53 protein-coding genes (2 of these 53 cut by a window edge) are annotated in these 57,671 nt (G+C 62.1%); 19 read left to right on the plus strand and 34 right to left on the minus strand.

What is annotated here, in order from left to right; all coding sequences use genetic code 11:
- From IE083_RS01715 to IE083_RS01725, 3 genes are all read right to left on the minus strand, one after another.
- Positions 1–1,018: the 5' portion of a methyl-accepting chemotaxis protein gene (locus IE083_RS01715; protein WP_189351913.1), read on the minus strand. 461 nt of this gene lie to the left of the window's left edge; 1,018 of the gene's 1,479 nt are visible here — the first part of the coding sequence; the start codon lies at positions 1,016–1,018; its stop codon lies off the left edge, out of view.
- Between the two features lie 250 nt (positions 1,019–1,268).
- On the minus strand, positions 1,269–3,356 hold the full coding sequence (pta, locus tag IE083_RS01720; protein WP_189351914.1) for a phosphate acetyltransferase: 2,088 nt from the start codon (positions 3,354–3,356) through the stop codon (positions 1,269–1,271).
- A 10-nt stretch (positions 3,357–3,366) separates the two neighbouring features.
- Complete coding sequence (locus IE083_RS01725) at positions 3,367–4,560, minus strand: acetate kinase (protein WP_189351915.1); 1,194 nt, start codon at positions 4,558–4,560, stop codon at positions 3,367–3,369.
- A 485-nt stretch (positions 4,561–5,045) separates the two neighbouring features.
- Between IE083_RS01725 and IE083_RS01730 the strand changes: the two genes are divergently transcribed.
- The 6 genes from IE083_RS01730 (at position 5,046) to IE083_RS01755 (ending at position 11,184) form a co-directional block, all read left to right on the plus strand.
- Entirely contained in the window at positions 5,046–6,155 is a 1,110-nt protein-coding gene (locus IE083_RS01730; RefSeq protein ID WP_189351916.1) for an aromatic ring-hydroxylating oxygenase subunit alpha, read from the plus strand.
- 67 nt (positions 6,156–6,222) lie between these two features.
- On the plus strand, positions 6,223–6,747 hold the full coding sequence (locus tag IE083_RS01735) for a hypothetical protein (protein WP_189351917.1): 525 nt from the start codon (positions 6,223–6,225) through the stop codon (positions 6,745–6,747).
- Positions 6,744–7,583, plus strand: coding sequence for a DMT family transporter (locus IE083_RS01740; RefSeq protein WP_229799545.1), 840 nt, complete (start codon positions 6,744–6,746; stop codon positions 7,581–7,583). Before IE083_RS01735 ends, IE083_RS01740 begins: the two co-directional genes overlap by 4 nt.
- A complete protein-coding gene (locus IE083_RS01745; RefSeq protein WP_229799546.1) occupies positions 7,583–8,413 on the plus strand; it encodes a DMT family transporter in 831 nt (276 codons plus the stop codon). The genes IE083_RS01740 and IE083_RS01745 overlap by 1 nt, the downstream gene beginning before the upstream one ends.
- 49 nt (positions 8,414–8,462) lie before the next feature.
- Positions 8,463–8,819 (plus strand): SpoIIAA family protein, encoded by a 357-nt coding sequence (locus IE083_RS01750; protein WP_189351918.1) that lies wholly within the window; start codon positions 8,463–8,465, stop codon positions 8,817–8,819.
- A 58-nt stretch (positions 8,820–8,877) separates the two neighbouring features.
- Complete coding sequence (locus IE083_RS01755; protein WP_189351919.1) at positions 8,878–11,184, plus strand: Tex family protein; 2,307 nt, start codon at positions 8,878–8,880, stop codon at positions 11,182–11,184.
- A gap of 30 nt (positions 11,185–11,214) precedes the next feature.
- Here the strand turns inward: IE083_RS01755 and IE083_RS01760 are convergent, their stop codons facing one another.
- Positions 11,215–11,772: a helix-turn-helix domain-containing protein gene (locus IE083_RS01760; RefSeq protein WP_189351920.1), complete on the minus strand. Its 558-nt coding sequence runs from the start codon at positions 11,770–11,772 to the stop codon at positions 11,215–11,217.
- A gap of 177 nt (positions 11,773–11,949) precedes the next feature.
- Between IE083_RS01760 and IE083_RS01765 the strand changes: the two genes are divergently transcribed.
- The 3 genes from IE083_RS01765 (at position 11,950) to IE083_RS01775 (ending at position 15,830) form a co-directional block, all read left to right on the plus strand.
- Complete coding sequence (locus tag IE083_RS01765; RefSeq protein ID WP_189351921.1) at positions 11,950–13,185, plus strand: M24 family metallopeptidase; 1,236 nt, start codon at positions 11,950–11,952, stop codon at positions 13,183–13,185.
- 279 nt (positions 13,186–13,464) lie between these two features.
- A complete protein-coding gene (locus IE083_RS01770; RefSeq protein WP_189351922.1) occupies positions 13,465–14,736 on the plus strand; it encodes a sensor domain-containing diguanylate cyclase in 1,272 nt (423 codons plus the stop codon).
- Positions 14,733–15,830 (plus strand): HD-GYP domain-containing protein, encoded by a 1,098-nt coding sequence (locus tag IE083_RS01775; RefSeq protein WP_189351923.1) that lies wholly within the window; start codon positions 14,733–14,735, stop codon positions 15,828–15,830. The genes IE083_RS01770 and IE083_RS01775 overlap by 4 nt, the downstream gene beginning before the upstream one ends.
- Before the next feature lie 60 nt (positions 15,831–15,890).
- Here the strand turns inward: IE083_RS01775 and IE083_RS01780 are convergent, their stop codons facing one another.
- From IE083_RS01780 to trxB, 5 genes are all read right to left on the minus strand, one after another.
- Entirely contained in the window at positions 15,891–16,691 is an 801-nt protein-coding gene (locus IE083_RS01780) for an alpha/beta hydrolase (RefSeq protein ID WP_189351924.1), read from the minus strand.
- Positions 16,688–18,091, minus strand: a complete 1,404-nt coding sequence (locus tag IE083_RS01785) for a PhoH family protein (RefSeq protein ID WP_189351925.1) — start codon at positions 18,089–18,091, stop codon at positions 16,688–16,690. Before IE083_RS01785 ends, IE083_RS01780 begins: the two co-directional genes overlap by 4 nt.
- 52 nt (positions 18,092–18,143) lie before the next feature.
- Entirely contained in the window at positions 18,144–18,590 is a 447-nt protein-coding gene (locus IE083_RS01790; RefSeq protein WP_189351926.1) for a peroxiredoxin, read from the minus strand.
- A 16-nt stretch (positions 18,591–18,606) separates the two neighbouring features.
- Entirely contained in the window at positions 18,607–19,164 is a 558-nt protein-coding gene (locus tag IE083_RS01795; protein WP_229799547.1) for a Smr/MutS family protein, read from the minus strand.
- Between the two features lie 71 nt (positions 19,165–19,235).
- Positions 19,236–20,183: a thioredoxin-disulfide reductase gene (gene trxB, locus IE083_RS01800; protein WP_189351928.1), complete on the minus strand. Its 948-nt coding sequence runs from the start codon at positions 20,181–20,183 to the stop codon at positions 19,236–19,238.
- A gap of 122 nt (positions 20,184–20,305) precedes the next feature.
- On the opposite strand from trxB, the gene IE083_RS01805 reads away from it, so the two are divergent.
- Entirely contained in the window at positions 20,306–20,491 is a 186-nt protein-coding gene (locus tag IE083_RS01805; protein WP_189351929.1) for a putative motility protein, read from the plus strand.
- Positions 20,492–20,559: 68 nt separating this feature from the next.
- On the opposite strand, the gene IE083_RS01810 is transcribed toward IE083_RS01805, so the two are convergent.
- The 7 genes from IE083_RS01810 to glnE all read right to left on the minus strand — a co-directional run bounded on the left by IE083_RS01810 (position 20,560) and on the right by glnE (position 27,153).
- Positions 20,560–21,033: a hypothetical protein gene (locus IE083_RS01810; protein ID WP_189351930.1), complete on the minus strand. Its 474-nt coding sequence runs from the start codon at positions 21,031–21,033 to the stop codon at positions 20,560–20,562.
- Between the two features lie 25 nt (positions 21,034–21,058).
- Positions 21,059–21,472 (minus strand): YbaN family protein, encoded by a 414-nt coding sequence (locus IE083_RS01815; protein WP_189351931.1) that lies wholly within the window; start codon positions 21,470–21,472, stop codon positions 21,059–21,061.
- Between the two features lie 76 nt (positions 21,473–21,548).
- The gene (locus IE083_RS01820) at positions 21,549–22,130 is read right to left on the minus strand and encodes a TetR/AcrR family transcriptional regulator (RefSeq protein WP_189351932.1); all 582 of its coding nucleotides are present in this window, start codon (positions 22,128–22,130) and stop codon (positions 21,549–21,551) included.
- Positions 22,131–23,183 (minus strand): lipopolysaccharide heptosyltransferase II, encoded by a 1,053-nt coding sequence (gene waaF, locus IE083_RS01825; RefSeq protein WP_189351933.1) that lies wholly within the window; start codon positions 23,181–23,183, stop codon positions 22,131–22,133. It abuts the gene before it with no gap.
- A 57-nt stretch (positions 23,184–23,240) separates the two neighbouring features.
- On the minus strand, positions 23,241–23,444 hold the full coding sequence (locus IE083_RS01830) for a zinc-finger domain-containing protein (protein ID WP_189351934.1): 204 nt from the start codon (positions 23,442–23,444) through the stop codon (positions 23,241–23,243).
- A 48-nt stretch (positions 23,445–23,492) separates the two neighbouring features.
- The gene (locus IE083_RS01835) at positions 23,493–24,416 is read right to left on the minus strand and encodes a branched-chain amino acid transaminase (protein WP_189351935.1); all 924 of its coding nucleotides are present in this window, start codon (positions 24,414–24,416) and stop codon (positions 23,493–23,495) included.
- A gap of 70 nt (positions 24,417–24,486) precedes the next feature.
- Entirely contained in the window at positions 24,487–27,153 is a 2,667-nt protein-coding gene (gene glnE, locus IE083_RS01840; protein ID WP_189351936.1) for a bifunctional [glutamate--ammonia ligase]-adenylyl-L-tyrosine phosphorylase/[glutamate--ammonia-ligase] adenylyltransferase, read from the minus strand.
- 28 nt (positions 27,154–27,181) lie between these two features.
- Here glnE and IE083_RS01845 point away from each other — a divergent pair, with 28 nt between their 5' ends.
- Genes IE083_RS01845 through tldD form a run of 3 tightly spaced genes read left to right on the plus strand, consistent with a single transcriptional unit; the run spans position 27,182 to position 33,320 of the window.
- Positions 27,182–31,063: a YhdP family protein gene (locus tag IE083_RS01845; protein ID WP_189351937.1), complete on the plus strand. Its 3,882-nt coding sequence runs from the start codon at positions 27,182–27,184 to the stop codon at positions 31,061–31,063.
- Positions 31,060–31,869: a carbon-nitrogen hydrolase family protein gene (locus IE083_RS01850; RefSeq protein WP_189351938.1), complete on the plus strand. Its 810-nt coding sequence runs from the start codon at positions 31,060–31,062 to the stop codon at positions 31,867–31,869. The genes IE083_RS01845 and IE083_RS01850 overlap by 4 nt, the downstream gene beginning before the upstream one ends.
- 11 nt (positions 31,870–31,880) lie before the next feature.
- Complete coding sequence (gene tldD, locus IE083_RS01855) at positions 31,881–33,320, plus strand: metalloprotease TldD (protein WP_189351939.1); 1,440 nt, start codon at positions 31,881–31,883, stop codon at positions 33,318–33,320.
- Positions 33,321–33,412: 92 nt separating this feature from the next.
- Here tldD and IE083_RS01860 read toward each other — a convergent pair whose 3' ends face one another.
- The 16 genes from IE083_RS01860 to IE083_RS01935 all read right to left on the minus strand — a co-directional run bounded on the left by IE083_RS01860 (position 33,413) and on the right by IE083_RS01935 (position 48,380).
- Positions 33,413–34,339 carry a GGDEF domain-containing protein gene (locus IE083_RS01860; RefSeq protein WP_189351940.1) on the minus strand — a complete coding sequence of 309 codons (927 nt, stop codon included), beginning with the start codon at positions 34,337–34,339 and terminating at the stop codon, positions 33,413–33,415.
- Positions 34,340–34,646: 307 nt separating this feature from the next.
- On the minus strand, positions 34,647–35,786 hold the full coding sequence (locus IE083_RS01865) for a LytR C-terminal domain-containing protein (protein WP_189351941.1): 1,140 nt from the start codon (positions 35,784–35,786) through the stop codon (positions 34,647–34,649).
- Positions 35,787–35,831: 45 nt separating this feature from the next.
- Positions 35,832–36,776: a type II secretion system F family protein gene (locus tag IE083_RS01870; protein ID WP_189351942.1), complete on the minus strand. Its 945-nt coding sequence runs from the start codon at positions 36,774–36,776 to the stop codon at positions 35,832–35,834.
- A 25-nt stretch (positions 36,777–36,801) separates the two neighbouring features.
- Positions 36,802–37,776, minus strand: a complete 975-nt coding sequence (locus IE083_RS01875; RefSeq protein ID WP_189351943.1) for a type II secretion system F family protein — start codon at positions 37,774–37,776, stop codon at positions 36,802–36,804.
- Positions 37,777–37,784: 8 nt separating this feature from the next.
- Positions 37,785–39,149: a TadA family conjugal transfer-associated ATPase gene (locus IE083_RS01880; RefSeq protein WP_189351944.1), complete on the minus strand. Its 1,365-nt coding sequence runs from the start codon at positions 39,147–39,149 to the stop codon at positions 37,785–37,787.
- Positions 39,150–39,274: 125 nt separating this feature from the next.
- A complete protein-coding gene (locus tag IE083_RS01885; RefSeq protein ID WP_189351945.1) occupies positions 39,275–40,510 on the minus strand; it encodes a CpaE/TadZ family protein in 1,236 nt (411 codons plus the stop codon).
- 62 nt (positions 40,511–40,572) lie between these two features.
- Positions 40,573–41,043: a TadE/TadG family type IV pilus assembly protein gene (locus IE083_RS01890; protein ID WP_189351946.1), complete on the minus strand. Its 471-nt coding sequence runs from the start codon at positions 41,041–41,043 to the stop codon at positions 40,573–40,575.
- Positions 41,040–41,489 carry a TadE/TadG family type IV pilus assembly protein gene (locus tag IE083_RS01895; protein WP_189351947.1) on the minus strand — a complete coding sequence of 150 codons (450 nt, stop codon included), beginning with the start codon at positions 41,487–41,489 and terminating at the stop codon, positions 41,040–41,042. Before IE083_RS01895 ends, IE083_RS01890 begins: the two co-directional genes overlap by 4 nt.
- A 9-nt stretch (positions 41,490–41,498) precedes the next feature.
- Positions 41,499–42,785 (minus strand): pilus assembly protein TadG-related protein, encoded by a 1,287-nt coding sequence (locus IE083_RS01900; RefSeq protein ID WP_189351948.1) that lies wholly within the window; start codon positions 42,783–42,785, stop codon positions 41,499–41,501.
- 52 nt (positions 42,786–42,837) lie between these two features.
- Entirely contained in the window at positions 42,838–43,125 is a 288-nt protein-coding gene (locus tag IE083_RS01905) for a hypothetical protein (RefSeq protein WP_189351949.1), read from the minus strand.
- A 12-nt stretch (positions 43,126–43,137) separates the two neighbouring features.
- Positions 43,138–44,736: a type II and III secretion system protein family protein gene (locus IE083_RS01910; protein ID WP_189351950.1), complete on the minus strand. Its 1,599-nt coding sequence runs from the start codon at positions 44,734–44,736 to the stop codon at positions 43,138–43,140.
- Between the two features lie 42 nt (positions 44,737–44,778).
- Positions 44,779–45,657 carry a Flp pilus assembly protein CpaB gene (cpaB, locus tag IE083_RS01915; RefSeq protein ID WP_189351951.1) on the minus strand — a complete coding sequence of 293 codons (879 nt, stop codon included), beginning with the start codon at positions 45,655–45,657 and terminating at the stop codon, positions 44,779–44,781.
- A 51-nt stretch (positions 45,658–45,708) separates the two neighbouring features.
- A complete protein-coding gene (locus IE083_RS01920; RefSeq protein ID WP_189351952.1) occupies positions 45,709–47,016 on the minus strand; it encodes a DUF8689 domain-containing protein in 1,308 nt (435 codons plus the stop codon).
- A gap of 180 nt (positions 47,017–47,196) precedes the next feature.
- The gene (locus IE083_RS01925; RefSeq protein WP_229799548.1) at positions 47,197–47,775 is read right to left on the minus strand and encodes an A24 family peptidase; all 579 of its coding nucleotides are present in this window, start codon (positions 47,773–47,775) and stop codon (positions 47,197–47,199) included.
- A 32-nt stretch (positions 47,776–47,807) separates the two neighbouring features.
- Positions 47,808–47,990: a Flp family type IVb pilin gene (locus tag IE083_RS01930; protein WP_189351953.1), complete on the minus strand. Its 183-nt coding sequence runs from the start codon at positions 47,988–47,990 to the stop codon at positions 47,808–47,810.
- A 195-nt stretch (positions 47,991–48,185) separates the two neighbouring features.
- A complete protein-coding gene (locus tag IE083_RS01935) occupies positions 48,186–48,380 on the minus strand; it encodes a Flp family type IVb pilin (RefSeq protein ID WP_189351954.1) in 195 nt (64 codons plus the stop codon).
- Positions 48,381–48,659: 279 nt separating this feature from the next.
- Here IE083_RS01935 and IE083_RS01940 point away from each other — a divergent pair, with 279 nt between their 5' ends.
- The 6 genes from IE083_RS01940 to asnB are packed head-to-tail and all read left to right on the plus strand — an operon-like array spanning position 48,660 to position 55,324.
- Positions 48,660–50,237 (plus strand): hypothetical protein, encoded by a 1,578-nt coding sequence (locus tag IE083_RS01940; protein ID WP_189351955.1) that lies wholly within the window; start codon positions 48,660–48,662, stop codon positions 50,235–50,237.
- Positions 50,227–51,111, plus strand: a complete 885-nt coding sequence (locus IE083_RS01945; protein WP_189351956.1) for a class I SAM-dependent methyltransferase — start codon at positions 50,227–50,229, stop codon at positions 51,109–51,111. Before IE083_RS01940 ends, IE083_RS01945 begins: the two co-directional genes overlap by 11 nt.
- Positions 51,112–51,113: 2 nt before the next feature.
- Positions 51,114–52,049, plus strand: a complete 936-nt coding sequence (locus IE083_RS01950; RefSeq protein ID WP_189351957.1) for a class I SAM-dependent methyltransferase — start codon at positions 51,114–51,116, stop codon at positions 52,047–52,049.
- Positions 52,046–52,399, plus strand: a complete 354-nt coding sequence (locus IE083_RS01955) for an EamA family transporter (RefSeq protein WP_229799549.1) — start codon at positions 52,046–52,048, stop codon at positions 52,397–52,399. The genes IE083_RS01950 and IE083_RS01955 overlap by 4 nt, the downstream gene beginning before the upstream one ends.
- Before the next feature lie 52 nt (positions 52,400–52,451).
- Positions 52,452–53,441: a glycosyltransferase family 2 protein gene (locus IE083_RS01960; protein WP_189351958.1), complete on the plus strand. Its 990-nt coding sequence runs from the start codon at positions 52,452–52,454 to the stop codon at positions 53,439–53,441.
- Positions 53,442–53,470: 29 nt separating this feature from the next.
- The gene (gene asnB, locus IE083_RS01965; protein ID WP_229799550.1) at positions 53,471–55,324 is read left to right on the plus strand and encodes an asparagine synthase (glutamine-hydrolyzing); all 1,854 of its coding nucleotides are present in this window, start codon (positions 53,471–53,473) and stop codon (positions 55,322–55,324) included.
- A 75-nt stretch (positions 55,325–55,399) separates the two neighbouring features.
- Here asnB and recN read toward each other — a convergent pair whose 3' ends face one another.
- On the minus strand, positions 55,400–57,064 hold the full coding sequence (gene recN, locus IE083_RS01970; protein ID WP_189351960.1) for a DNA repair protein RecN: 1,665 nt from the start codon (positions 57,062–57,064) through the stop codon (positions 55,400–55,402).
- Between the two features lie 14 nt (positions 57,065–57,078).
- Positions 57,079–57,671, minus strand: partial view of an NAD kinase gene (locus IE083_RS01975; RefSeq protein ID WP_189351961.1) — the 3' portion only. 292 nt of this gene lie beyond the right edge of the window; 593 of the gene's 885 nt are visible here — the last part of the coding sequence; its start codon lies beyond the right edge, outside the window — the gene reads right to left on this strand; the stop codon is at positions 57,079–57,081.

Genomic DNA, 57,671 nt, shown 5'->3' on the forward strand with positions numbered 1-57,671 from the left:
CGTTCAGCGCCAGCAGGTTGGTCTGGTCGGCGATGTCGCGGATCAGCTGCACGATGCCGCCCACCTCGGTGCTGCGCTGGCCGAGGTCTTCCATGCGCTCGGCGGCGCGGGCGATGACGCCGCCGGCCTGGTTCAGCTGCTGTACCGCGGTGTCCATCGCAGCTCCGCCGGCACTGGCGGCCTGGCCGGTGGTATCGGCCATGCTGGTAGCGCTCAGCGACTGCTCGGTGTTCTGGCTGGTGGTGACTGCCATCTGCTGCGCGATGGCGACCATGGTGTCGGCGCGCTGGCGCTGCTCGGACATGGTGCGCGCCATCAACTGGGTACTGCTGGCGATGTCGCGGCTCTCGCTCTCGGCGGCGTCGAGCAGGCGGGTGACCTGCGCCATCATCTGCTTCATCGCCGCGGTGGCGCGTTCTGCCTCCTCACGTGCCGATTCCAGCTTTTCGAAGGAGCGTGACTTGGCGCGTTCGTAGGACAGCCCCAGCGTCAGGATCACCAGCGTCAGGCCGATCAGCGACTTGGCCTGCAGCGCCGGCAGCTCGCTGTGCGGGATTGGCGATGTCGGGATGTCGCCGGCGGCGCTGAGCGCGAACATCAGGCCGATCATGGCAAAGCTGAGCAGCGTCCACACGATGCCGGAGCGGCGGCCGCTGACGAAGATGGCGGCAAACGGGATGATGGCGAACCACATGATGCTGGTGGAGAGGATGCCGCCGTTGACATATACCATCCAGCTGACCATGCCGAACATCGACAGCACGATGCATTCGGCCACCAACGGTAGTGCGCCGCTGAGCTTGAGCAGCAGCGGCCCCAGCAGCAGCGCGAGGCCGCCGACGAGGATGCCGCTGCCCATCAGCGGGTGGTGCAGCTTGAAGTAGGAGAGGGCAAACAGCGGGGCAATGGTACCAGCCAATAGCCCGACGCTAATGACGGTACGGGCCCGGATCAGGGTGTCCGGGGATTGCCGGACGCTGTCCGGAATGAACCACTCGGTGATGCTGTTCAAAGACATCTGTGTTTCCTCGCGTTGTGTCGTGCGCTATGGCCTGATGGCGTGGGCACGTTTTATCGTTATGTTTTTTATAAAGCGGGATTGATACTAAAACAGTTGTTTGAAACCATCAAGCGGGTGCCGAAGGCGTGCTTTCTTTTGTTGCGTCAGGGGTTTGCAAGGTTGGCCGCAATGAAAAAGCCCGGTCATGCAGGCATGACCGGGCGGGCTGGGCGGGCTGGGCGGGCTGGGCGGGTGTCGCGGCGGGCGTTTAGCGGCTGAACTGGTCGGCCTGGATCGCGGTCAGCGCGATGGTGTAGACGATGTCGTCCACCAGCGCGCCGCGCGACAGGTCGTTCACCGGCTTGCGCAGGCCCTGCAGCATCGGCCCGACCGACACCACGCCGGCGGAGCGTTGCACCGCCTTGTAGGTGGTGTTGCCGGTGTTGAGGTCGGGGAACACGAACACGGTGGCGCGACCGGCGACCGGGCTGTCCGGCGCCTTCTGGCGGCCGACGCTCTCCACGCTGGCTGCGTCGTACTGCATCGGGCCGTCGATCAGCAGTTCGGGGCGTTTCGCGCGCGCGATGCGGGTCGCCTCGCGCACCTTCTCCACGTCGTCGCCGCTGCCGGAGGATCCGGTGGAGTAGGAGATCATCGCCACTCGTGGCGTAATGCCGAAGGCGGCGGCGGAGTCCGCGCTCTGGATCGCGATGTCGGCCAGTTCTTCCGCGCTCGGGTCCGGGTTCACCGCGCAGTCGCCGTACACATAGACCTGGTCCGGCATCAGCATGAAGAACACGCTGGAAACCAGCTTGGCCTCCGGCGCGGTCTTGATCAGCTGCAGCGCCGGGCGGATGGTGTTGGCGGTGGTGTGGATGGCACCAGATACCAGGCCGTCGACCTCGTTCAGCGCCAGCATCATGGTGCCCATCACCACATTGTCTTCCAGTTGCTGCTCCGCCATCGGCGCGTTGAGGCCCTTGCTCTTGCGCAGCGCCACCATCGGCGGCACGTAGCGGGCGCGGACCTCGTTGGGGTCGACGATCTCGATGCCGGCCGGCAGGGTGATGCCCTGCGCCTCGGCCACCTGCAGGATCTCCTGGCGCTCGCCCAGCAGCACGCAGCGGGCGATGCCCTTCTCGTGGCAGATGGCGGCGGCGCGCACCGTGCGCGGCTCGTTGCCTTCCGGCAGCACGATGCGCTTGGCGGCGCGGCGCGCCTTTTCCATCAGCTGGTAGCGGAAGGCCGGTGGCGACAGCCGTTTCTCGTGGTGTTCGCCGATGCGCTGGCGCAGCTGGCTGGTGCTGATGCGCTCGGCGACGAAATCGACCACCCGTTCCATGCGCTCCATGTCGTCGGCCGGCACCTGCCGGCTCATGGTCGAGATCAGGGTCGCGGTTTCCAGGGTGTTGGTGTCGATGGATAGCACCGGCAGGCCGCTGGTGAACGCCTTGTGGCACAGCTGCGCCACGCGCGGGTCCGGCTCGGCGTCGCAGGTCAGCAGCAGGCCGGCCAGGGGCACGCCGTTCATGGTCGCCATCGCGGTGGCGAGTACGATGTCCTCGCGGTCGCCGGGGGTGATGATCAGCGCGCCGGGTTTCAGCAGCTCGACGATGTGCGGCACCGAGCGTGCCATCACCGAGATGCTGCGCACGCGGCGGCGCGTTAGCTGGCCGGCGTGCAGCAGCTTGGCTTTCAGATAGTTGGCCACGTCCAGCGTGCGCGGGGCCAGCAGCTCCGGCTCGAACGGAATGCCGCCGAGGCAGGCAATGCGCCGGCTCTGGATCAGGCGGCTGGACTCGGTGATCTCTGCGGCCAACGTTGCCGGGTCCTGCTCCGCGCGCAGGCGGTTGAGGATGTAGCCGGCGATCTGCCGCGGCTGGCCACCGAAGGCCTGGATGGTGATTTCCAGCTGTTCCGCCAGCGCATGGCTGGGCAGCTGGTCGGCGGCGCCGACCAGGATCACTTCTGCCTGCAGCGTGCGTGCGATCTTGCTGTTGATGTAGGTGGTGAATACCCGCTGCTGGTCCTGCACCAGGCCTTCCACGATCACCACATCGACGCCGGCGGAGGCGCGCTGGAACAGGTGCACCACCTCTTCCATCAGTTGGTCGAGCTGGCCCTGGCTTAGCAGCCGTTCGGCATGATCCATCGCCAGCGGCTCCGGCGCGTTGAGGCGGCACAGCTCGCGGGCAAAATGGGTGGAGCGCTCCGGCTCGCTGGTGTCGCTGCCCTGGGCGATGGGCTTGACGAAACCCACCTTGAGGCCATCCTGTTCCAGTGCGCGGATCAGGCCCAGCGAGACCGAAGTCAGGCCGGCATCGACACCGATCGGGGCGATCAGAAAAGTATGCATCACATGCTCCTCAGGCTGCCGGCTGGCACAGTACGGCGGTGTCCAGTGCGATCATCAGCTCTTCGTTGGTGTTGATGACCAGTGCCGGGGTGCCGCCGTCGCGGGTGATGCGGCCGCCCTTGCCGCGGAAGGCGGCATCGTTGGCCGCAGGGTCGAGTTCGAGACCGAGGAAGCCGAGCTGGCGGATGACCTTGGCGCGCAACAGCGGCGAGTTTTCGCCGATGCCGCCGGTGAACAGCAGCGCATCCAGCCGGCCCAGCGCCACCGTCATCGCCGCGATCTGCTTGGCCAGGCGGTAGGCAAACACTTCCAGCGCAATCTGCGCGCCGGCATGGCCGGCGGCAGCGGCGTCTTCCAGTTCGCGGCAGTCGCTGGACAGTTCGGACAGACCGAGCAGGCCGGATTGCTTGTTGAGGATGTCGGTCACGCCCTGGATGTCGGTATTCAGCTCGGCGGCAAGGTAGCCAAAGATTCCCGGGTCAATGTCGCCGCAGCGGGTGCCCATCACCAGGCCTTCCAGCGGCGTCAGGCCCATGCTGGTATCGACACTCTTGCCGTTCAGTACCGCGGCCACCGAGGCGCCGTTGCCCAAGTGGGCGCAGACGAAGGCGGATTCCACCAGCGGCTTGTCCAGCATTTTGGCGGCTTCGGCGGTAACAAAGCGGTGGCTGGTGCCGTGGAAACCGTAGCGGCGCACGCCGTGCTCGCGGTACAGCGCCATCGGCACTGCATACAGGTAGGCGTGCTCGGGCATGCTCTGGTGGAAGGCGGTGTCGAATACGGCCACCTGCGGCAGGCCGGGGAAGCATGCCATGGCGGTGCGGATGCCCAGCAGGTTGGCCGGGTTGTGCAGCGGGGCGAGGCGGGCGCAGCCTTCGATGGCGGCCAGCACGGCATCGTCGATCAGGGTGGACTGCTTGAAGGTCTCGCCACCGTGCACCACGCGGTGACCAATGGCGGTGACGGTTTGCGTCAGCCCGCGTTCGTCGAGGTAAGCCAGGATCGCCTTCATGGCACCGGCGTGGTCGCCTTGCGCCAGTGTCAGCTCAACCTTCTTGCCGTCCTGCTTGAAGCTGATGCAGGCATCGGCAATGCCGAGTTTTTCGGCAATGCCGGTTACGGCAGTGCACTGGCCGGCGGCGTTGATCAGTGCAAATTTCAGCGACGAGCTGCCGCAGTTGATGACGAGTGTGTAATGAGTCATGTCGGGTCCGTTAGCATGAAGACGTCTGATGGAGGTCTGTGCTGGTGTTGCGTTCTTTTTATTGAGATGCTGCTGCGCCTGCGCCGGCAGCGTTTGGCCGCCGGCAGGGATACTGATGGATAACCGGTGATTATCCGCTATTTTGGTGCGATGCACCATAGCGGGTTTGCCCGCTGCCGGCGGCATGGCGGCCAAGTTGAATATACGGTTGCCACGTTGCAATGCAATGAATAACAAGGAATTTTTTCAGAAAACCGGACGAGTGCCGGTCATGGCCGTTTCTTTTGCAAAAAACCTGATCCGGCATGATCGCGTGGCCGGAAAACGCTTGCCCGGGGTCCGGATTTGGCCGAAAATGCCGCCCCTGACCGCTTGGGCGGATCACGCAAGGCCGTGTTCCGGCAAGTGTTTTATGGCACTCCGTAAACTCGTCAAAAGCGAGATTCGGCTGGTCTTATATCTTCTTCCACGGAGGTGTGGGAATAATGTCTGATCTGGCTTCGTCCCAGTTGCTCAAGGCGCCTGCCACACAGCTGCCTGTCTTTACCTATTTCGATCCGGCGTACTACGTGCTGGAACAACAAGTCCTGTTCGCCAATGCCCCACAGTATTACGGCCACGAGCTGATGGTGCCCAATGCCGGCGACTATCACACGCTGGACTGGCTCGGCCACGGCAAGATGCTGAAAAATGTCGATGGCGACATCAAGCTGATCTCCAACATCTGTCGCCACCGCCAGGCGCTGATCTACAAGGGGCGCGGCACCGGCAACCACATGGTGTGCAATCTGCACGGCTGGACCTACGACAACGGTGGCCAGTTGATCGGCGCGCCGCACTTCCCGGAAACGCCGTGCCTGAACCTGAACCAGACCGGGCTGACCCGCTGGCAGGGCCTGCTGTTCGATGCCCGCCGCAACGTTGGCCGCGACCTGGAACAGCTTGGTGTCGCCAAGCACATGACTTTCGAGAACTACGGTTATCACAAGTCACTGACCACCGAGTACGACTTCAACTGGAAGACCTTCATCGAAGTCTACTCCGAGGACTACCACGTCGATCCGTTCCATCCCGGCCTCGGCAATTTCGTCGATTGCGCCGACCTGAAGTGGGAGTGGGGCGATCACTACCACGTGCAGACCGTGGGCGTGAAGAACAAGCTGGCCCGCTCCGGCAGCAAGGTGTACGGCAAGTGGCACGAAGAAGTCATCAAGCGCTACGCTGACCAGCAGCCGGAATTCGGCGCCATCTGGCTGACCTATTACCCGAACATCATGATGGAGTGGTATCCGCACGTGCTGGTGATCAGTGTGGTGATTCCGCGCGGCCCGGAGAAGTGCACGGTGATCACCGAGTTCTACTACCCGGAAGACATCCTGTGGTTCGAGCCGGAGTTCATCGAGGCGGAACAGGCGGCCTATATGGAAACCGCGGTCGAGGACGACGAGATCTGCCTGCGCATGCACGAGGGCCGCAAGGCGCTGTGGCTGCGCGGCGAGAGCGAGGTCGGCCCGTACCAGTCACCGACCGAAGACGGCATGCAGCACTTCCACGAGTTCTATCGTCGGCAGATGGGTGAACATCTGGCTGGCTAAGACCGTGTTTTGTGCGGCACAATAAAAGGGCGCGGATTTCCGCGCCTTTTTTGTCTGTCGGGCTATCATGCCATTTGTATTGAGCGTACTGCTTTCCGTGTTGTTCTCCGGGTTGGCCACGGCGGCGACCTATCGCAATCCCTACCTGGGTGTCACCATCAATGTGCCGGCGGCGTGGCAGGTGCGGCCGCATAGCGACGAGATGCTGCGCATCGTGCCGCCGCGGCAGGAAGACCGCGAGCGCGGCGGCGTGCAGGTGCAGGTCAGCCGCCAGCTGTTGCGCGGCAAGGAGCCGCTGAGCCGTCTGGCTGCGCGTTATCGCCGCCCCGACGATACGCGCGAGGCGGCGCAGGTGGTGCGCCTCGACCGGCTGCGCGGCCGGCTGGTGCTGTCCTATCGCGAGGGCTTGTACGTGCAGAACGGGCTGTGGATCGTCAGCCAGCAGCTGGTGGTGTGGCAGCAGCAGGACAATGGCCGCTACATCAAGGCGCACTGCAGTGCCAATGCCGCGGAGTATGCGCGCTACCAGCGCGTGTTCGCCGATATCTGCCTGGGCCTTGCGGTGGCGAAAAAGGCGGGGGCGGGCGCATGAGTCGTCTCGGTTCCGGCTGGATGGTGGTGGCGGCGCTGTGCTTCGCGCTGATGAGCCTGTTCGCGGCGCAGGGTTCGAGCACGCTGCCGGCGTCCGAGGTGCTGTTCTATCGCACCTTCATCGGCCTGCTGGTGCTGCTGCCGCTGATGTGGCGGCGCGGCGAATCCTTGCGCAGCCCGCACTGGGGCGCCCATGCGCAGCGCAGCCTGATCGGCTACCTGTCGATGGCGATGCTGTTCTATGCGCTGAGCCGGTTGCCGCTGGCGGCGGCGGTGACGCTCAATTACACCTCTTCCTTGTCCTTCGCCCTGTGCTGCGTGCTGTTGCGCCGCGAACGGCTGCCACCGGCGGTGTGGTTCGCGCTGTCGCTGGGCTTTGTCGGCATCGCCTGCATGTTGCGGCCAACCTTTGACGCCGGGCAGTGGTTCGCCGGGCTGATGGGGTTGGGCTCCGGCCTTGGCGCCGGGCTGGCGCTGTCCCATGTGCGCGAGCTGGGCGAACTGGGCGAGCGGCCGTCGGTCACCGTGTTCTGGCTGTTCTTTTTATCCTCGCTGTTCGGCCTGTTGGTGGTGCTGTTCAATGGCGGCTTTCATGCGCTGGACGGGGTGCAGCTGGCGCAGATGCTCGCCGTCGGGCTGATGGGTCTGGCCGGGCAGCTGGCGATGACGCGCGCCTACAAGGAAGGGCGCAAGTTCGTGGTGTCCAGCCTGGCCTACCTGACGGTGGCGTTCTCGGCGCTGATGGGGCTGTTCCTGCACCAGCAGCAGTTGCCCCCGCTGTCCTGGTCGGGCATGGCGCTGATCATCGGTAGTGGCATCCTGGCGGCGAGGCGCTGATGGCCGGCGCCTTGTGGATGGTGCTGGCTGCGGTCAGCTTTGGCCTGATGGGGGTGTTCGTCAAGCTCGGTGCGGCGACGCTGGATGCGGTGGCGCTGGTGTTCTGGCGCACGCTGTTTGCGGTGCTGCTGCTGGGCGGCGTGGCGCTGCTGCGGCGGCAGCGCTTCGCCACGCCGCAGCTGGGGCGTCACCTGAAGCGCGGCCTGATCGGTTACACCTCGTTGCTGGCCTATTTCCATGCCATCAGCCACCTGCCGCTGTCGACGGCGGTGACGCTCAACTACACCTCGCCGATGTTCCTGGCGCTGCTGTCGGTGCTGCTGCTGAAAGAAAAACTGTCGCGACACGCGCTGCTGGCGCTGCTGCTCGGCTTTGTCGGGGTGACGCTGCTGTTGCGGCCAACCTTTGACGGTGCCGCGTGGCAGGCCGGGCTGCTGGGGCTGGGCTCCGGCTTGCTCGCCGGCTGGTCCTACCTGCACGTGCGTGAACTGGGGCAGGCGGGCGAAGCGGAGTGGCGCACGGTGTTCTACTTCGCACTGATCTCGACGCTCGGCGGCGGCCTGTTGCTGCTGGGGCGGCCGTGGCAACCGCTGACCGCGGCCAACCTGCCGTGGGTGCTGGGCCTCGGTGCCACCGCCACCGTGGCGCAGCTGGCAATGACTCGCGCCTACAAGGTTGGCCGCAAGCTGCTGGTCGCCAACCTGTCCTATCTGACGGTGGTGTTTTCCGCGCTGTTCGGGGCGCTGCTGTGGCAGCAGCGCCTGGGTGTCGGCGAGCTGCTGGCGATGGCCTTGATTATTGTCAGCGGCATTCTGGCTGGCAGGCGCTAATATTCGGAATGCCAGTCCCATTAATCCCTTTTCAGCCAGGAGCTACACCATGATTTCCATCCGCGAACAAGATTACGGTCTGGACGTTGCCCTCTACAACGAATTCACGCTTGGTGATTTCAAGCTGTTCGAGGAGGCGCTGCTCAAGCGCAGCGGCGAGCACGACAAGCCGGACGTGCTGCTGGACCTGTCGGGCATCAAGGACTTCACGCTGGACATGGCGATGGAAGAAATTCGCTTCATGCGCGCCCACGAAAACGAATTCGGCCGCTTTGCCGTGGTGGCCGACGACAGCTGGATCCGCCTGGCGGCACACCTGTCCGGCCTGCTCACCCGCGTGCCGGCGCAGTACTTCGAAACGGTGGAAGAAGCGCAGGACTGGCTGATCCACTCGGCGGCAGCTTGATTTTCCGGCGTATGCCGTTACAGTAGCGGCTTCCGTTTTCCGACAAGAACAACGCCGCATGTTGAAAAGTATCGCCAGCCGCCTCGCGGCGGAACTCGCCGTCCGCGAGGCGCAAGTCACCGCCACCATCAATCTCATCGACGAAGGCGCCACCGTGCCCTTCATCGCCCGTTACCGCAAGGAAGTCACCGGCGGCCTGGACGACACCCAGCTGCGCCAGCTGGCCGAGCGCCTCACCTACCTGCGCGAGCTGGACGACCGCCGCGTCACCATCCTGAAAAGCATCACCGAGCAGGACAAGCTGACGCCGCAGCTGGAGGCTGCCATCTATGGTGCCGACAACAAGACCGTACTGGAAGACCTGTACCTGCCGTACAAACCCAAGCGCCGCACCAAGGCGATGATCGCGCGCGAGGCCGGCCTCGCGCCGCTGGCCGACAGCCTGCTCACCGACCCGACGCAGCAGCCGGAAACGTTGGCCGCAGGCTTCATCGATGCCGACAAGGGTGTGGCCGATACCAAGGCCGCGCTGGACGGCGCCCGCGCCATCCTGATCGAGCGTTTTGCCGAAGACGCCGCGCTGCTGGGCCGCCTGCGCGACAAGCTGTGGAGCGAGGCCGAGATCGCCGCCGCGGTGATCGCCGGCAAGGAGCAGGAAGGCGCCAAGTTCGCCGACTACTTCGCGCATCGCGAGCCGCTGAAAACCACGCCGTCGCACCGCGCGCTGGCGCTCTTGCGCGGCCGCAACGAGGGCATCTTGTCGGTAGCGCTGAAATACCAGCCGGACGAGACGCCGGTCACGCAGCGCTCGGCCTACGAAGAACTGATCGCCGCGCAATTCGGCATCAAGGATGCCGGTCGCGCCGCCGACAAGTGGCTGCTGGACGGCGTGCGCCTGTGCTGGCGCGCCAAGATCTTCCTGTCGCTGGAGCTGGAGCTGGTGTCGAAGCTGAAGGACGCCGCCGACGCCGAGGCGATCAAGGTGTTTGCGGCCAACTTGCACGACCTGCTGCTGGCGGCGCCGGCCGGCCCGCGCGCCACCATCGGCCTTGACCCCGGCCTGCGTACCGGCGTGAAGGTGGCGGTAGTGGACAACACCGGCAAGCTGCTGGACACCGCCACCATCTATCCGCACGAGCCGCGCCGCGACTGGGAGCGCTCGCTGGCGACCCTGGCCGCACTGTGCACCCGCCACAAGGTACAGCTGATCGCCATCGGCAACGGCACCGCCAGTCGCGAAACCGACAAACTGGCGCAGGATGTGATCAAGGCCTTCCCGCAGCTGGGGATGGCCAAGATCGTGGTCAGCGAGGCCGGCGCCTCGGTGTACTCGGCGTCCGAGCTGGCGGCCAGGGAATTCCCGGATCTGGATGTGTCCCTGCGCGGCGCGGTGTCCATCGCCCGCCGCCTGCAGGACCCGCTGGCCGAGCTGGTGAAGATCGACCCGAAGTCCATCGGTGTCGGCCAGTACCAGCACGACGTCAACCAGAGCCAGCTGGCGCGCAGCCTCGACGCGGTGGTGGAAGACTGCGTGAACGCGGTCGGCGTCGACGTCAACATGGCGTCGGTGCCGCTGTTGACGCGCATCTCCGGCCTCAACAGTACGCTGGCGGCCAACATCGTCGCCCATCGCGATGCCAATGGTGCGTTCAAGTCGCGCCGCGAGCTGCTCAAGGTCAGCCGTCTCGGCGAAAAAACCTTCGAACAGGCCGCCGGCTTCCTGCGTATCAGCAATGGCGACAACCCGCTGGATGCTTCCTCGGTGCATCCGGAAGCCTATCCGGTGGTGGAACAGATCGTCAGCAACACCGGTCGCGCGGTGAAGCAGATTATCGGCGACCCGGTGTTCATCAAGAGTCTGCGTGCCAGCGATTACACCGACGAGCGCTTCGGCCTGCCGACGGTGATGGACATCCTCAGGGAACTGGAAAAACCGGGTCGCGACCCGCGCCCGGCGTTCGAAACCGCCACCTTCCAGGACGGGGTGGAAGACATCAAGGACCTGACGCCCGGCATGGTGCTGGAAGGCGTGGTCACCAACGTCGCCAACTTCGGCGCCTTCGTCGATATCGGCATCCATCAGGACGGTCTGGTGCACATCTCGGCGCTGGCCAGCAAGTTCGTCGACGACCCGCGTACGGTGGTCAAGGCCGGCCAGGTGGTGAAGGTCAAGGTGCTGGAGGTGGACGTTGGCCGCAAGCGTATCGCGCTGACCATGCGTCTCTCTGATGAGCCAGGCACCGGCAGCCGCAGCAGCGCCGGCCGTAGCGAGCCGCGCACTGGCGGCAAGCCGCGGCAGCAGGCGCAGCAGGATGCGGGCAACGGTGCGATGGCGGCAGCATTTGCCAAACTGCGCGGCAGGTAAGCCATGTCAGGCTGCCGGCCTGGCCGCAAGTCAGGGCGTATCCTCGAACAGTGGCAGGGTGCCGACTGAAATCACCTCGGTGTTGCCGTTGCTTTCGTTGCGGATGGCGTGTTTTTGCTGCGGGTCAAAATGCAGCGAATCGCCGGCCGCCAGCACATAGTCGCAACCATTGACCTGATAAGTCACGGTACCGCTCAGCACATAGACGAATTCGTCACCGCTGTGGGCAACCACTTCCGAGCGATAGCCCGGCGGCAGCGTCAGCTTGACGGCATTGAGCACACTGCCGCTGTAGGTGGTGGTCAGCCGTTCATAGCGTTGCGGCATGTTGGCGACGGTGTAGCTTTGCCGCTGGCCGGCATGCGAATCTGGCGCATCCTGGCGCGGTGATTCGAACAGCTCGCTCACCGCCACACCGACGGCGTGGGCAATGTTGGCCAGCGACGACAGCGACAGGCCGGTGATGTCGCGCTCTGCCTGCGACAGGAAACCGGCCGACAGGCCGGCCTCCCTGGCGACCTGCACCAGGGTTTTGCCGCTGGCGCGCCGGTAGCGGCGCAGGCGCTGGCCTAGCGTTTCCTCTGACATGTGGGCTGGCTCCGGATGAAGAGCGCTGATTGTACGTGACAATAGCCGGTTTGCTGAGTGGCAAAATTTTAGTGTGACTAAAAAATGCTTGACCCTGTCCGGGTGCAGTCCTAGATTGCTGCCTTGTGCCGGCCGGCCATGCGCCGGCCGGATCCGACAAAAAAACAGGAGCAGGCGATGACGATAGGCGTAGGCGGGGTGAGCAAGGAGCAGGCGCTGGCTGGCCTGCAGGACATGACGCAGGGCGTGCAGCCGATCGGTCTGGACGAGTACCGCATACGGTTGGCCAAGGCACAGGCGTATATGCAAGCCAACGGCATTGCCGCGCTGTATCTGAATGCCGGTACCAGCCTCAGTTACTTTACCGGCCTGAAATGGCACGCCAGCGAACGCATGGTGGGGGCGATCCTGCCGGCCCATGGTGCGCTGGAATTCATCGCGCCCTGGTTCGAGGTCGGCACGCTGCACGACTACATGCAGCTGCAGGGCGAGGTCAACGCCTGGCACGAGCACGAGAGCCCGTACGCGCTGTTTGTGGCGACGCTGGCGCGGCTGGGCATTGCGGCCAACCTTGAACAACCGCCGCGCATCGCCATCGACGAAAGTACGGCATTTTTCATTGCCGACGGCATCCGCCAGTGTGCCGACGGCTACCGGCTGGTCAATGCCCGCAAGGTGACCGCGCACTGCCGCATGCGCAAGTCGCCGCAGGAAATCGCGCTGATGCAGCGCGCCAAGGACATGACGCTGGCGGTGCAGCAGGCCACGGCCGGCATGCTGCACGAGGGCATCACCACCACCGAGGTCGAGGCCTTCATCGCCGAGGCGCACCGCCGTGTCGGTGCCGCCGGTTCCTATTTCTGCATCGTGCTGTTCGGTGAGGCGACCGCCTATCCGCACGGGGTCAGGAATCCGCAGGTGCTGAAGCAGGGTGACATGGTGCTGATCGATACCGGCTGCATCCTGCATGACTACATCTCCGACATTACCCGCAGTTATGTATTTGGCGAACCGGATGCGCGCCAGCGCGCGGTGTGGCAGGCGGAGAAAGCGGCGCAGGCGGCGGCCTTCGCCGCGGCGCAGCCGGGCACGCCGTGCGGCGAGGTCGATCTGGCCGCGCGCCGGCAATTGCAGGCCGACGGCTTCGGCCCCGGTTACGCACTGCCGGGCCTGCCGCACCGCACCGGCCACGGTATCGGCATGGACATCCACGAATGGCCGTACCTGGTGTCCAGCGACCGCACGCCACTGGAGGCTGGCATGTGCTTCAGCAACGAGCCGATGATCTGCATCCCCGGCGAGTTCGGGGTGCGGCTGGAAGATCACTTCTACATGACGGAGCAGGGGCCGCGCTGGTTTACCCGGCCCAGTCACAGCATCGACGATCCGTTCGGTCTGGCAATGGCGGTTTAGGGCCTGTCTGTTTCACGGATCGCGCACTGACTCAGACCCGCAGGGCCGGGTGATGCTCTGCCCTGCGGTGTCGCCAGGCGCTTGGGAGCGGGATGGGAATCACCACCGGTGCCGGTAAATCGGCTTTTTCGTACAGTTGCCGGCAAAAAGATATTGCCGCTTGGGTTGCCGGGATCGGGCAGTGCTACTATGACCAGAAAATGCGCCTGGCACACAAAACCGATTCTGGTCGCCCAGGCAAGCCGGAACCCAAACACTACCTGTGCGGAAGGATCGACAATGAAAAGGGAAGCCTCCATCGCCATCCCGGATGGTGATCTTCAGCGTCTGGAAGCCTATGGTGTGGCGATACGCCAGATACGCAGCGGGCAGTTCCTGGCGCGCCAGTGCCTGTCGGTTTCCGGCAGCACCGTTGATCCGGCCAACCCGGTTGATGTGCTCGGATACGAGCTGGCGCAACTGGCACAGTGGCTTGAGCTGCGTTTTGGCGAGTTTCGCAAGATTCTGGAGGTGTCAGAAGAAATCAGCAGTGAACTGTTCGCCGAGAAAGTACTTGACCGTATCTACCAGACATTTTCCTCGCTGATTCCCTACGACCGTATCGGCTGTGCGCTACTCTCCGAAAACGGGCAACGCCTGAGTGCCTATTGGGCACGGGCCAGCTATGAAAACCTGAAAATCAACAAACACTATACTGCCGACATGGCCGGCAGCAGCCTGGAAACCACCCTTGTCAGTGGTAAACCGCGCATCATCAACGACCTTGAGGAATACCTGTTCTACCATCCCGACTCGGTGTCCACCCAGCTGATCCTTGCCGAAGGAATCCACTCAAACCTGACTTGCCCGCTGATAGCCAATGGCAAGCCGCTCGGCTTTCTCTTTTTCTCCAGCTGCCAGACAAACACCTACCGTGATCTGCATCATGATATTTTCTTGCAGATTGCCGGCCAGGTTTCCGTGCTGATCGAAAGAAGCCTGCTCTACCAGCAGTTGTTCGAAGTGAACCGTCAGTTGATGGAGGCGCATCAGCAGCTCAAGGAGCAGTCGATGCACGATGCCTTGACCGGCGTGCTCAACCGCGGTGCCATTTTCGAGCTGCTGAACAGCCACCTTTGCGAGGCCGGACGCAAAAAGCGGCTGGTCGCGATCATCATGGCCGACCTTGATCATTTCAAGGATATCAACGACAACCATGGCCACCTTGCCGGAGACGCCGTATTGCACACCGTGGCCACCACGATCGAGAAGACGCTGCGCGGCTACGATCATGTTGGCCGCTACGGCGGCGAGGAATTCCTGATCATTCTCAGCGAGGCCGATGTCCAGACTGCCTGTGAAGTCGCGGAACGTGTGCGCCAGACAGTTGCCGCCCTGGCAGTGCCATGTGATGGGGATGTCATCCGTCTCAGTCTCCGCCAGGGCGTAGCGCTATCGTATGATGACGAGCGTGCCGACCGCCTCATTGCCCGGGCCGATGCCGCGCTTTATCTTGCCAAACAGGAAGGGCGCAATTGTTACCGCCTTGCCCCGTCCGGGATTGCAAAATGACAGGCCCGACGATTGAACAGAAGATCGCAGAGCTTCACCAGCGGATAAAAAGTCATGTCGGTGATGTTGGCCGCATCGGTGTTGCCATCTACAACAAGGATGATGACGGTATAAGCACCTTCGTGCACAGTACCGACGGTGCCGTGCCATTCGAGAACTATCACGCGCGTCTTCAGGATGTGCCATCGTTGCGGCAATTGCACGAAAAGCGGCAGAGTCGTGTCATTGATGACCTGACGGCACTGTCAGGCTCGCCAAACGAGCACTCCAGGCGCATTCTCGAATCCGGCTACAAGTCCAGCTATACCAGCCCGCTCTATGCGCATGACCAGCTGATCGGGTTCGTGTTTTTTGATTCGCATCAGCCAAACCATTTCCGTCAGGAAATCAGGCTGCAGGTCGATGCGTATTCCCAGCTGATTGCAGCCCTGATTTCCGAGGCGCTATCACCTTCCAGAATACTCCGGGGCGCCGTGATGTTCATGCGGGAGCTTGGCCGTCACAAGGATACGGAAACTGCCGATCACATGCAGCGTGTTGCGTCGTATGCGCGCAGTGTCGCCAGGACGCTGGCCGCCAGCCATGGCATATCCGATGAACAGATCGAGTTCATTTACCAGTTTGCCAGCCTGCATGACATAGGGAAAATCGTGGTGCCGGATCATATATTGCTCAAACCGGGGAGGCTCACCGCCGACGAATACCTTGTTGCGCAATCTCATGCCCGCAAAGGCAGCGAAATGATCAGGGTGATGGTGAGCGAGTTCGGTTTTGCCAATGAGCCGCACATCCAGACGCTGTACGACATTGTTTGCTCTCATCATGAGCGCTGGGATGGTGCCGGCTATCCCGACAGGCTTGCCGGTCAGGTCATCCCGCTAAGCGCCCGGATTGTGGCCGTGGCCGATGTGTTTGATGCGCTCACCAATCCCCGGCCATACAAGCAGGCCTGGACCTTGCATGCGGGCCTGGATTACCTTCGTGCCAATGCCGGTTCCCAGTTTGATCCGCAATGCGTGCTTGCTGCCGAGGCATGCTTTGATGACTGGTGCGCAACGCACGCCCGCTTCAGTACGGTTGATCCTGACGACTAATGCAATCCCCGCCATGCCTGGCGATAAAGGTTGGCCGCAACGCTGCGGCCAACCTTTCCTTCATGCGATTGCCGTGTTTGCCAGCCATTGTGCAATCCGCTGCGCGCATGACTCCCAGCGCCTGTCCAGCATCATCATGTGGCCGATGTGCGGCAGGATTTCCGGGGTGCTGTCGAAGCGTGCCGCGGTCTCGGCCACGTCCTGTGAAGAGATCAGCTGGTCCTCCGCCGCGCCCAGCACCAGATTGGGCAGCGGGGCGATGCGGCGCTGCAGGAACGGCGGCACCAGGGTCATGTCCATGATCGCACGCTGGCTTTCTGTCTGGCTGTGGTGCGCCACCCAGTCCACCGCGGCGAGGTCGGCGTCGTCGGAAAACAGCATGTGTCGCAGTTCGTTCAGTTCCGGCTGGTAATTGCCCTGCTGGAACAGGTTCAGTTGCATGAACAATTCCGGCGCCTGGGTCATCAGCCGCATGCTGGAGCCGGCAAGGCCGCCTGGCGGCACCGAGGCCAGCAGCACGGCGCCGGGCAGGTCGTGGTGGGTCAGGTATTGCTGCAGCACAAAGCCGCCCATGGAGTGGGCGATCACGATCGGCGGCCGTGGCAGTTGCCGGATCGCCTGCTGCAGGTTGCAAACATAGTCGTCGATGCTGATGGCCGCCAGGTAATCATGGCCGTCGCTGGCGCCGTGGCCCTCGAAGCTCAGCGCCCAGCAGTCGTAACCGCGCGCGCTGAACCAGGGCATGAAGTGCTGCTGCCAGCAGCTGGCGCTGCTGAAGGCGCCGTGAACAAAAAGCAGGGGCGGCATTGTCGATGCCGTCCCTGCTGCCGGGGTGTGGATCAGTTCAAGTTTGATGGTCAAAGGACTTCCGCTGCGTGGTCTGCCAGGCGCGAGCGTTCGCCGCGCTGCAGGGTAATGTGGCCGGAGTGTTCCCAGCCTTTGAAACGATCAACGACGTAGCTGATGCCGGAGCTGCCTTCGGTCAGGTACGGGGTGTCGATCTGACTGATGTTGCCGAGGCAGACCACCTTGGTGCCGGGACCGGCACGGGTGATCAGCGTTTTCATCTGTTTTGGCGTCAGGTTCTGCGCCTCGTCGATGATCAGGTATTTGTTGAGGAAGGTGCGGCCGCGCATGAAGTTGAGCGACTTGACCTTGATGCGCGAACGGATCAGGTCGCGGGTGGCGGCACGCCCCCAGTCGCCGCCGTCGTCCTCGCTCTTGTTGAGCACGTCGAGGTTGTCTTCCAGTGCGCCCATCCACGGCAGCATCTTTTCCTCTTCGGTGCCGGGTAAAAAGCCGATGTCCTCGCCGACCGGCACGGTGACGCGGGTCATGATGATCTCGCTGTACAGCTTCTGCTCCAGCGTCAGTGCAAGGCCTGCGGCCAACGTTAGCAGGGTCTTGCCGGTGCCGGCCTGGCCGAGCAGGGTGACGAAGTCGATGTCCGGATTCATCAGCAGGTTCAGCGCGAAGTTCTGCTCGCGGTTGCGCGCGACGATGCCCCATACATTGTTTTTCTGGTGGCTGTAGTCCTTCAGCGTTTCCAGCACTGCTTCCTTGCCGTCGATGCGCAGCACCCGTGCCTGCATCGGCTGCTCACCTTCCTGCCACAGCAGCTGGTTCAGGAGCAGTTTGGGCGCGTCCGGGCCCTTGATCTGGTAGTAGGTGCGGCCGCCTTCCTGCCACGATTTCAGGTCCCGTCCGTTGCGATCCCAGAAGTCGCCGTCAATCTCGCGGGTGCCGCCGTACAGCAGGTCGGTGTCTTCCAGCACCTTGTCGTTGAAGTAGTCCTCGGCGTCCAGCCCCAGTGCGCGCGCCTTGATGCGCATGTTGATGTCTTTGGATACCAGGATGGCAGGGCGCTGGCCGTCGGCCTGCTTCAGTGCCATCACGATGCCGAGGATCTGGTTGTCGGCCTTGCCGACCGGCAGCGAGGAGGGGAGCGCCGCGTGCAGTGCTTCGGTCTGCAGGTAGAGCTTGCCGCTGGCGGCGTCGCGGCTGGGGCCTTTCAGCGAAATGCCCTCCTCGATGTCGTCGGCGCTGCTGCTGACGATCTCGTCGAGGAAACGGCTGGCCTGCCGGGCGTTGCGCGCCACTTCCGACATGCCTTTCTTGTGGGTATCCAGTTCCTCAAGCGTAATGATGGGGATGAACACGTCGTGTTCTTCAAAGCGGAACAGGCAGGTCGGGTCATGCAGCAGGACGTTGGTGTCGAGGACGAACAGTTTGCAGACGTTGCTCTTGTTGTGGCTTGCCATGAGAAAGACCCCCTTGTTGAAGCGGGGTCCGGCAGGGTGCCGGACCTGGCGCTTAAAGCGACTTGACGAACGTCAGCACTTCTTCGGCGTGTCCGGGGACTTTCAGTCCGCGCCATTCGCGCAGGATGTTGCCATCGCTATTGATGACAAAAGTGCTGCGTTCTATCCCTCTCACCTGTTTGCCGTACATGTTTTTCAGTTTCATGACACCGAACAGGTTACATACAGTTTCGTCCGGATCGCTGATCAATTCAAATGGCAATTCGTGCTTGGCTTTGAAATTCTCGTGCGATTTCAGGCTGTCGCGCGATACGCCGAGGATGCGGGCGCCGGCGGCCAGGAATTGCGGATGCAGGTCACGGAAGGCCATCGCCTCGTTGGTGCAGCCGGGGGTGTTGTCCTTCGGGTAGAAGTACAGCACGGTCAGCCCTTGCGGCAGGGTGGCGCTTTCGCCGCTGGTGGCGGCGGCGGTGAAGGGGGTGATGCGGATGGCGTCCATTGTGGGTTCCTCAGGTTTAGCCGTGCGGGCGGCGCAGCAGGGCCAGCACCGCGCCGCTGCCGCCTTGTTCGATGCGGGTCTCGCAGAAAGCCAGTACATCCGGATGGTGAGTCAGCCAGGCTCTGACCATTTTGGGCAGCACCGGTTCACCCAGCGAGCTGAGCCCCTTGCCGTGTATCACCCGCACGCACTGCCCCAGGTGACGGGCGCGATGCAGGAACACGGTCAGTTGCTCATGTGCGGCAAAGCGGTCCAGCCCGTGCAGATCCAGCTCGGCGCAAACCGGCCAGTGGCCGGCGCGCAGTTTCTTCAGGGTGTTGCCCGGTGTGCCGGGGCTGCGGTGCTGGCTGTCGATCTGTGCCGGTTCGAACCAGCCTATCATCCGGGCGAACAGCGCCTGTTCCACTTGCGGTGTCAGTGGTGTCTGGCTGGCACGATGTTGCGGCAGCGGGCGCGGCTTGGGTGGCGGCGGGGTATGGCAGACGCGGCCGTCCGGCCTGAGCGGGCGCACGTCCCGCATCAGCTGGCGGAAGTCCGGCTCGGGCTCAGGGTTGGCCGCAACGGCAACAGGCAAGACCCTTGCGGGTCTTGCCTGTGCTTTGACGGGCCTGAGTTGCTCCTTGAGCGACTTCAATGCGGCCGGGCTCAGTGATCCAGGAAGCGTTCGGCGTCCAGGGCTGCCTGGCAGCCGGATGCGGCGCTGGTGATCGCCTGGCGGTAGATGTGGTCCTGCACGTCGCCGGCAGCGAACACGCCTGGTACGCTGGTGGCGGTGGCATTGCCGTCACGGCCGCCGCGGGTCACGATGTAGCCGGTTTCGTCCAGCTCCAGCTGGCCCTGGAAGATGTCGGTGTTCGGCTTGTGGCCGATGGCGATGAACACGCCCATCACCTGGATGTCTTCGCTGCTGCCGTCGTTGAGCTTCAGACGGGCACCGGTCACGCCGCTGTCGTCACCCAGCACTTCGTCCAGGTTGGCGTTCAGCTTCAGCGTGATCTTGCCTTCGTTCACGCGTGTCATCAGTTTGTCGACCATGATCTTTTCGGCGCGGAAGGTGTCGCGGCGGTGGATCAGGGTCACGTGCCTGGCGATGTTGGCCAGGTACAGGGCTTCTTCCACGGCGGTGTCACCGCCGCCGACCACGGCCACGTCCTGGTTGCGGTAGAAGAAACCGTCGCAGGTGGCGCAGGCGGAGACGCCCTTGCCGGAGAAGGTCTGTTCCGATGGCAGGCCGAGGTAGCGGGCCGAGGCGCCGGTGGCGATGATCAGTGCATCGCAGGTGTACTCGCCGGAGTCGCCGATCAGGCGGAACGGTCTTTCATCCAGCTTGGCGGTATGGATGTGATCGAAGAGCATCTCGGTGCCGAAACGCTCGGCATGCTGCTGGAAGCGCTGCATCAGCTCCGGGCCTTGCACGCCGGTGACATCGGCAGGCCAGTTGTCGACATCGGTGGTGGTCATCAATTGGCCGCCCTGGGCCATGCCGGTGATCAGTACCGGATTCAGGTTGGCGCGCGCGGCATAGACGGCAGCAGTATAGCCGGCAGGGCCGGAACCGAGGATAAGCAGGGGGCTGTGACGGGTTTGGCTCATGTTTGTCTTTTTCCTGTCTGGCAGAGACGATAGTGCGTATTCTATCAGGAATGGATGACAATTCTGATTGAGTGTTTCAACGCGGCGGATAGTTTACGGTAATCAGTGCCCGGAGGATGGCGATGGCGGCAGTTTCGGCGGCGGCAGATAATCAGGTGGCGCAAGTGGCGCAAATCCTGATGCTGAAGAAAACGATGGAAGTCAGCGAGAGTGCGGCGCTGGCCTTGCTGGCGACGGCAACGGATGTCGCCGCGGTACAAGGCAACAATCCGCCGCATCTGGGTAGCCGTATCGACGTGCGGGCCTGATGCTATCGCTGGTTGAGCAAAAAGAAACGGGAGCCTTGGCTCCCGTTTCTTTTGTGTGGCGGCTTGGTTCAGGCTTTGATGCGGATGCGGGTGCTGCTGCTGGCGTCCTGCAGCAAGGACTGGCTGACCTGGTATTGGGTAATGGCTTGCTGCGAGGCGTTAACGGGAACGCGGGCTTCTGCCGGGGCCGTGCGCTCGGTACTGGCGACTGGTGCGGACTGTTCTGCAGTGTCGCGGCGCGGCTGCGGTTCGTTCAGCCGGTTGCCCGGGCTGCGTTCGCTGGCGGCGAGGGTGGTGTTCGGCTCCGGCTGGTTAATGCGGCGCGAGTCGAGCAATTGTGCCTGGAGTGCCTGTTCGGTGTTGCTGATGGCCTGGCTTGGGCGAGCGACCGGCAGCGTGCTGGCGGCAACCGCTTCGGCAGCCGGCGCGGGCGAGATCTGGCTTTCCTGTTGCTGCTCCTGCTGCAGGCGGCGCTGTTCCGCGGCCTCGCGCAGTAGGCTGGCGCTGCTGCTGGCCGATGCGGCGGAATTGATGGCATCCATGCTGGGTCTCCGTCACGACGAGGGGCTATGATTTGCTGTCAATCATAGCACAACATGCTGATGCTGCAGGAATTGTCGGCAGCCGCCACATCCACAGGCTGAGCGTCGCCCATATCAGCAACAGCAGGGCTGTGAGCCAGGGTTGCTGTAGCGTGGCATAGATGCTGAAGCTGAACGACAGGGCGATGGTGCCTAGCGCGACAGCCTTGGTTCTGGCGGTCATGCCGTGGTAACGCTGCCACAGCAGCAGAGGCGGCCCCAAGCGCGGATGGTGGTGCAGCCAGTGCAGCAGTGCCGGGCTGCTGCGGCCGAAACAAGCGGCCGCCATCAGTACGAAGATGGTAGTCGGCATCACCGGCAGCAATGCGCCGATCAGTGCCAGCAGCAGGCACAGCCAGCCGGCTGCCAGCCACAGCATTCTTTGCACACGCAATTTCATGTGGCGATTCCGGGGAATTCCTGTACTGATTCAATGCCATTTGTGCGCCATTTGCAAGTACACACCGGCGCCGGCATCATGCGATGACCGTCAGATCAAGCATGCGGTCGGCCAGTTCGGCAACGGAGAGTTCGCCGTTATCGTGATACCACTGAACCGTCCAGTGCAGGCTGCCCAGTAGGGTGCGGCGCAGCAGGCGGGTGTCCGGCTTGACCAGGCCGGCAGCGGCGGCTTCGTCCAGTGCGTCCTGCCATAGTGCCTCGTAGCGGTCGCGTAGCACGATCAGGCCGGGTTTGGCGGCGGCTGATACGCTGCGCCATTCGTACAGCATTACTTCCAGTGCGGCCTGGTTGTCGCCCAGCAACGAGTGCAGATGGACGTGGAACAGCGCGGTCAGCTTGTCGCGCGGCGTCTTGGCGCGGGACAGCGCTGCGGCCAACTGTTCGGTGGTGGCGGTGATGCCCAGCGCCATGACCGCGACCAGAATCTCTTCCTTGGTGCGGAAATGGTAGAACAGGCTGCCGGATTGCAGGCCGACGGCATTGCCCAGGTCGCGCACGGTGGTGCGTTCGTAGCCCTGGTCGCGGAACAGGCGGGCGGCGGCGCGCACCAGCTCCATGCGGCGGCTGTTATCTTCTGTGGCGTTTTCTTTGCTCATTTATGATGTCGCCGTTTCTTGTGAGGGGCAGGATGGCCGGGTATCCAGCTGCTTCAGGCAGGATTGAAGAACCCGCTCCGGCAGCATGTCTTCCAGGCAGCGCAGGTGCTGGTAGGGACAGGTGCGCTCGAAGCAGGGGCTGCAATCCAGGTTGAGGTTGACGATTTCGGCGTGGTCGCTGAGCGGCGGCGTGAAGTCCGGGCTGGACGAGCCGTAGAGGGCGACCAGCGGGATGTGCAGGGCGGCGGCAACGTGCATCAGGCCGGAGTCGTTGCACACTGCCAGCTTGGCCAGCGCCATCAGGTCGATGGCTTCGTCGAGGCCGGTCTTGCCGCACAGGTTGAGCGCCTTGCCCTGTGTCAGGCGGCCGATTTCCTCGCCAATGTCCTGGTCCTTGGCCGAGCCGAACAGCCACACCTGATAGCCGCGGCTGTCCAGTGCCGCCGCCAGGGCGGCGAAGTGGCGCGGCGGCCAACGTTTGGCCGGGCCGTATTCGGCGCCGGGGCACATTGCGACCACCGGTTTGTCCAGCGACAGGCCCAGGCGCGCGGCGACGGCCTGTTGGGCGGCCGCTTGCGAGCTGAGGCTGGGGTGCGGGATCGGGCGGTGCAGCGCGTGGCGCGGCTCCTCGGCCAGAATGCAGAAGCGCTCAACCATGGTCGGCAGCTTGTGTTCATCCAGCTCGCGGGTGTCGTTGAGCAGGCCGTAGCGCAGTTCGCCGGTAAAGCCGGTGCGCAGCGGAATGCCGGCCAGGAACGGGATCAGCGCCGCCTTGAGCGAATTGGGCAGCACCACCACCTGGTCGAAACCCTCACGGTGCAGGGCGCGCGCCACGCGCCAGCGCTCGCGCAGGCGCAGCTGGCCATGCCCGAACGGGTTGAGGTGCGCCTTGGCCACCTCCGGCATCCGCGCCAGCAGCGGCAGGGTCCAGGCGGGGGCGAAGACGTGCAGTTCCAGGCCGGGGTGGCGCTCGTGCAGGCGACGGTACAGCGGCTGCGCCATCACGCCGTCACCTACCCAGGAAGGGCCGATTACCAGTAGCTTTTTGATCATGTATCAAGCAAAAAAGGTGCAGCGCAAGCCGCACCTTTGTCCATTGGGCAGGAAGGCTTAGTGGTGGCCGCTAACCGGGCCGGTCAGCTTGTAGTGGGTGCCGCAGTACGGGCACAGGGCCTCGCCGCCGTTTTTCACGATCGGCAGGAACACGCGCGGGTGCGAGTTCCACTTCAGCATGTCCGGTGTCGGGCAGTGCAGCGGCAGGTCTTTTGCCGTGACTTCGATAAAGCGAGCGGTGTTTTCTTTCAGTTCTGCCATGTTCGGTACTTTCTTGTGTGCCCCGTGCCGGGGCGGCTAGCCAATGGGTTAATCGATGTGGGTGAGCCAGTGTTGCTTGCCGGCGTCCAGACCCTTGACGCAATCGAAGTAGCGCTTCTGGATCTCGGTGGTGATCGGGCCGCGCTTGCCTTCGCCGATGCTGCGGCGGTCCAGCTCGCGGATCGGGGTCACTTCGGCGGCGGTGCCGGTGAAGAAGGCTTCGTCGGCGGTATAGACTTCGTCGCGGGTGATGCGTTTCTCGATGATCTGCAGGCCCATTTCCTGCGCCAGTTGCACCACGGTGTCGCGGGTGATGCCTTCCAGCGCAGAGGTCAGGTCCGGGGTGTACAGCTTGCCCTTGCGGATGATGAAGATGTTCTCGCCGGAGCCTTCGGCCACGAAACCGTCCACGTCCAGCAGCAGCGCCTCGTCGTAGCCGTCTGCCGTCGCCTCGTTGTTGGCGAGAATGGAGTTCATGTAGTTGCCGTTCGCCTTCGCCTTGCACATGGTGATGTTGACGTGGTGGCGGGTGAACGAACTGGTCTTGACGCGGATGCCGGCTTCCAGGCCTTCCTCGCCGAGGTAGGCGCCCCATGGCCAGGCGGCGACGATCACCTGCACGTCGTCCTTTTTCGGCGCGATGCCGAGCTTGCCGGAGCCGTAAAACGCCATCGGGCGGAAGTAGCAGGACTTGAGCTGGTTGGCACGCACCACGTCGATATGCGCCTGGTTGATCTGCTCCTTGCTGAAGGGCAGGTCCATGCCAAGGATCTTGGCGGAGCGGAACAGGCGGTCGGTATGATCCTGCAGACGGAAGATGGCCGGGCCCTTCGGTGTCTCGTAGGCGCGCACGCCTTCGAACACGCCCATGCCGTAGTGCAGGGTGTGGGTCAGCACGTGGGTGGTGGCGTTGCGCCAGTCAACCAGCTGTCCGTCGTACCAGATGAAACCGTCGCGATCTGCCATCGACATGGTGAATTCTCCGCTGTAGTCCTGTTTTTAATGTGGCGCAATTATAGCGCCGAGTGTTGCGCTTGTGTTTTCAAGCTTCATCCTGCAATGCGCATTGCCACAGCGCGCGCACGTGACGGTAGTCTTCCTGCGGGATGTCGTCGGTGGTCTGGCTGTCATTGAGCCGCGCCGCGTGCTGCAGCCGGCGGTAGTGGCGATAGGCGCTCTGTCCCTGGCTGGCCAGCTCGGCCGGAATCAGGCCAACGTTGGCCGCAGCGCCGAGCAGGGCGATGTTGCCGCTGTTGCGGGTCAGCTCCGGGTACTGGCTGGCGTGCGCCAGGATCAGAAACTGGGTGATGAACTCGACATCGACGATGCCGCCGCGCGCATGCTTGACGTCGCCGTCGCGGGCCGGGTGGCTTTCCAGCATCTTGGCGCGCATCGCCAGCACCTCGTCGCGCAGCTGGCCGATGTCGCGTGGCTGGGTCAGCACCTGATGGCGGATGGCCTCGAATTGCTGACCGATCGCCGCGTCGCCGCAGACAAAGCGCGCGCGGGTCAGCGCCTGGTGCTCCCACAGCCAGGCATCCTTCTGCTGGTACTGGCGGAAGGCGTCGACGCTGCTGACCAGCAGGCCGCTGGTGCCGTTGGGGCGCAGACGCAGGTCGATGTCGTACAGCGAGCCGGCGGCGGTGACGCTGGTCAGCCAGGTGGTCAGCTTGCGTGCCAGCCGCGAGTACAGCTCGGCGGCGTCCGGGTGCTCATCATCGTAAAGGAAGATCACGTCGAGGTCGGAGGCGTAGCCCAGTTCCTTGCCGCCCAGCTTGCCGTAACCGATGATGCTGAAGCGCGGCACCTCGCAGTGGCGCTTGGGCAGGTCCAGCCAAGCGTGGCGCAGCGTGGCGTCCAGCACCATGTCGGCCAGCGCCGACAGCTCGTCGGACAGCGCTTCCAGTGTCCACATCCCGGCCAGATCCTGCGCCACCAGGCGGAAGGTCTGCGCGTGCTGGAAGTGGCGCAGGGTGTCCATCTGCGCCTCGACGTCACCCTGGCAGTCGGCCAGCTGCTGTTCCAGTTGCGCCGCCAGCTGCGGCCAGTCAGGTGTGGCGTACAGCACGCGTGCATCCAGCAGCTCGTCGAGCAGGATCGGATGGCGGTTGAGGTAGGCCGATACCCAGGCGCTGGCCGAGTACAGCGAGGCCAGACGCTGCAGCGTCTGCGGATACTCCTGCAGCAGCGACAGGTAGGAGGCGCGACGGCTGATGCTTTCCAGCAAGGTCAGGATCCGAGACAGCGTCAGGTCCGGGTTGTCGAAACCGGCGGCGACCTCGATCAGCGGCGGAATCAGCGCGTCCAGCTTCTTGCGGCTGCTGTCCGGCATCTGCTGGTAACGCTGGCTGGCGGCGAGGCTGCGCAGCTGGCGCTGCACGTCGGCGGCGTCGTGATAGCCGAGCTGCTGCAGTGTGGCGCTGATGTCGTTGTCGGCCAGCTCCTGCCACAGCGCCTGCAGCGGATGGGCGGCGGCGCCTTCGGTCGGCAGGAAAAACACCTGCTCGAAGTGGCGGGTGACGCGGCGGCGGTGCTGGTTGAGCGCGTCGAGGAAACTGTGCCAGTCGGCAAAGCCCATGCTGGCGGCGATGCGCTGCCGGTTGTCCTCGCTGGTCGGCAGGTTTTGCGTCTGCTGGTCGTCGAGGTATTGCAGGCGGTGTTCCAGGTTGCGCAAGAAGGTGTAGGCCTCCAGCAGCTCGGCCACCGTTTCCGGCTCCAGCAGGCGCAACTCGGCCAGCACGGCGTAGGTTTCGCGCGTGCTGCGCAGTTGCAGGCGGCGTTCGCGGCCGCCGCGGATCAGCTGGAACACCTGGGCGATGAACTCCACCTCGCGGATGCCGCCCGGCCCCAGTTTGATGTTTTCCGCCATATCGCGGCGCGCCACCTCGCGGCGGATCTGCGCGTGCAGCTCACGCATCGCGCCGTAGGCACCGTAATCCATGTACTTGCGGTACACGAAGGGACGCACCAGCTGCGACAGGTAGCTGTCGTCGCCGCTCATTACCCGCGCCTTGATCCAGGCGTAGCGTTCCCACTCGCGGCCCTGGCTCAGTAGGTAGTTTTCCAGCGCCGCCAGGCTCATCACCAGCGGGCCGGAGTCGCCGTACGGGCGCAGGCGCATGTCGACGCGGAACACCTGGCCGTCGTAGGTCAGGTCGTTGATGGCGCGGATCAGCTCCTTGCCGAGACGGGTGAAGTACTCGTGGTTGGAGGTCTTGCGCTGGCCGTTGGTGTCGCCGTCTTCCGGGTAGATGAAGATCAGGTCGATGTCGGAGGACACGTTCAGCTCGAAGCCGCCCAGCTTGCCCATGCCGATCACGATCAGCTGCTGCACCTCGCCGCTTTCCTCGCCGATCGGGTCGCCGAACTGCGCCAGGCTGCGCCGTGCCACCGGCAGTGCCTGCTGCACGGCAAAATCGGCCAGCGCGCTGATGGTGGTGACGACTTCGTGCAGATCGGCCAGGCCGGCGTGGTCGCGGGTGATCAGCCGTGCCATCACCGCGGCGCGCAGCTGGCGCAGCGCCGGCATCAGCGCGTCGATGCTGTCGAAAGCCGGCCAGTCGGCGAACGCCGTCATCTCCGCCAAGTCAAAACAGTGATCCAGCCTTGCGGCCAACCTTTCCAATTGTTCGGGACGGGCGCCCAGCAGGCGGTCGAGGTAATAACTGAATGCGCGCGCAGAGGCGATGGCGGCGGTATTTGCTGGCATAATGCGCTTTCAACGCTATGACGAAATCGTGACTGACCATTCTACCCCCACTTCCCCGTCCGATGTAACGCCGCCTGACCGCAGCTGGCGCATCCTGCGGACTGCCCGTCGCATCCTGCGTGCCGCTGCCTGGCTACTGGCCGCGGTACTGCTGCTGCTGGCCGTTTCCTTCCTGAGTTTCCGCTTCATCCTGCTGCCGAACCTGGACCGCTTGCGCCCGTATCTGGAGCAGTCGCTGGGCGACGCCAGCGGCATGGCGATCAAGGTTGGCCGCATCGACGGCGAATGGCTGTGGTGGGCGCCGGTGCTGACCCTGCACGACGTGCAGGTGCGGCCGGCATCGCGCGCCAGCGCCATCCGCCTGTCGCGGGTGGAGGTGATTCCGGCGTGGAAAAGCTGGCTCTATCTCGAACCGCGGCTGGCCAGCCTGCAGCTGGACGATTTGCAGCTGGCGCTGCAGCGCGACCGCCACGGGCGGCTGAGCCTGAACGGCATCGCGCTGTCCGGCGGCAAGGGCGACAACCGCCTGCTGGACTGGCTGCTGCGCCAGGACAGCATCACGCTGAGCCTGAAGCAGCTGAGCTGGCATGACCAGCTGCTGGCCTTGCCGGCGCTGCGGCTGGAAGGGCTGACCCTGCAGCTGCAGGACAACTGGCGCGGCCACCGCCTGCAGCTGCGCGGCCGCCCGGACAGCCCGCTGCTGCCGGGCCTGCTGCTGGATGCCGGCTGGCAGGGCGCTGCCGTTGCCGACTGGCGGCAGTGGCAGGGCGACCTGACGCTGGCCGCCGGCAGCGGCGAGCTGTCGCTGCTCAAGCGCTACTGGCCGACGGCGCCGTTTGCCGGCCAGGGGCGCGCCAGTTCGCGGCTGACGGCGGCGTTTGCCGAGGGCCGCATCACCGCGCTGCAGGGGCGCTGGCAGGTGGATGACGTGTCGCTGGCGCTGCAACGGCGCGATCTGCCCTTGCCGCGGCTGGCCGGCGAGGTGGACTACCGCAGCGCGGCGGCGGGCGAGCACCAGTTGCAGGCCAGCCACTTGACCTTGTCCGGCGAATTCGGCCCGCTGCTGCGCGACGCAACGGTGGACGCCAACTGGCACGAGCAGCGTGGCGGGCGCGTGCAGCTGTCCGGGGTGTCGCTGGCGGGCTTGTGGCCCGTGCTGCAGCAACGCGTCACGCTGCTGCGTGAGTTGCCGCTGACGGCGCTGGACGGCGAACTGGCCAACACCCGCTGGCAGTGGCAGGGGCCGTGGCGGGCGCCGCGCGACTACCGGCTGAGCACGGCCTTCCGCGAGTTGCGGCCAACCTTGAGCACCAGCCCGACAATGCAGGGCGGTGTCAACGGCGGATTGAACCTTGCGCACGATGGCGGTGCGCTGTCGCTGTCCGGGCAGGGGCTGACGCTGGCGTGGCCGCAGCAACTGGCCGAACCGTTGGCCTTGCAGCAGCTGGCTGGCCAGCTGCGCTGGCAGCGGCAGGGCCAGGGCTGGCAGTTCACGCTGCCGGCGCTGCGCCTGCAAACCCCCGATCTGAAAGCGGAGCTGAGCGGCCAGGGGCTGCTGCCGGCACAGGGCGCACTGCAGGGGCGGCTGGACATCCGCGTGCCGCAGGTGGCGGTGGCCCGCGTCAGCCGCTATCTGCCGGCGGTGATCGGCCGCAGCACGCTGGACTGGCTGGACATGGCACTGGTCGGTGGCACGGCGCGCAATGTCAGCGCGCGGGTGGAGGGCGACTTCAGCCGCTTCCCGTTCGGTAACGATGCCGGCGGCCGTTTCGATGTCGATGCCGAGGTGGCCGGCGGCGTATTGCGCTTTGATCGCGCCTGGCCGGATCTCACCGCCATCGACGGCAAGTTCGCGATGCGCAACGACCACGTGCTGGTCGACGCCGCCACGGCGCGCACCGCCGGTGTGGCGCTGCAGGCGGTCAAGGTGCGCCTGCCGGACCTGATGACGCAGCCGGCACACCTGCTGATCGACGGCCAGGCGCGCGGTGCGCTGCCGCAGATGCTGGCCTACACCCGTAGCAGCCCGGTGGACGGCTGGCTGGGCGGCTTCCTGTCGACCATCGACAGCCAGGGTGAGGCCGCGCTGAAACTGGGGCTGGACATTCCGCTGTCTGCGCTGCGGCAGAGCAAGGTGCGCGGCGAGGTGAGCCTGCCCGGCAATAACCTGCAGTTCCGCCAGCTGCCGCTGCCGCCGTTGCAGGCGGTACGCGGCGTGCTGAACTTCAACGAGCGTGGCGTGAGCTCGCCGGGGATCGGCTTTGCCGCCTTTGGCGGGCAGGGGCGGCTGACCGCGACGCAGCGTCGCGATGATGTGATGCAGTTTGCGGTGCAGGGCGACGCCGCCATCACCCCGGTGTTGCAGCAGTATGTGCCGCTGCTGTCACCGCTGGTGTCCGGCCGCACGCCGTACCAGGCCAATTTCGACATCAGCAATAATCTTGATGACCTGCAGCTGCTGCTGAGCCTGCGCGGGGTGGCGATCCAGGCACCGGCGCCGCTGGCCAAGCCGGCCGACGCCGAATGGCCGCTTCAGCTGCGCTTGCGGCCAACCTTGCAGGGCTGGCAGCTGGCCTGGCAACAGCAGGAACGGGCGCAGGGCACGGTGACGCTGGACAGCCACGGCAATCTGCGCGGTGTCGGCGTTGGCGTCGGCGCCGAGGTGCCGGCCAGCCCGCAACAGATCGGCATCGCCATCCGCCAGCCGCAGCTGGACCTGCTGCCGTGGCTGGGCGTGGTGCGGCAGCTTGCCGCCACGACAGGTACGACCGGCACGACCGAGCGCGCCGGCCTACCGCTGCAATTGCAGCTGGCGACGCCGCTGCTGCAGCTGGCCAGTTACCGCTTGCACGACGTGGATGGCCGCCTCGACTGGCACGGCGGTGAGACGCCGCTGCAGCTGCAGATTGACAGCCGCGAGGCTGCCGGCCAGTTGCGCTACAGCGCGGCCGGCGACGGGCGGGTGCAGGCGCAGCTGTCGCGGCTGACCCTGCCCTTGCCGGAAGAGACCGCGGCGGTAGGGGACGCCGGTGCCGGTTCGCTGCTGGCCGATGTCAGCGTGCCGGTGCTGGAGGTGGCGGTGGCGCAGCTGTTCTGGGAGCGCTACCAGCTCGGCCAGCTGACGCTGTTGGCGCAGCCGCGCGGTGAGCAGTGGCAGCTGGACAAGATTACGCTGCAGATGCCGGAAGGGCACCTGCAGCTCAACGGCGTGGCGCCGCGCGAGGGTAGCCGCCAGCCGCAGACACGGGTCGATGTCGCCTTCGATACCGAGGACGCCGGCGGGCTGCTGACGCGCTTCGGCATCGCGGATGCGCTGTACGGTGGTCGCGGCCGGCTGGACGGCCAGCTGGCGTGGCCGGGCCGCCTGCACGATTTCGAGCTGGCGCGACTCGGTGGCCAGCTGCGGCTGGACGTGCGCGACGGCCGCTTTGCCCAGGTCAACCCTGGCGTAGCGCGCTTGCTGGGCATCCTCAGCCTGCAGTCGCTGTCGCGCCGCATCCGGCTGGATTTCACCGACGTGTTCAGCAGCGGTTTTGCCTTTGACGCGATCACCGGCAGCGCTGCCATCCGCGACGGGGTGTTTGCCTCCGACGATGTGCGCATGACCGGGCCGGCGGCGCTGGTCACCCTGCGCGGCGAGGCCGACTTGCCACGCAACCAGCAGAATGTGCGCGCCCGCATCACGCCGCACATTTCCGAGAGCGTGTCGCTGCTGGCCGGCGCAACCCTGGTCAACCCGCTGCTGGGGGCGGCGACGCTGCTGACGCAAAAGATATTGCAAGACCCGATTAATAAGGTATTTTCCTTTGAGTACCAGATCAGCGGCAGCCTGACCGATCCGCAGGTCAGCAAGGTGGGGGAGAATGTCAGCCCCGCGCCGCCGCCCAAGACGCCCGAGGACCACAGATGAAGACAGCTTTCAAGGTCGCCGCCATCCAGATGGTGTCCACCACCCGCCTGCAGCAAAACCTCGACACCGCCGCCCGCCTGGTGGCGCAGGCGGCCACTGACGGCGCGCAACTGGTGGTACTGCCGGAATATTTCTGCCTGATGGGGCGCGAGGAAGGCGACAAGGTGCGCATCCGCGAAACCTTTGGCGACGGGCCGATCCAGCAGCAGTTGGCGGCGATGGCGCGCGACAACAAGGTGTGGCTGGCGGGCGGCACGCTGCCGCTGGCCTGCGATGCCGACAACAAGGTATTGAACAGCCTGCTGCTGTACGCGCCGGACGGCAGCGTGCACAGCCGCTACGACAAGATCCACCTGTTTGGCTTTACCGGCAACGGCGAGCGCTACTGCGAATCGGACAGCATCGTCGCCGGCAGCCAGCCGCTGCGCGCAGAAACGCCGCTGGCCGACATCGCCTTCGGCATCTGCTACGACCTGCGCTTCCCCGAGCTGTTCCGCCAGATGGCGCCGTTCGACCTGCTGGTATTGCCGGCGGCGTTCACCGCGCAGACCGGCGAAGCACACTGGGAGGTGCTGCTGCGCGCCCGCGCCATCGAGAACCAGTGCTACGTGCTGGCCTCGGCGCAGGGCGGCAGTCACGAAAACGGCCGCAAGACGCACGGCCAGAGCATCATCATCGATCCGTGGGGGCGCATCGTCGCCCAGCTGGACAAGGGCGAGGGTGTGGTCATCGCCGAGATCGACCCCGAAATCATCAACTCGGTGCGCACCCGGCTGCCGGCGCTGTCGCACCGCGTTTTTTCCTGAAAGCAAAAGTCATGAGCAACGCCATTTCCATCGCAGACAGCCTGCTGCTGGCGCCGTACGGCGTCAACGAACAGGTGATCGAGGCCACCCTCGGCCGCATGCTGCAGCATCAGGTCGACTATGCCGACCTGTATTTCCAGTACACGCGCAGCGAAGGCTGGAGCCTGGAAGAGGGCATCGTCAAGGCCGGCAGCTTCAGCATCGACCAGGGTGTCGGCGTGCGGGCGGTATCCGGTGACAAGACCGCGTTTGCCTACTCCGACGACATCAGCGCCTTCGCGCTGGGCGAGGCCGCCGATGCGGTGCGCGCCATCGGCGCCGTCGGCGGTCACGGCAATGCCGGCGCGGTGGCACTGCGCCGCGGCAGCAGCCTGTATCCGGCGATCGATCCGGTCGGCAGCCTGCCGGCCGAGGCCAAGGTGTCGATCCTGGAGCGCATCGAGCGGCTGGCACGCGCCATCGACCCGCGCGTGATCCAGGTGATGGCAGGGTTGGCCGCAGAGTACGACGTGGTCTACGTCGCGCGTCATGACGGCGTGCGCGCCGCCGACGTGCGGCCGCTGGTGCGCATCTCGGTGACGGTGATCGCCGAGCAGGACGGTCGGCGCGAGATGGGCAGCAGTGGCGGCGGTGGCCGTTACGACCTGACGCAGTTTACCGACGCGGTGATCGAGCACCACGCGCAGAAGGCGGTGCAACAGGCGCTGGTCAATCTGGAGGCGCGGCCGGCACCGGCCGGGCAGATGACGGTGGTGCTCGGCTCCGGCTGGCCGGGCGTGCTGCTGCACGAAGCCATCGGCCACGGCCTGGAAGGCGACTTCAATCGCAAGGGCACCTCGGCGTTCTCCGGCATGATCGGTCAGCGCGTGGCCGCCGCTGGTGTCACCGTGGTCGATGACGGCACGCTGTCGGCGCGCCGCGGCTCGCTGTCGATCGACGACGAAGGCAACGCCACCAACCGCACCATGCTGATTGAGGACGGCATCCTCAAGGGCTATATGCAGGACGCGATGAACTCGCGGCTGATGGGGGTGGCGCCGACCGGCAACGGTCGTCGCGAGTCCTACGCCCACATCCCGATGCCGCGGATGACCAATACCTACATGCTCGGCGGCGACAAGGCACCGGAAGAGATCATCGCCTCGGTCAAGGACGGCATCTACGCGGCCAACTTCGGCGGTGGCCAGGTCGATATCACCAGCGGCAAGTTCGTGTTCTCCGCCTCCGAGGCGTGGCGCATCGAGAACGGCAAGCTGACCTGCCCGGTGAAGGGCGCCACCCTGATCGGTAACGGCCCGGAGGTGCTGAACTACGTGTCGATGATCGGCAACGATCTGGCGCTGGACGAGGGCGTCGGCGTCTGTGGCAAGGAAGGCCAGAGCGTGCCGGTCGGCGTCGGCCAGCCGACGCTGCGCATCGACGGCGGCCTCACCGTCGGCGGTACCGCCTGACAAGGTTGGCCGCAAGCTTGCGCTATCCGCTCAACACGCCATCGCTGTGCGATGGCGTGTTTTGCTGCCGTCTCCGATAGCGGGATCAGGCTCTAGCTCAGGCTGACAATGGTATTGCGTCCGGTGAGACGGGCTTTGGTCAGTGCGGCCTCCAGCCGCACTTGCAGCTGGCGTGCATTACGGTCGGCCTCGTTCCAGGTGCTGATGCCGATGCAGGTGCTGGTTTCGCAGTTGGCACCATCCGGCCAGAAGGCAAAGCTGCCAAGCCGCTGCTGCAGCCGCTTGGCGACCCTGACCGCATCCTGCAGCGTGGTCTGCCGTAACAGCATCACCAGCGTGCCGTTTTCGTGACGGCCAACCAGATCGCCATCACGGCTGCTCTGCACGCACAGATAGCTCACCATGCGCCGGAAATGGGTACGGTTATAGGCACCCAGCGGTGCCTTGTCATGAATCGGCACGACCTCGGCATGAATCTGCAGTGCGGCCAGCGGATTGTGATAACGGCGGGCATGGCCAACCTCGATACCGGCACGCTCCAGCAGCTGGCCGGCAGACAGGACGCCGCTGATGTAGTCATCCGGATCTTCTGCCATGTTTTCATCGCCGGCCGGCAGCAGTTGCCGTACCCGCTCGAACAGCTCGTCCTTCTTTTTTAGCAGCTCGTTCATCAGCTGCTGCTGGCTGTGATCCGAAAAGGTAAAGATCAGCGTCGGATAAGACCATGCCACGACCCGTGCCGACAGCAGCACCGGGAAGCAGCGGCCGCGTGCCGAACATATTTCGCCTTCGATGTTGTAAAGCAGATCCTGGCGCTGAATGTCGCGCAGGATGTCGCCCAGCGGCGGCTTGCTGACAAAGCGCGCCAGCGGCTGGCCCATCAACTCCGGCAAAGGCAGGCCAAGCTGGATCGATGCCAGCTGGTTGGCGGCCATCACTGTCATGTCGGCACTGTCGGCCATGATGAAGGCACCCTGCAAGGTATCGATCATGCACTGGAAATTCAGATCGTCCGGCATAGACAGCCCCCCGCCATCAGTCTGCTGGTGCCGTGCCATGAAATGGCCGGCTGATTATTAACATTAGGGCCTGTCACCACTTATTTTAAAGTGGCGCAGGCCATGAATGGCTTCGGATGGAAGGCGGATGGTTCGCATCTGGTGATTCCAGGCACTCCCCCGGTAACTGCTCTGCGATATTTTGTTGGCAACTCTTGTCCGGCCCGCCCTTTGAGGTCTGGCCGGCCTACGGGAAGGGCAGGCCGGCTGACAGTTGACAACCGCGGCATCCGGAATGGTGCTTGCGGCCAACGTTGGCCGCAACGGGCTATGGCGTGCCGAGCGCTACCCGGGTTTCGCGCGGCCCCGGTGTGACCAGTGCAAAGCGGGTCATCACGTCACGGCCCAGTACCAGCCTGACATCGGTGTTCTGCCGTAAGCCGGTTTTTTCGGCAATAGCCGGTTTCAACGGCAGGCTGGCACTCAGCCGGGCTGCCACGCCGGCATAGCCGGGGCGGTATTCGACCACGGTAACCGGCTGGCGGAACGGCTTGCTGTTGGTGAGCCGTGCAGCCGGATAGCCCTGTGCAAGCAAGGCCTGATTCACGCGCCGGGCCATGCCGGTAATGCCGTTGCCGTTGGATACCTCGTACAGGGCAGTGCGTGCCGGTGGTGCCGCCTCTTTCGCCGGTGCAGGCCGGGCTGCGGCCAACATGGTTGGCGCCGCCGGCTCTGTTGTCTGCGGTTGCCCGGCGGGTGCTGGCGGCGGCACGATAGCCGGTGCCGGTTCCGCCACCGGCGATGATGCGGCGGGCAGGGCAGGCGACGGTGTTGCCACTTCGGCTGCAGCCGGCTGGCTGGCCGGCTCCACCGTCGGTGCCGCCATCCTGGTTTCTGTCACCGGTGGCGCTACCGTATTGCCGGCGGCAGCTGCCGGCGGGCTGACCGTGGCCGGAGCAAAGGCCTGCTGCACCAGCTCGGCCTGCGCTTTCTGCGCCAATGCCAGATTGAGGTTGGTGGTGATCTTGGCGTCGCCCGGCTTCAGGCTCGCCGCCTTCTCCAGCATGGCGGCGGCCTCGACCGGGCGGCCTTGCAGGTAGTAGGCGTAACCGAGGTTGTTGTAGAAGTGCGCGGTATCTGGTGCGGCCGCCAATGCCAGCTGGAATTCCATGATCGCCAGTTCGAACTGGTGCTGACCGGCGTAGAGGCTGCCGAGTGCGTTGTGGGCTTCGGCGTAGTGCTTGTCCAGCGCCAGCGCCTGCCGGAATGCCGGGATGGCGAGATCGTTCCGGTTCTGGCCCTGGTAGTAGCGCCCCAGCTGATAGTAGGCCGCGGGGCTTTCATTGGCATGACGCACCTTCAGTAGCGGCTGAAAGCCCCACGCCTGTTTTGACGGAAGGACCGACTCGCAGCTTTGCAGCAAAGGAACACAGCACAGCAGCGACAACAATAGCGGAGTGTTTTTCATGGTATTTCTCCCATGGCATGCTCGATAACGGCTTGTGCTGCCTGGCTAACCACCGCCGCCGAACGATGGCAGCAGCACGCGGTAGATCTGGATGAATGCCGGCCCCAGCAGTACCAGCAACAGGGCAGGGAAGATGCAGAAAATCAGCGGAAACAGCAGCTTCAGCGGGATCTTGGCGGCGGCTTCTTCTGCGCGCAGGCGGCGCTTGGTACGCAGGTCATCGGCATGCACGCGTAGCGATTCGCCGATGCTGGTGCCAAAGCGATCCGCTTGAATCAGCATCGCCACCAGGGTGTCCACCTCCTGCACCCCGGTACGCATCGCCAGGTTGCGCAGCGCGCGATCCTTGCTGCTGCCGGCGCGCAGCTCCAGGTTCACCAGATGCAGCTCGTCAGCCAGGATGGGGCTCTTGATGCGGATTTCCTCGCCGACTTTCAGCAGTGCCGCATCCAGCCCCAGCCCGGCCTCGACGCAGACCAGCAGCAGGTCAATGGCATCGGGGAAATGATTGAAAATCTCCTGCTGCCGCTGCTCGATGCGCCGCGCCAGGATGATGTTGGGCAGGTAATAGCCTACAGTTGCGGCAAACAGCATGGAAATCAGGAAATTATTGCCCTCCATCTGCCCACCGGTGAGGCCGATGTACAAAAACAGCACACCGGGAAACGCCAGTGCCAGCAGTGTCTTGGTGCCGAAGTACAGCGGTATCGCCGAGGTGCCGCGGTAGCCTGCATTCATGAAACGGATGCGGATCGGCGAGCTTTCCCAGCCGTCGCCAGGCACCGACAGCCTGGCCAGCGGTGTGGCGATCTTGATGGCCTTGGCCACCCAGGCAGAGGCATTGTCGGTATCCAGCGGCGTATCCGCCTGCACCACCGTTTCCAGGCGGTTTTTTACCCGGTTGGGGGCAACCTGCATCGAGATGGTCAGCGCCACGCCAAACACCACCAGGAAGATAATCGCCAGATAGATCCATTGTGAGGTATTCATGACTGTTTCCTCGCCATGACAAGTGTCAGACCTTGATCTTGATGATCTGCCGCATCCAGAAAATACCGAAAACCATCATGCAGCCGATCAGCGCGACCATGATGAAGCCGCTTGGGTCTTCCCATAGCACCTTCATGAAGCCCGGATTGAGAAGCTGGATCACGGCTCCCACCGCAAACGGCAGCAGGGTCAGAATCCACGCCGACAGCTTGCCCTCGGCCGACAGTACCCGGATGGTGCCGTACAGTTTCAGCCGCGCCCGGATCAGTGCGCTGATATTGCCGAGCAGCTCGGCCAGGTTGCCGCCGGTTTCGCGCTGGATCAGCACCGCGATCACCATATAGCGCAGGTCGGTACTGGGGATGCGCGTCGCCAGGTTCGTCAGCGCCTCTTGCATCGAGAAGCCGTAGTTGACCTCGTCGAAGGCGATGCGAAACTCGCCAGCGATCGGATCCTGCATTTCATCACCGATCATCTTCAACGATTGCGGCAAGGCATGGCCGGAGCGCAAGGCGCGGCACATCAGGTCCAGCGCATCCGGCAATTGCGCCTCGAACAGCACCAGCCGCTTGTGGCGGGCATTCATGACGATCAGCCAGGGAATGCAGGCGCCACCGGCGCCGATCAGCAACGACAACAACAGCGGCAGCGGGAAAAAACTGCTGACAACGAATGCGGCCAACCCTAGCGCCAGGCTGAAGCCGAGAAATGTCCCGACATTCAGTTTCAGCCCGGACTGCAGCAGGATGCGATCGAGCGCATGCACCCGCGGAAACGCCAGCAGCAAGCGCTGCACCACCCGGGTTTCGCTGAGCAGTCGCTCTTTCATCAGCTGCATGGTTTCGCCATGATGCGCACCGGCAGACATTGCCTGCAGGCGGCGTTCGATGCGGCTGGCCTCCGGGCCTTTGTACGAGTTCCAGGTCAGGAATGCACCTTCCAGCAGGAAGACCACCGCGACGAAGATCAGCAGGATGAGGATGGCAAAGGTCGTGTCCATGATGGCACCTACTCGAATCGTTTGCTGGGGTCGAACAGCGCGTCCGGAATCTCCACGCCATGGGTCTTCAGGCGCTCGATGAACTTCGGCCGCACGCCGGTAGCGCAGAAATAACCCTGTACCGTGCCATCCACACCGATACCGGTTTGCACGAACTGGAAGATCTCCTGCATGGTGATCACGTCACCCTCGGTACCGGTAATCTCCTGGATGCTGATGATCTTGCGCTTGCCATCGGTAAGCCGTGCCACCTGGATCACCACGCTCAGCGCCGAGCTGATCTGCTGGCGGATCACCTTGGGCGGCAGGTTCATCCCCGCCATGCCTACCATGTTTTCCATGCGTGTGATGGCGTCGCGCGGGGTATTGGCGTGGATGGTGGCCATCGAGCCTTCGTGGCCGGTGTTCATCGCCTGCAGCATGTCCACGGCCTCAGCACCGCGCACCTCGCCAAGGATGATGCGGTCCGGCCGCATGCGCAGGCTGTTGCGAACCAGCGCCCGTTGCGGCACTTCGCCGCGGCCTTCGATATTCGGTGGCCGGGTCTCCAGCCGGATGACGTGCGGCTGCTGCAGCTGCAGTTCGGCGGCATCTTCAATGGTGATGATGCGTTCCGTGTCGGAAATGAAACCGGACAGGATATTGAGCAGGGTGGTTTTGCCGCTACCGGTGCCGCCGGAAATCAGCATGTTGATCTTGGCCTTGGCCAGGCCCTTGATCACGGTGCCCATATCCGGCGTCAGGCTTTTCAGCTCGATGATGTCACTAAGCCGTAGCGGGGTGGCCGCAAAACGGCGGATCGACAGCATCGGCCCGTCAATTGCCAGCGGCGGGATGATGGCATTGACGCGGGAGCCGTCCGGCAAGCGGGCATCGACCATCGGGCTGGATTCATCGACACGCCGCCCGACACGCGACACGATCTTGTCGATGATCTTCATCAGGTGCGCGTCGTCGGTAAAGCGCACATCGGTCTGCTCCAGCTTGCCGCGCCGTTCGACGTAGACCTGCTGGAAAGTGTTGACCAGAATGTCCGAGATGGTCGGGTCCGCCAGCAGCGGCTCCAGCGGGCCGAGGCCCAGCATTTCGTGCTGGATGTCCTTGACCAGGCTGCGCCGCTCGTTGTCGTTGAGGGCCGCGTTTTCTTCGGTCAGCAGCCGTTCCACCAGGATCTTGAGTTCGTCTTTCAGGCGTTCCGGGACCAGGCTTTCCATTACGGCCAGGTCAACCCGCTCCAGCAGCTTCTGGTGAATGCGGGATTTCAGGTCGTGGTAAGACTCGTAATTTGCATTGACCGTGGATGCCGACCTGACGAAGGCCTGCATGGTATCGGGATTGGGCTGGATTGATTCGAGCCGGTCGCGCAATGACATGATAGCTACCCCTTTGCCGATGATCAGTCTGCTCGGGCCCGACATGGCGGGTTATCAGGCTGATGGATGAGTTGCCGGAAGATTTGTCGTTAACAGGTATTTCATCAGGTTGGTCGCACCGCGCATTACTCGGGAGTTTGCTGGGCCGATGTGGCGCCAAGCGCACCGCCAGTACGGGGCGGCTGTACCCCGCCCTGAATGTGCTGCAGCAGATTGCCCCACCATGAGGTTTCACCATTGCCGCTCTGTACCAGCTCCCGCCCGAGTTCCTGCAGCGCGCGCGCTACCGGATTGTTGGGCGACAGCTTGCTGATCGGGATACCCTGGTTCACCGATGTCGCCACCGCCTTGAAACTATTGGGGATGGTTTTGTACACCGACATCCCCAGCGTGCGTTCGACATCTTCCAGCCGGATATCGCCGCCTTTTTCATAGCGGTTGACCAGCAGCTTGATTTTCTCGTGCGAGTAGCCCAGCGAGCGCAGTACGTCCAGCAGGCGGCGGGCATCGCGAATGAAAGGCAGCGTGATCTGCAGCACCGGGAACACGACATCGGCGTGGTCCAGCGCCTTGATGCTGACCGGGTCCAGCGCGCGGCCAACGTCCAGGATAATCACGTCATAGTGATTGCGTGCCAGGTTGATCAGGGTATCGATATGGCTGGGGCTGACTTCCATCGCCTGCACCGGGTCTTCCGGCGCCGACATGATGCCCAGGTTGGGCAACACGTTCAGCAGGCTGGACGCAAGAAACGATGCGTCCATACGCATGATCTGTCGTGCCACCTCGGCCAGGTTGGTTGACGGCTTGTGGTCGGAAATGAACAGCGAGGCATCGCCAAATTGCAGGTTGACGTCGATCAGGATCACGTTTTTGCCTTCCTGCGATGCCAGGTTGTAGGCCAGATTGGTCGACAGGAAAGTCGAGCCGCTGCCACCCTTGCATGGCAGAAAGGCAAACACCTTGCCCTTCTGCCGCGAGGTATTCTGCAGGTTGCGCTTTTCCTCAACACGAAGCAGCGCTACATGCAGCGCATCGCGGCTAACCGGGGAGGGCAGCACCTCGCGCACACCGGCACGCATTGCCCGCAACAGCACTTCCGGCGTCTGGTTGCCGGATAGCAGAATCAGTGTGATATCCGGATGGCGCAGGTTCAGTTGTGCCAGTGGAGAAAAATCTGCCAATGCCTCATCGGTCACACATTCCAGAATGATGATGTCCGGCCGCAACTGGTCGGCAACCGGCGCCAGCATCTCCGCCCCGCCAGTAAACACCTTCACATCCCGGCTGCTGTCCGTTTCGACGAAGCGGCGCAGTTCGTCCAGGTTCTTGGTGTTGTGCGAAATAATCGAGATTCTCATGATGACGCCTCAACTAACAGTGGTTGTACCCACGGACGGCGATTGGCAAATGCAGTCAGCCATCAGGGCGAACAGTCGGGGTTGGCATCTGCGCCGGTGCCGGTGGCAAGACTTTCCCGCGTAAGGGTGGTGCTGAATTCCGGTATTTGCCACGATGTGCTTATAAACGGAAACGAGTAATGAAATGCCGGGGCGTTGGGTGAAATGGACACGGTCACACTCTGGCAATTCGCCGCACCGCTACAGCCGCTCGGCGCGTAACTGACCACGATGTCGTTAACGTTGGTAATCGGCACAAACTTCTGCATCGAGGTCTTGATCGCGGCGACATTCATGTCACACACCACCGCCAGGCGGGCACCGCGTCGCGTTGCCTCCACTGCCGAATTCCAGGTAAACATCAGCCGCCCGAACTCCATGATGCCAAGCAGCAGGGAGAACAGGATCATGGCGACCAGGGCAAACTCCACTGCCGCCACGCCACGCTGTGCATGCCTGCGGGACAGCCGCAGCTGTCGAAATGAGGTTTTCATAGGTTTGCCTTCATCACAGTGCGGATCGGATCAAAGGTGATGGTGGACAGATCCGCGGTAACAAACGGCACCAGCGAGACGAACTGGTAATTGCTGACCGTTACCGATACCAGATTCACGACAGGAGAGGCCCCTTGCGCCAGGTGATCGGCACAGCTCTGCCAGTCACAAATCGTCACCGTGGCACTACCCAGATACGGCGCCAGCAGCGAACCGGAGCAAGTCGTGTTGCCATAGCGCACCAAACAGGTCGCTTCGACATTCTTGGTGCCGGGCTGCTGTGCCGACAGGTAGCGGGCCGCATCGCGGGTAGCCTTGGTCACCGTGTTGTACTGGTAAAACGCCCGGCCGAATTCGGTGATACCAAACACGATGAAGATCAGCGGCAGCAGCAGGAACGCCATTTCGACAGCGGCAACACCCTGTTGGCGAGAGCGCGGTTGCATGGCTATCTCCTATCGGACCAGTGCCGGCACTTGCGGGCCGACACCGCCACCGGCTCCGGGCAGGCCCAGCGTGGCACACGGGTTGCCTGGCAGATCGGCCTGGCCTCGATATTCAACAAAGGTCTCTTCCCCTGGCCCTTCCATTGGTTGTAATAACAGCACACAAGCGAACTTCTGGATGTCTACTGCTTTGCCTGGGTCGCTCCACTCCTCACAATCAACAATCGGCATCAGTGCCATTCTGCGGTCAGCACCATTGGCAGCCAACTGGGCGGAGGTCGCACTGCTCGGGTTGCCATTCAGGTTAAGGCCAGCGGCAACATCTCCCTGGTAAATGGTGTTGGCAATGCGCGAGGCCAGAAAATTGGGCGTCGCCCCGGATGTGCCGCTGTAAGCGTTGAACTGACTCACCCAGGATGTCGCGGTGTAGGCAAAGCCGGTGAAATCCGGTGGGGCATTGCCAACATTATCGCTACCCTGGTACAGCCCAAAGCGGGTATTCCATGCCTTGGCAATGGATTGCTGCATACCGGTTTGCCCAACCTTATTGGAAATATCCAAGTTGCACTGCCCGGATCCGGTCAGCAGTGCGGAAAGCTCACTGGCACCGCCAGAAGGTGGCGAGTAGTCGATAAGATTGAAGTTACCCTCAAAGCCTCCTCCGGCGGTGAAACGACTGCCGTACCACTGACCAATACAGAAGCCATGACTGTCAGGCGTAGTGCCATCAGAACATGTTGTTGGCTCGGGACTTACATAAGGCTCTTTCTGCCGACACATCCCCACCGGAATGGCACAGTTGGTCTGCGACGGTGACAACGAAGCCACCGCATGGGAGGTAACGCTTTGTGCGCCTTGACCCATTACCCCCATGAACCAGGGCATGATGCCGGTTTGCGGCAGGGTGCACTTGGCGTACTTCATGTTGGGGATGCTGGCTGCTGCTACCGCATTTTTGGTGAAATAGGTGCCGGCCAGCGTTTCACTGAAAGTGACATCACTATTAACCAGAATCGAAACGGCATTGTCCTGGAAGTTGACATTATTCCGTTGTCCGACGGTAATGCCGGCACTTTCCGCCCGGTTCAGTGATTCGGCATCACCTTTCAGCTCTGCCGCCGCGGCCAGGGCGCAAGCGTCTGCCGCGTTGCTCAGTTCAGTCTTGGTGATGAACAGTCGCCCGAGGTCGGCGACCAGTCCCAGAAAGCCGACCAGCACAACGATACATAGCCCGACGATGATGGCTACCGCGCCCTTCTGATATCGCCGGCCCGGTAGCTTGCCTGTGCGTTTCATAACGCCACCTCATGCATCTGATCCTGAAACCGAATAGGGAAACAAGACGGAACTAGTTGCCGCCGCCACCCAACACGTCGATGGTGAGAATGTCAGCCGTGGAGGGCGGCTTCTGGAACGATTCGTGATAGCGGTCCATTCCGTCTTTGGCAGCCACACCGTCGATACCGGTAACCGGGTCCATGTCCTGAGAAGCCTCCGGATTGATGGTCTGCTGCGCCTTGGCCATGTTGACGGCATCACCGAAGCGGCTATCCAGATACGGCGTCGACGAACAGGCCGTCAGCAGGGAGGCCAGCAATACGGTGCGGGTAATCATCACCAGTTTGTAAGTTTGCATGACTTGGCCTCCTTATTTCACTTCAAAGCCGGATGGCGCTTGAGGAGCTTGTGGCTGGGCGGCAGGCATAGCACTTTCGCCGGAGCTGGCATCTGCGGCGGCGGGCGGCTTGCCTTCCATCTTGCCGCCGAGGAAGAACTCAGCCCGGCTTGGCGGGGTGTAGTTGTCGGTCGGCAAGGCGTAGTTTGGTGGCAGCGGTTTCACCAGCCGCGGCGTCACCACGAAGATCAGCTCGGTCTTGTCGGTCTGGAAGCTGCTGCTGCGGAACAATGCGCCCAGAATCGGGATCTCACCCAGCAACGGGAAGGCGCTGATATTGGTGGTGACGTTGTTCTTGATCAGGCCGCCGATGGCGAAGCTCTGGCCATCGCGCAATTGCACGGTCGTCGCGGCACGGCGGGTGGTGAACGACGGCAGAATGGCGGTGCCATTGAGGCCGGTGATATTGACGCCACTGGCGTTCAGCTCGGATACCTCTGGCGCCACTTTCAGGTTGATCCTGCCGCCATCCAGCACGGTCGGGGTAAAGCGCAGAGCGACGCCGAATTCTTTCTCTTCCAGGGTGATGGTCTGGCCGCCATTGCTGCTGTTCTGCGCCACCGGGATGAATATCTTGCCGCCGGCGAGGAAGCTCCCTTCCTGGCCGCTGATCGCCATCACGGTCGGCTCGGCCAGTACCTTGACCAGACCGTCATCATGCTGACCATCGATCTTGAAGCTGCGCGGGTTGGTCGTACTGTTGTTGGTGCCGCCCAGCAGCAGGCCGATAGCATTGGAGGCGTTGCCGGACAGGAAGTTGGTGTCCCAGTTAAAGCTCCAGCCACCATGATTCAGCACCCCGGCCAGGTTGATGCCGACCTGATCCAGCAGCTTTTTCGAGATTTCCGCCACCTTGACTTCCAGCATCACCTGCTGTGGCGCATCCACCGACAGCATGTTGATGACCTTGGATTCGCCGGCATAGGCTGCGGCCAACGTCATGGCCTTGTCGACCCGGGTCGAGTCCGCCACGCTGCCGGTCAGCACCAGCGAGTCGGAGGCGGCGCTGACCTTGATGCGGCTGCCGTCGCCGGCCAGCATGTCGTTGAGCGAGCTTTGCAGCGAGGCGGTATCCACCCCGACGGTGACATCGACCAGCATGCACTGCCCGGTACGGCTCAGCAGGATGATATTGGTCGAGCCGACGCTCCTGCCCAGCAGGTAGATCTCGCTAGGACTCAGCAGGATCACATCCAGTCCGGCGACACCATCTCCCACTTTCTCACGACTTGATTGGGGCGTGTACTTATTCTTCAACATAGCGATAGCACGCCGCTCAGCATTGCTGTCTATATTGGCGAGGTCTTCAGGTTTAGCCGCTTGCGTGCCGGCCGGGTTGCCCAGCAGGATGCGGCTGACCGGTGAAGTTGTCTTGAGACGGAAGGACTTGCCGACGGTGACATTGACCATCGGGGCCGATTCGATGGTATTGCACGGTGCCGCGGCGACAGGTTTCGTGGCGACCGTGGCGGCCTGAGTGGAGGCGGTCCACATCATCATGCAGCTGGTGGTGATTGCCAGCGCACCCAGATTCAGGCGGGGCAAGCGTGCTTCGACAGGTTTCTTTTTCATTATGACTTTACTCCCTAACGAATTGGGCTGGATGTCTGACAGTTAGAAACACTCGGTATGTCGAGACGTGCCGCTGACGATTTCTACACAGTTGGAGGCTGCTGCAATCGGGGCCGGGGCAGGCCGTTTCGCTGCAGCTTTTTTCACTACCCGCTTGGCGACCGGCTTGCTGACCACCACCGGCTTGGCCACCGGTGCCGGCTCTTCCTCGCCGCGCAGGAGAATCTGCTTGGTAATGCCGGAGGTTTCTACCGGTTTGGGGTCGACCTGATTGCGCAGTACCAAGGACAAGGTGCCAACGCTGCGCGCCAGATCCAGCTTTTCGGCTTGCTCTGGCGTAACCTCCAGCGTCACCGCGTTGACCACCTTGGGCTTGGTATCGTCGCGGCTGGCTTCCTGCGCCACCGCCAGCACCAGAATGTGCTCCAGCACAATCTTGGAAATACTCATGTCCACCTTTTCCTTGACGTTGGCTTTGGCGTCTTCGGTGGTATTGACGAGGATATCGACATAGTTGCCCGGCAAGGCAAAGCCGGCCACACCGATCACGTCGTTAACCCGTACCGTCATTGCACGCTTGCCTTCCATCACCACCGCCGACAGGCCGCCCTTGGTGCCCAGCGGCGCCAGCTTCGACTCCAGGATCGCCTCGCCGCGCAGCACGCTGGTTTTCAGCACCCGCCCGTCCAGCGTCTGCGGATCGATAATCGCCCCATCGGGGATGCTGCCGCTTGGCCAGTCAACCAGCCGCAACATCTCCGGCGTCAGCTTGGAACCGAGATCGACATCCACCGCCGCGATAACCACTTTCTGGGCGGAAACACTGGTCTGCTTGTTGATCCACTGCGATGCCATCACCACGGCCACCAGGCCGACGATGATGGACACCACGATCATTGCTATGGCTCTTGGGTTTTTCACAGCCTTCTCCCCACACTTGATTAACAGCTCAAGCCAGGTCGCAACCGCAACCTATCCCTTGGTGTAGTAGTTTTCCCATGCCCACGTCAGCAGCTCCTCGCTCAGCTCCGGCTTGATACCCTGGTAAAAGGTGAAGTCGCGGATCTGTTCCAGCAAATCGCGTGGAATACAGGCGAGGAGGGGTTTGTCGTGCTTGCCGTGCAATTCATCAATCACAAACCGCAACCCCTGTTCGGTAAAAGGAATGCCCAAACGGGTGCAGTTCTGTTCGAAAATCGCGCGGTAGTCTTCTTCCTCAAGCGTGCCGATGTAAATCTTGTAACCGAGCCGGCGCAGAAATGCCTCGTCGGCCAGCGTGCTTGGCGGAATGTTGCTGGAGAAAATCACGATCACGTCGAATGGCACCATGAACTTGGTGCCGGTATGCAGCGCCAGATAGTCCACCCGGCGATCCAGCGGCACAATCCAGCGATTCATCAGCATTTGTGGCGAAACCAGCTGCCGCCCCAGGTCATCGATGATCAGCAAGCCATTGTTGGCCTTGACCTGTGGCGGCGCCTGGTAGAAGCGGGTATTGGGGTCGAAATCCAGATCCAGCATCGACAGGGTCAATTCGCCGCCGGTGATCACCACCGGGCGCTGGCACTCTACCCAGCGCGCATCGTGCAGCGGCCCCTTGTCCAGCGAACTGCCGTGGCTACTAACCACGGGCTGGTGTACCAGCGGATCGAACAGCTGGATCACTTCGCTATCCACCAGCACGGCATAAGGAATGGCACAGTTGCCGGTCAACAGGGTGGCCAGATGCTCCGAGACATACGTCTTGCCGCTGCCGGGAGGGCCGTATACCAGGATTGCCCGGCCGGAGTTCATCGCGGCGCCAAGCTGGTTCATGGTGCTCTGGCGCAGGACGAACCCTTTGAAGCCTTCGGCCATCAGATCTTTGGTGACCTTCATATTGGCCACCGACTGACGCTGCACCGCATCGGTATAAGTCTGGAGCGTTACCGGGGCAGGGCCGGCGTAATGGCTTTTTTGCAGGAAGGTCTGGGTACGGTTGCGGCCAACGTCGGTCAGCGTGTAGGCGATGGTGGCTTCGGTCTCGTTACGGCCGGACACTTCACACAGTTGTTCGCTGCGCATGAAGGCCAGCAGCGGCTCTAGCACGCCGAGCGGCAGCCTGGAGTGGTTGACCAGATCAACCAGCCGGGTCTGGCCGTGAAAGAAGAGGGTCTTGCAGAGCAGCTCCACCAGAAACAGGAAATCCAGCCCGGTTTCTTTTACAGTCTGCGGGGCGCGGGGCAAAATATCGCGAGGAGGAGTACTGCCCTTTAATTCCAAGCCGTCAGGATTGAACATTTCCATCCTCCTCTCCAACACAAAAAACCGGACTGGTTATTTATGCAATGAGATATAGCCCAGCAAAAACCATTAACCAAGAATAATTTTCTGACTGCCAAACAACAAAAAATACACACAACAAAACAGCACATGTACCCATCGGCGCACTGAATTCCTGATGCAAATGCATCTCAAAAATCAAATTCCTTGCCAGACAAGATAACCTGCCGTGCCCATAGCAATGGCCATGGCATAAGGCAAGGTTCCCACCGAGCCCGCCATATCATGAGTGGAAGCAAGCCCACCGCCTGCGGCCTTCATGAATCTCATGAAAATCATGAACTTCACATTGCCCAGCATCTGACGGAAAGCCTTCATTCTCAAAGAGAAAACCAAGGACAACACACCGCCTGCCAGCAAGGTGCACAACATCACGCCAAAGATGGCAGGTGAACCGGTAAAACATCCGACCATGGCCATCAGCTTGACATCTCCCGCCCCCATGACGCGCAACAGATAAAGTGGCAGGAATAAACCGAACCCGAACAACAAACCCTTGAGCGCAGACAAAAATCCGTCACCACCCGGCAAGAAGGCCTGTACCAGCAGCCCGACAACCATGCCGGCAAGGACCAGCCTGTTTGGAATTTTTCTGCTCGCCATATCGGCAAAAACGGCAGCGAGGAGGAATCCAGCAAGCAGACCCAACCTCGCCCCGAATAAAGCACCCAGCGCTGCAGCTACCAGCCAAACCCACCAGGCGTAAATTGACTTCAATTTAGTTACCCCTTGTGTAATTTGATGGCATGCTATAGTGCGGCGGACAGCGACGATGCAATGTTTTGAAACACCCGAACCAGGTTCTGACCAACAGCAGTAACCGATGCAATAATAACCACGGCGATCAGTGCTGCAATAAGGCCATACTCAATGGCAGTAACGCCATCTTCCTCTTGCAAAAAATTTTTTGCGAAAACTGCGACCTTGTCCATTTTTAACACCTCCTGAAAACATGAAAAAACGGCAGACCCACCAGCCAGTATGACTACAAAAGCTGCACCAGATATCATGGTGCCTATCTTGTCATGGTATTTCTTGATGCATGCTGGCATCTTGAAAGCCACAACAATTACATGAAGATTCACAATGGCAAACTAGCCAATAACAAAGAATTGTCAAGAATTCTTCTAAATCGCGGCTGCAACAGCCACACCCACTTCAGCTGCAACGTTAGCAAACAGTGCCTGAAGATTCAGGCCGGTGCTGGTTACGGCTGTCACAATAACGACTGCAATCAATGCGCCAAGAAGTGCATATTCCACGGCAGTAGCGCCATCCTCATTGGAAAAGATTCGCTTTAAATGCGACAAGATAATCTTCATGGCGCCACCTCCGGGAGGATAGAAGCAAAACATTAATAAGCAACGCACCCTGATGCTATGAAAAATTTGTAACAACTGGCATAGAAATGGCATCATTCAAAAGAAATATTTATGTCAGTTGCCATGTTTCCTTGTTCTAGATCACGGCACAGTCATTGTCAAACGATTGCGAACTACAATTTGTTGGCTATAGTGCAGCACAGATATGACCTGATAATTTCGTTTGACTACATGGCATCTGCTGATCAGCCGCTACACCGTGCTTTGGGGGATTGCATAATGATTAACTTGAAAGTAAAACCCACGCCATCAGTTGTTGTTTTTATAGTTGTGCTTATCATTATGTCTCTCTTCCCCAATCTCGAGGATCCTGATTTTTATTGGCATTTAAAAACCGGAGAGCTGATCGTTACATCAGGGCAGCTGCCGCAGCATGACATCTTCACCTTCACCAGCTATGGAAACCCGTGGGTTCTCTCTGAGTGGTTGAGCCAGGTAGTTTTTTTCTTGAGCTACCAGCTGGCTGGTCTGCAGGGTATTGCCGTACTCACGGCATCGATTTTTATGCTGTGCTGGATCGTTACTTACAAAACCTGTCTGGATGTCCTGCGAGATGAAGGAAAGGCAGTCATTGTTCTCATTTTGTTTTGCGGTGCCATGGGCGCTGTTGCACCTCGCCCCCACATATTTACCTTCTTGTTTTTTGCAATGATTCTTGGAAAGCTTTTTTCGTTTAAATATGGAAATGGTAATATTGGTTTCTTGTCAATACCAGTGATCATGGTTCTCTGGGCAAACATGCATGGCGGGTTTTTCATCGGACTGGTACTGATTTTTGCATTTGCCACAACTGAGTGGATTCGCTATTACATGTCATCAGAAAAAGATGACGCCATGAGAAAAAGACTGGAAAAACTAAGCTTGGTGGCGGTGCTTGGTTTGCTTGCGACAGCTATCAATCCCCATGGCTTTCATTATTGGATTTATCCATACCAGGCTATCGTCTCCTCTGGCGATACCACTTTTATTAGCGAGTGGCAATCGCCAAATTTCCACCAGCCATTTTATCAATACTTCCTTGTTATTGTTTTTTTGTACTTTATCAATATGGTGTACTCAAGTCGCCGATCCGACATCACGGAAACCATCGTGCCACTCATTTTTATTGGCGGAGCATTTTTTTCAGTAAGAAATCTTCCATTGGCTGGTCTGATCATGGCGCCTCATGCGGCAATCTTCTATCGCGAGCTGAAGTTGGCAGAGTTCATCAGCCGGATCAGAAAAAACCGCAATGACAATATTCAGCAATCCAGACAGGCATCAGCCTTGGGAAAACTGCTCTCATCCGGAAATAAGCAAGTTGGCGAAGCGGAAACCATGATCAATTGGCTGATAATGATTGCATCAATAGTGGCCATCTCGCTGCACTATCCGGCCAGAAAAAAAGAAGTCGAATCCAGAATTTCAGACTTGCTCCCGGTGAAGGCCGTCGATTTTGTTGTAAAAAACGGGATTAAGGGGAATATTTTCAATACCTATCACTATGGTGGCTACTTGATATACCGGCTGCATCCCGTACAAAAGATCTTTGTTTATGGCAGGACAGATATCTATAAAGGTAACTTCATCAAGGAGTATCTTGAGATGTACAGTGGAGGAGAGAACTGGAAGAAATATTTCTATAAAAACAATATTGATTATGTAATTTGTGAAAATCTGGCTCCCATCAGGCAGTTACTCCTGTCCAGCAATGATTTCAAGCTTGTTTTTAATGATGGCAAACATTCTGTTCTGCTAAAAAACAATCAAAAGTATAAAGACATCATTAAAAGGTATTCGCCTTCCATTGAAATTTAGCAGTACGGCAAGTGCTGCAATAACGCCATTGAAGCCAACTGGAGGCGACATGCTATCTAGTCAGAGAACCGCCGATGCCTTTGCCAACTCCTGGAACAACCTGCCAGCCGGCTCCGTTTACACCCGCGACCAGTTTACGGACTGGATGAGTCCGCTCACCGCGGCCGATATCGCCGGGCGCCAGGTACTGGAGCTGGGTTGCGGCAACGGTAGCCAGATGCTGCATCTGCTGGACTGGAAACCGGCTTTTGTCGAAGGGGTAGATCTGGGCGATGCCATTCTTTCCGCCTGCAAGAATCTGGCGGGCAGGCCGGAGGAAAACTGGAAAATCACGAAAAGTGACATGACCACCTTTTGTGGACCGGGCCATGACCTGGTTTACTCCATCGGGGTGCTGCATCACCTGGACTGCCCCATGGATGGCTTCGATGCGGTGATCCGCAATGTCAAACCCGGCGGCCGCTTTCATTGCTGGGTCTACGCGGAGGAGGGCAACAGCGTGATCATCAAACTGGTCGACCCCTTACGCAAGATGACGTCGCACCTGCCGTGGTGGCTGACCAAGTACGGCGTGGCGACCCCGCTGGCGGTACCGTTTTTCCTTTATGCCAAAACCGTCACGGCCTTGGCCGGCATCAGCGGCGTGGAAAAGCTGCCGCTGTACCAGTACTGCCGCTGGATCAGCAATCGCAACTTCCGGTTTTTCAGGCATGTCGCCTTTGACCAGCTGGTCACTCCGCAAACGGTCTATATCAACAGGGCGACGATCGAGTCCTGGCTGGCTGGCCATGCCGATATCGACCAGCACAGCACCTATATCATCATGAGAAATGGCAACTCCTGGAAGTTTGGCGGCAGGCGCAAGGAGGCATAGCGATGCAGATCGCCGAGAAGTTCATGACCATGCTGCGTTGCCCGCTTTCGGGCGCACCGTTGCAGCAAGGCGACCATGGGCTGGCCAGCCGCGACGGCAGCCTGCACTACCGGATCAGCCCGTCCGGCGTGCCGCTGTTTGCTGAACACTTCTGCACCGACGACGCCAAACGCCAGCAAGCCCATTTCGAAAAAATTGCCGGCATCTATATCAACAATCTCGGCTACCCGCATACGCAGGAGTATTCGGCCTACCTTGACCGTGCCTTTCTCGACATCGCCGCCGAGGCAAAGCTGGGCAGTACCGCGGAGATCTGTTGCGGCAGTGGCGAGGCGTTCCGGCTGCTGGGCAACAAGGTCGGCACCGGGCTGGGCATCGACATCTCGCTGTCGATGCTGGAGGCGGCCAAGAGCAGCCTGCGAGATGCCGATCAGTATTGCTTTGTACAAGGCGACGCCACCGGTCTGCCGCTGGCTGACAACCTGTTTGACAGTGTTTTCATCATCGGCGGCATTCACCACGTCAACGACCGGCAGCGGCTGTTTCAAGAGGTCTTCCGGATACTGAAGCCGGGCGGGCGTTTTTACTGGCGCGAGCCGGTCAGTGATTTTTTCCTCTGGCGCTGGCTGCGCGCGCTGATTTACCGCCTGTCGCCATCGCTGGACGATAAAACCGAGCGACCGCTGCTGTACCGGGAAACGGTGCCACCGCTTGAAAACGCCGGCTTTGTACTCAAGACCTGGCAAACCTACGGCTTTTTCGGCTATTGCCTGCTGATGAATAGCGATGTGCTGGTTTTCAACAGGGCGTTCCGCTACATACCCAGGATACGTCTGGTCACAAGGTTGGCCGCAAGGCTGGACCACGCCATCACCAGCCTGAAGCCGTTCCGGCGCTATGGCTTGATCGTTATCGGCATGGCTGAGAAACCAGGATGAACACGGCAAAAATGCGCTTAGTCGTTTATTACATAATCATGGTTGGCATGACGGTTGCGGCCAACCTTTTGCTCAAGTCCGGGGCCGAAAAATCCGGCAACAGCCTGATTGAGCTGTTCAATATCAGGATCTTGTTCGGTTTTGTTTTCTTCGGGTTGGCCGCGTGTTTTTACATTCTGGTGCTGACCAGATTACCGTTGAATGTCGCGCAATCCTTTGCCGCCATCCAGTTTGTTGCCGTGATCATGGCCGCGCACTTTTTTCTGGGTGAGCCGATTGATATCACCAGGGCATTAGGCATCTTTCTGATTTTCTGCGGGATAGTGCTGGTCGGGAAATCCAGTTTCTGAGCAGCCATGCTGCGGTTTATTGCTTGTGCCATCCTGGAACGGGGAGGTACTCATGATTTCCGTTATCGTGCCGGTGTATAACGAGGCCGACAATCTGGTCGCGCTTTACGAGCAGGCGGTGGTGGTTCTGCAAAAGCTGGAACAGCCGTGGGAGCTGATCTTCATCAACGATGGCAGCACCGATGGTAGCCAGGAGCGACTGGAAGAGTTGGCCGCAAGAGACCCGTGCGTGAAGGTCATCAAGTTCTGCCGGAATTTTGGCCAGACCGCGGCGATGATGGCGGGGGTCGATTACGCGGAAGGGCACATCATCATCCCGATGGATGGCGACATGCAGAACGACCCGGAGGATATTCCGCGCTTGCTGGACAAGCTGGAGCAGGGGTTTGACGTGGTGTCCGGCTGGAGACAAGACCGCAAGGACAGCCCGATCAAGCGCAACTTTGTCAGCCGTGTCGCCAACCGCATGATTTCGTCGATTTCCGGCGTGCACCTGCATGACTATGGTTGCTCGCTGAAGGCGTACCGCAAAGACGTGATCAAGGGCGTGCGCCTGTACGGTGAAATGCATCGTTTTATCCCGATTTACGCCAGCTGGTTTGGTGCCCGCATTGCCGAGATCCCGGTGCTGCATCATCCGCGACAGAATGGTGTTTCAAAGTATGGCCTGGGCCGCATCGTCAAGGTCATCCTCGACCTGATGGTGGTGAACTTCCTGTCCAAATACGCCGGCAAACCGATGTATCTTTTCGGCGCCGCCGGCCTGTTCATCCTGCTGATCAGCCTGCTCACCGGCGGCTGGGCGGTGTACCTGAAACTGGTGGAAGGGGTGTCTTTCATCTCGACCCCGCTGCCGCTGCTGGTGGTGATGACCGGGGTGACCGGCTTCATGTGCATCCTGATGGGGCTGCTGGCGGAGTTGCTGATCCGCACCTATTACGAAGCGCAGGGCAAGAGCGTGTATCTGGTTGGCAAGACGCTCAATATCAAGGCGCGGTGCGCAACGAGGGCGGCCAGATGTGTGGAATCGTCGGATTTGTAGGCGCCGGTACGCGACACGACCTGGAGCGGATGAGCAACGAAATCATCCATCGCGGGCCGGACGGGGTCGGCTATTGGACGGACCCGGCGCAGGGCGTCTATCTCGGGCACCGCCGGCTGGCGATTCTCGATCTGGCCGGCGGCCAGCAACCGATGTGGACCGCCGATGGCGCACTGGGCGTGGTGTTCAATGGCGAGATCTACAATTATCGCGAGCTACGCACCGAGCTGGAGCGGGCCGGCCATGTGTTCGTGACCGATCATTCGGATACGGAAGTATTGCTGCACGGCTACCGCGAGTGGGGCGAAGCGCTAACCGGGCGGCTGAACGGCATGTGGGCGTTCGCGCTGTATGACCGCCGCCAGGCGCGGCTATTCTGCAGTCGTGACCGCTTCGGCAAAAAACCGTTCTACTACACGCTGCAGCAGGGCAGCTTTGTGTTTGCCTCCGAACTGACCGCCTTGCTGTGCCATCCGGCGGTGACGGCCACCGTGTCCCGCGCGGCAATCCGCAAATACATTGCCTACGGTTACCTGCCGGCCCCCAACACGCCATACCACGCCATCCACAAACTGCCAGCCGGCTGTTCGCTGGTCTTTACCCTCGACAGCAGCAGCTTGCGTCTTTCCCGTTACTGGTCTTTCGTGCTGGAGCCGGCGGACTCACGCCCGGCCGGCATTGAAAAGCAATGGCAAGAAGAGCTATTGGAAAAGCTTGATAAAGCCGTGGCTTGCCGGCTGGTCGCCGATGTCCCGCTCGGCGTGTTTCTTAGCGGCGGTATCGACTCTTCCGCCGTCGCCGCGCTGGCGGCGCGGCAATGCGGAGCCGGGCAACTGCAAACCTTCAATATCGGCTTTGACGTCGCCGGCTTTGACGAGTCCGCGCACGCGCGGCGCGTCGCCGCCTTGCTGGACACCCGCCATCACGAGGCCATCCTGTCGCTGGACGTCGCGCGCAGCCTGTTACCCGCCATCACCGGCAAGCTGGACGAGCCGATGGCGGACAGTTCGTTGCTGCCCACCAGCCTGCTGTGCCAGCACGCGCGGCGCCATGTCACCGTTGCCTTGGGCGGTGACGGCGCCGACGAGCTGTTCGCCGGTTACGCACCGTTCCGGGCGCTGCGCTGGGCCAGCCATTACCAGAAGCTGGTACCGGGCCCGCTGCACACGGCCATCCGCCTGCTGGCCAATCGCCTGCCCGTCGGCGATGGCTATATGAGCCTGGATTTCAAACTCAAGCGAACGCTGCAGGGGCTGAGCCATCCGCCCCGGCTGTGGCTGCCGGAGTGGATGTGCCCACTGGACGATACCGCGCTCGCCGAGTGCTTCATGGAGCCGGTCGATCCGGAAGAGCTGTTCTCGGAGGCCATCGCGGCGTGGGAGCGCTGCAGCCAGCCCAATCTGGTAGACCGCAGCCTGCAGTTCTTCACCGACATCTACCTGCAGGACGACATTCTCGCCAAGGTCGATCGCGCCAGCATGATGCACTCGCTGGAGGTGCGCTCCCCCTTCCTGGACATCAATGTCGTTGATTTGGCAAGAAAAATACCTTCGGAATACAAGCTGCGTCGTGGCGAAACGAAGTACATCCTGAAACAGGCACTGGCACAGGTCCTGCCGCAGGACATTCTGCAGCGGCCGAAGCAGGGCTTTGCGGTGCCGATTGCCAGGTGGCTGCGCGACGATACGCTGCAGCTGGACGAATCCGGCACCACCGCCGGGCTGAATGGCACCTTCATTGCCAAAACCGTTGCCGATTACCGGCAACACCACAGCAACCGGCACCACTTCCTGTGGGGGCAATGGACGCTGGCGCAGGTGATGCAACGTCATGCCGCGCTGGCCAGTGCGCCCGGCACAGTCGAGGCCATGCCTGTGCTTTAGGCTACAGGCACGACAACAAGCGCTTCAGCAAAAAGCCCTGATCGACTCGACCAGGGCTTCGCCTTGCGGCCAACCTTATTCCGCGTTCGCCAGCAGCATCTCGCTGGCGTGTTGCCGCGTGGTGCTGGTGATGTCCTCGCCGCCCAGCATCCGCGCCAGTTCGTCGATGCGCTGCACCTGGTCCAGCGGCTGGATGCGGCTCACGGTACGGCCATCGACGCCGGACTTGCTGACCTGCCAGTGCTGGCTGGCGCAGGACGCCACCTGCGGCAGGTGCGTCACGCACAGCACCTGGTAGCGTTCGCCCAGCTGCCGTAACAGCTTGCCGACCACCTCGGCGACGCGGCCGCCGATACCGACGTCCACTTCGTCGAAAATCAGCGTCGGCACGCTGGCAACCTGACTGATCACCACCTGCATCGCCAGGCTGATGCGCGACAGCTCACCACCGGACGCCACCTTGGCCAGCGGCCGCAGGGTGCTGCCCTGGTTGGCCGCCACCAGATACTCGACGGCTTCCAGGCCATTGGCGGTCGGTTCCGCCGCGGCGGACAGCTCGATGGCAAAGCGCGCGCCCTCCATCGCCAGCCGCTGCATCTCGGTACTGATGCGGGACGACAGTTCGTTGGCGGCCTGGCGGCGCTTTCCGGACAGCGCCTCGGCATGGGCACGGTAGCGTGCCAGCGCCGCCGATTCGGCGACGGCCAGCGTTTCCTGATCGGTCGATGCCTCCAGTGCGGCCAACTGTTGCTGCCAGTCGGCCAGTTTTTTCGGCAGTTCTTCCGGCGTGCAGCGGTACTTGCGGGCGATGCGCATCAGCACATCGAGGCGTGCCTCGACATCCAGCAGCTGCTTGGGGTCGTCGTCAAAATCGCTGCCGTAGCTGCGCAGGCTGTACACCACCTCGCGCAATTCGGCATCGACCGAATCCAGCAGTGCCAGCGATTCCGCCAGCCGCGTATCCAGCGCCGACAGCCGCCCAAGGCGGTTCTGCACCTGTGATAGCAGCGACAGGCAGTTGCCGTCCATGTCGGACAGCACATCCACTGCCAGCTGCGCGGTTTGCGCCAGTTCGGCGGCATTGGCCAGCCGCGAGTGCTGCTGGTTGAGCTGCGGCCATTCGTCGGCCTGCAGGTTCAGCTCGCTCAGTTCGTTGATCTGCCAGGTCAGGCGCTCGCGCTCGACTTCCGATTCGCGCGACAGCCGCTCGGCGTCCTCGCGCTGGCGTCGCGCCTGCTGCCAGTCCTGCCACGCCTCGCGCACGTCGCGCGCCAGCTGCGTACTGCCGGCGTAGGCGTCGAGCAGCGCACGCTGGGTGTCGGCGCGCATCAGCGACTGGTGTGCGTGCTGGCCGTGGATGTCGACCAGATACTCGCCGATGGCCTTGAGCTGGCTTTGCGTCGCCTGCTGGCCGTTGATGAAACTGCGCGAGCGGCCGTTGCGATCCACCAGGCGGCGGATCAGCAGCTCGTCCTCGTCGCCGCTCAGCTCGTTGTCCTGCAGCCAGGCACGCAGGTCCGGGCTGTTGTGGATGGAAAACTGCGCGGCGATTTCAGCGCGCTCGGCGCCGTCGCGGATCTGGCCGGCATCGGCACGGTCGCCCATCAGCAGGCCCAGCGCATCGAGGATGATGGATTTGCCGGCGCCGGTTTCACCGGTAAGCACGGTAAAGCCGGCATGAAAGTCGAGATCGAGCTGATCGACGATGACAAAGTCGCGAACATTCAGTGACAGCAGCATGGTCTTGTGATTTCTCAGAGCAGGCGCTCGCCCCAGTGAAGCTTGTGGCGCAGCATGTCGTAGTAGTTGTAGCCAATCGGGTGCAGGATTTTCAGCGTGTTGCGGTAGCTGCGCACGATGACCCTGTCCATTTCCATCAAGTCGCAGTGCGACTGGCCGTCAAAGTGCACGTGCGTGTCCAGCCCGCGCGTGAGCATGAACGCCACCTCGCAGTTGTCGCTGACCGCGATCGGCCGGTTGCTGAGCGACTGCGGGCAGATCGGCACCAGCGCCATCGCACGCAGTGTCGGATGCAGAATCGGCCCGCCGGAGGCCAGCGAGTAAGCAGTAGAGCCGGTCGGGGTGCTGATGATCAGGCCGTCGGAGCGCTGGCTGTAGACAAACTGGTTGTCGACGAACACTTCAAACTCGATCATCGAACCGAGCGCGCCGCGGCTGATCACTACGTCGTTGAGCGCCAGCGCGCTGGTGATTTCCGCCTCTTCGCGGATCACCGACGCCTGCAGCAGGATGCGTTCCTCCGGCACAAACTGGCCTTCCAGAATCTGGTCGATGGCGCCCAGCATTTCGTGCAGCGGAATGTCGGTCATGAAGCCGAGCCGGCCCT

This window comes from Vogesella fluminis (assembly GCF_014652335.1).
Taxonomy (GTDB): domain Bacteria; phylum Pseudomonadota; class Gammaproteobacteria; order Burkholderiales; family Chromobacteriaceae; genus Vogesella; species Vogesella fluminis.

Coding starts and splice junctions, on each gene's coding strand:
- IE083_RS01790 (WP_189351926.1), bottom strand. CDS start 18,590: ATGGACGCCATCCGCATCACCCCCTTCACCGCCGCCGCCACCAGCGGC.
- IE083_RS01770 (WP_189351922.1), top strand. CDS start 13,465: ATGAAAAGGGAAGCCTCCATCGCCATCCCGGATGGTGATCTTCAGCGT.
- IE083_RS01900 (WP_189351948.1), bottom strand. CDS start 42,785: ATGAAACGCACAGGCAAGCTACCGGGCCGGCGATATCAGAAGGGCGCG.
- IE083_RS01820 (WP_189351932.1), bottom strand. CDS start 22,130: ATGAGCAAAGAAAACGCCACAGAAGATAACAGCCGCCGCATGGAGCTG.
- IE083_RS01835 (WP_189351935.1), bottom strand. CDS start 24,416: ATGTCGATGGCAGATCGCGACGGTTTCATCTGGTACGACGGACAGCTG.
- IE083_RS01960 (WP_189351958.1), top strand. CDS start 52,452: ATGATTTCCGTTATCGTGCCGGTGTATAACGAGGCCGACAATCTGGTC.
- IE083_RS01935 (WP_189351954.1), bottom strand. CDS start 48,380: ATGAAGATTATCTTGTCGCATTTAAAGCGAATCTTTTCCAATGAGGAT.
- waaF (WP_189351933.1), bottom strand. CDS start 23,183: ATGATCAAAAAGCTACTGGTAATCGGCCCTTCCTGGGTAGGTGACGGC.
- IE083_RS01955 (WP_229799549.1), top strand. CDS start 52,046: ATGAACACGGCAAAAATGCGCTTAGTCGTTTATTACATAATCATGGTT.
- IE083_RS01865 (WP_189351941.1), bottom strand. CDS start 35,786: ATGAAAAACACTCCGCTATTGTTGTCGCTGCTGTGCTGTGTTCCTTTG.
- IE083_RS01950 (WP_189351957.1), top strand. CDS start 51,114: ATGCAGATCGCCGAGAAGTTCATGACCATGCTGCGTTGCCCGCTTTCG.
- IE083_RS01815 (WP_189351931.1), bottom strand. CDS start 21,472: ATGAAATTGCGTGTGCAAAGAATGCTGTGGCTGGCAGCCGGCTGGCTG.
- IE083_RS01765 (WP_189351921.1), top strand. CDS start 11,950: ATGACGATAGGCGTAGGCGGGGTGAGCAAGGAGCAGGCGCTGGCTGGC.
- IE083_RS01750 (WP_189351918.1), top strand. CDS start 8,463: ATGATTTCCATCCGCGAACAAGATTACGGTCTGGACGTTGCCCTCTAC.
- IE083_RS01805 (WP_189351929.1), top strand. CDS start 20,306: ATGGCGGCAGTTTCGGCGGCGGCAGATAATCAGGTGGCGCAAGTGGCG.
- asnB (WP_229799550.1), top strand. CDS start 53,471: ATGAGCAACGAAATCATCCATCGCGGGCCGGACGGGGTCGGCTATTGG.
- IE083_RS01760 (WP_189351920.1), bottom strand. CDS start 11,772: ATGTCAGAGGAAACGCTAGGCCAGCGCCTGCGCCGCTACCGGCGCGCC.
- IE083_RS01875 (WP_189351943.1), bottom strand. CDS start 37,776: ATGGACACGACCTTTGCCATCCTCATCCTGCTGATCTTCGTCGCGGTG.
- IE083_RS01740 (WP_229799545.1), top strand. CDS start 6,744: ATGAGTCGTCTCGGTTCCGGCTGGATGGTGGTGGCGGCGCTGTGCTTC.
- trxB (WP_189351928.1), bottom strand. CDS start 20,183: ATGAGCCAAACCCGTCACAGCCCCCTGCTTATCCTCGGTTCCGGCCCT.
- IE083_RS01940 (WP_189351955.1), top strand. CDS start 48,660: ATGATTAACTTGAAAGTAAAACCCACGCCATCAGTTGTTGTTTTTATA.
- IE083_RS01775 (WP_189351923.1), top strand. CDS start 14,733: ATGACAGGCCCGACGATTGAACAGAAGATCGCAGAGCTTCACCAGCGG.
- IE083_RS01930 (WP_189351953.1), bottom strand. CDS start 47,990: ATGGACAAGGTCGCAGTTTTCGCAAAAAATTTTTTGCAAGAGGAAGAT.
- pta (WP_189351914.1), bottom strand. CDS start 3,356: ATGCATACTTTTCTGATCGCCCCGATCGGTGTCGATGCCGGCCTGACT.
- IE083_RS01830 (WP_189351934.1), bottom strand. CDS start 23,444: ATGGCAGAACTGAAAGAAAACACCGCTCGCTTTATCGAAGTCACGGCA.
- glnE (WP_189351936.1), bottom strand. CDS start 27,153: ATGCCAGCAAATACCGCCGCCATCGCCTCTGCGCGCGCATTCAGTTAT.
- IE083_RS01860 (WP_189351940.1), bottom strand. CDS start 34,339: ATGCCGGACGATCTGAATTTCCAGTGCATGATCGATACCTTGCAGGGT.
- recN (WP_189351960.1), bottom strand. CDS start 57,064: ATGCTGCTGTCACTGAATGTTCGCGACTTTGTCATCGTCGATCAGCTC.
- IE083_RS01730 (WP_189351916.1), top strand. CDS start 5,046: ATGTCTGATCTGGCTTCGTCCCAGTTGCTCAAGGCGCCTGCCACACAG.
- IE083_RS01755 (WP_189351919.1), top strand. CDS start 8,878: ATGTTGAAAAGTATCGCCAGCCGCCTCGCGGCGGAACTCGCCGTCCGC.
- IE083_RS01895 (WP_189351947.1), bottom strand. CDS start 41,489: ATGCAACCGCGCTCTCGCCAACAGGGTGTTGCCGCTGTCGAAATGGCG.
- tldD (WP_189351939.1), top strand. CDS start 31,881: ATGAGCAACGCCATTTCCATCGCAGACAGCCTGCTGCTGGCGCCGTAC.
- IE083_RS01880 (WP_189351944.1), bottom strand. CDS start 39,149: ATGTCATTGCGCGACCGGCTCGAATCAATCCAGCCCAATCCCGATACC.
- IE083_RS01785 (WP_189351925.1), bottom strand. CDS start 18,091: ATGGCAAGCCACAACAAGAGCAACGTCTGCAAACTGTTCGTCCTCGAC.
- IE083_RS01885 (WP_189351945.1), bottom strand. CDS start 40,510: ATGAGAATCTCGATTATTTCGCACAACACCAAGAACCTGGACGAACTG.
- IE083_RS01810 (WP_189351930.1), bottom strand. CDS start 21,033: ATGGATGCCATCAATTCCGCCGCATCGGCCAGCAGCAGCGCCAGCCTA.
- IE083_RS01745 (WP_229799546.1), top strand. CDS start 7,583: ATGGCCGGCGCCTTGTGGATGGTGCTGGCTGCGGTCAGCTTTGGCCTG.
- IE083_RS01850 (WP_189351938.1), top strand. CDS start 31,060: ATGAAGACAGCTTTCAAGGTCGCCGCCATCCAGATGGTGTCCACCACC.
- IE083_RS01890 (WP_189351946.1), bottom strand. CDS start 41,043: ATGAAAACCTCATTTCGACAGCTGCGGCTGTCCCGCAGGCATGCACAG.
- IE083_RS01910 (WP_189351950.1), bottom strand. CDS start 44,736: ATGAAAAAGAAACCTGTCGAAGCACGCTTGCCCCGCCTGAATCTGGGT.
- IE083_RS01905 (WP_189351949.1), bottom strand. CDS start 43,125: ATGCAAACTTACAAACTGGTGATGATTACCCGCACCGTATTGCTGGCC.
- IE083_RS01725 (WP_189351915.1), bottom strand. CDS start 4,560: ATGACTCATTACACACTCGTCATCAACTGCGGCAGCTCGTCGCTGAAA.
- IE083_RS01870 (WP_189351942.1), bottom strand. CDS start 36,776: ATGAATACCTCACAATGGATCTATCTGGCGATTATCTTCCTGGTGGTG.
- IE083_RS01735 (WP_189351917.1), top strand. CDS start 6,223: ATGCCATTTGTATTGAGCGTACTGCTTTCCGTGTTGTTCTCCGGGTTG.
- IE083_RS01920 (WP_189351952.1), bottom strand. CDS start 47,016: ATGTTCAATCCTGACGGCTTGGAATTAAAGGGCAGTACTCCTCCTCGC.